Origin of the sequence: Kosakonia sp. S42, from assembly GCF_016624785.1 — a bacterium.
Lineage (GTDB): Bacteria > Pseudomonadota > Gammaproteobacteria > Enterobacterales > Enterobacteriaceae > Kosakonia > Kosakonia cowanii.
The window spans coordinates 113055-155221 of sequence record NZ_JACVTW010000010.1; the positions used below are offsets into that span (position 1 = coordinate 113055).

Annotated in this window: 44 protein-coding genes (1 of these 44 only partly in view); 16 read left to right on the top strand and 28 right to left on the bottom strand. The window is 53.3% G+C overall.

What is annotated here, in order from left to right; translation table 11 throughout:
- Positions 1-115, bottom strand: the start of a protein-coding gene (locus IAE50_RS13835; RefSeq protein WP_200580499.1) for an SDR family NAD(P)-dependent oxidoreductase. Its footprint begins 635 nt before the window's first position; 115 of the gene's 750 nt are visible here — the first part of the coding sequence; the start codon lies at positions 113-115; its stop codon lies off the left edge, out of view.
- A 97-nt stretch (positions 116-212) separates the two neighbouring features.
- On the opposite strand from IAE50_RS13835, the gene IAE50_RS13840 reads away from it, so the two are divergent.
- Positions 213-572: a helix-turn-helix domain-containing protein gene (locus IAE50_RS13840; protein ID WP_200133909.1), complete on the top strand. Its 360-nt coding sequence runs from the start codon at positions 213-215 to the stop codon at positions 570-572.
- Positions 573-718: 146 nt separating this feature from the next.
- On the opposite strand, the gene IAE50_RS13845 is transcribed toward IAE50_RS13840, so the two are convergent.
- A complete protein-coding gene (locus IAE50_RS13845; RefSeq protein ID WP_200580500.1) occupies positions 719-1789 on the bottom strand; it encodes a LacI family DNA-binding transcriptional regulator in 1071 nt (356 codons plus the stop codon).
- A 203-nt stretch (positions 1790-1992) separates the two neighbouring features.
- On the opposite strand from IAE50_RS13845, the gene IAE50_RS13850 reads away from it, so the two are divergent.
- Positions 1993-2238 carry a hypothetical protein gene (locus IAE50_RS13850; RefSeq protein WP_200580501.1) on the top strand — a complete coding sequence of 82 codons (246 nt, stop codon included), beginning with the start codon at positions 1993-1995 and terminating at the stop codon, positions 2236-2238.
- Positions 2235-3500, top strand: a complete 1266-nt coding sequence (locus IAE50_RS13855; RefSeq protein ID WP_200580502.1) for an MFS transporter — start codon at positions 2235-2237, stop codon at positions 3498-3500. The genes IAE50_RS13850 and IAE50_RS13855 overlap by 4 nt, the downstream gene beginning before the upstream one ends.
- 64 nt (positions 3501-3564) lie before the next feature.
- Here the strand turns inward: IAE50_RS13855 and IAE50_RS13860 are convergent, their stop codons facing one another.
- Both IAE50_RS13860 and IAE50_RS13865 read right to left on the bottom strand, forming a co-directional pair.
- Positions 3565-4788 (bottom strand): MFS transporter, encoded by a 1224-nt coding sequence (locus tag IAE50_RS13860; RefSeq protein WP_200580503.1) that lies wholly within the window; start codon positions 4786-4788, stop codon positions 3565-3567.
- A gap of 184 nt (positions 4789-4972) precedes the next feature.
- Complete coding sequence (locus IAE50_RS13865) at positions 4973-5875, bottom strand: LysR family transcriptional regulator (RefSeq protein WP_200580504.1); 903 nt, start codon at positions 5873-5875, stop codon at positions 4973-4975.
- Between the two features lie 124 nt (positions 5876-5999).
- Between IAE50_RS13865 and IAE50_RS13870 the strand changes: the two genes are divergently transcribed.
- Entirely contained in the window at positions 6000-7391 is a 1392-nt protein-coding gene (locus tag IAE50_RS13870; RefSeq protein ID WP_200580518.1) for an MFS transporter, read from the top strand.
- 282 nt (positions 7392-7673) lie between these two features.
- Here the strand turns inward: IAE50_RS13870 and IAE50_RS13875 are convergent, their stop codons facing one another.
- Positions 7674-8882, bottom strand: coding sequence for a sugar efflux transporter (locus IAE50_RS13875; protein WP_200580505.1), 1209 nt, complete (start codon positions 8880-8882; stop codon positions 7674-7676).
- A 214-nt stretch (positions 8883-9096) separates the two neighbouring features.
- Positions 9097-9483: a VOC family protein gene (locus IAE50_RS13880; RefSeq protein WP_200133935.1), complete on the bottom strand. Its 387-nt coding sequence runs from the start codon at positions 9481-9483 to the stop codon at positions 9097-9099.
- A gap of 345 nt (positions 9484-9828) precedes the next feature.
- Here IAE50_RS13880 and drpB point away from each other — a divergent pair, with 345 nt between their 5' ends.
- From drpB to IAE50_RS13905, 5 genes are all read left to right on the top strand, one after another.
- Positions 9829-10092 carry a cell division protein DrpB gene (gene drpB, locus IAE50_RS13885; RefSeq protein WP_200580506.1) on the top strand — a complete coding sequence of 88 codons (264 nt, stop codon included), beginning with the start codon at positions 9829-9831 and terminating at the stop codon, positions 10090-10092.
- 33 nt (positions 10093-10125) lie between these two features.
- Entirely contained in the window at positions 10126-10824 is a 699-nt protein-coding gene (locus IAE50_RS13890) for a phosphohydrolase (protein ID WP_200580507.1), read from the top strand.
- Between the two features lie 12 nt (positions 10825-10836).
- Positions 10837-11307 carry a very short patch repair endonuclease gene (locus IAE50_RS13895; RefSeq protein ID WP_200580508.1) on the top strand — a complete coding sequence of 157 codons (471 nt, stop codon included), beginning with the start codon at positions 10837-10839 and terminating at the stop codon, positions 11305-11307.
- A 330-nt stretch (positions 11308-11637) separates the two neighbouring features.
- Positions 11638-14973: a hypothetical protein gene (locus tag IAE50_RS13900; protein ID WP_200580509.1), complete on the top strand. Its 3336-nt coding sequence runs from the start codon at positions 11638-11640 to the stop codon at positions 14971-14973.
- Positions 14974-15045: 72 nt separating this feature from the next.
- The gene (locus IAE50_RS13905; RefSeq protein ID WP_200580510.1) at positions 15046-19494 is read left to right on the top strand and encodes a hypothetical protein; all 4449 of its coding nucleotides are present in this window, start codon (positions 15046-15048) and stop codon (positions 19492-19494) included.
- A gap of 101 nt (positions 19495-19595) precedes the next feature.
- Here the strand turns inward: IAE50_RS13905 and yedA are convergent, their stop codons facing one another.
- Positions 19596-20507: a drug/metabolite exporter YedA gene (gene yedA, locus IAE50_RS13910; protein WP_200133923.1), complete on the bottom strand. Its 912-nt coding sequence runs from the start codon at positions 20505-20507 to the stop codon at positions 19596-19598.
- 212 nt (positions 20508-20719) lie between these two features.
- Between yedA and IAE50_RS13915 the strand changes: the two genes are divergently transcribed.
- The 3 genes from IAE50_RS13915 to dgcQ all read left to right on the top strand — a co-directional run bounded on the left by IAE50_RS13915 (position 20720) and on the right by dgcQ (position 23681).
- Complete coding sequence (locus tag IAE50_RS13915; RefSeq protein WP_200133924.1) at positions 20720-21628, top strand: DUF808 domain-containing protein; 909 nt, start codon at positions 20720-20722, stop codon at positions 21626-21628.
- 73 nt (positions 21629-21701) lie between these two features.
- Positions 21702-21884, top strand: a complete 183-nt coding sequence (locus IAE50_RS13920; protein WP_042717206.1) for a YodC family protein — start codon at positions 21702-21704, stop codon at positions 21882-21884.
- Between the two features lie 87 nt (positions 21885-21971).
- Positions 21972-23681, top strand: a complete 1710-nt coding sequence (gene dgcQ, locus IAE50_RS13925) for a cellulose biosynthesis regulator diguanylate cyclase DgcQ (protein WP_200580511.1) — start codon at positions 21972-21974, stop codon at positions 23679-23681.
- Here dgcQ and IAE50_RS13930 read toward each other — a convergent pair.
- Entirely contained in the window at positions 23645-24475 is an 831-nt protein-coding gene (locus IAE50_RS13930) for a mannosyl-3-phosphoglycerate phosphatase-related protein (protein WP_200580512.1), read from the bottom strand. The genes dgcQ and IAE50_RS13930 overlap by 37 nt on opposite strands.
- A 205-nt stretch (positions 24476-24680) precedes the next feature.
- A complete protein-coding gene (gene yodD, locus IAE50_RS13935) occupies positions 24681-24911 on the bottom strand; it encodes a YodD family peroxide/acid resistance protein (protein WP_023479164.1) in 231 nt (76 codons plus the stop codon).
- Positions 24912-25038: 127 nt separating this feature from the next.
- On the opposite strand from yodD, the gene dsrB reads away from it, so the two are divergent.
- Positions 25039-25227: a protein DsrB gene (gene dsrB, locus IAE50_RS13940; RefSeq protein WP_042718106.1), complete on the top strand. Its 189-nt coding sequence runs from the start codon at positions 25039-25041 to the stop codon at positions 25225-25227.
- A 43-nt stretch (positions 25228-25270) separates the two neighbouring features.
- On the opposite strand, the gene rcsA is transcribed toward dsrB, so the two are convergent.
- The 14 genes from rcsA to fliF all read right to left on the bottom strand — a co-directional run bounded on the left by rcsA (position 25271) and on the right by fliF (position 36886).
- Positions 25271-25894 carry a transcriptional regulator RcsA gene (gene rcsA / locus IAE50_RS13945; protein WP_076770094.1) on the bottom strand — a complete coding sequence of 208 codons (624 nt, stop codon included), beginning with the start codon at positions 25892-25894 and terminating at the stop codon, positions 25271-25273.
- Between the two features lie 280 nt (positions 25895-26174).
- Entirely contained in the window at positions 26175-26963 is a 789-nt protein-coding gene (fliR, locus tag IAE50_RS13950) for a flagellar biosynthetic protein FliR (RefSeq protein ID WP_200580513.1), read from the bottom strand.
- 8 nt (positions 26964-26971) lie between these two features.
- Complete coding sequence (gene fliQ / locus IAE50_RS13955) at positions 26972-27241, bottom strand: flagellar biosynthesis protein FliQ (RefSeq protein ID WP_023479157.1); 270 nt, start codon at positions 27239-27241, stop codon at positions 26972-26974.
- A gap of 8 nt (positions 27242-27249) precedes the next feature.
- Positions 27250-27987 (bottom strand): flagellar type III secretion system pore protein FliP, encoded by a 738-nt coding sequence (gene fliP / locus IAE50_RS13960; RefSeq protein ID WP_023479117.1) that lies wholly within the window; start codon positions 27985-27987, stop codon positions 27250-27252.
- Entirely contained in the window at positions 27987-28361 is a 375-nt protein-coding gene (fliO, locus tag IAE50_RS13965) for a flagellar biosynthetic protein FliO (RefSeq protein WP_200580514.1), read from the bottom strand. The genes fliP and fliO overlap by 1 nt, the downstream gene beginning before the upstream one ends.
- Positions 28362-28368: 7 nt before the next feature.
- Positions 28369-28785: a flagellar motor switch protein FliN gene (fliN, locus tag IAE50_RS13970; RefSeq protein WP_023479148.1), complete on the bottom strand. Its 417-nt coding sequence runs from the start codon at positions 28783-28785 to the stop codon at positions 28369-28371.
- A complete protein-coding gene (fliM, locus tag IAE50_RS13975; protein ID WP_054803160.1) occupies positions 28782-29786 on the bottom strand; it encodes a flagellar motor switch protein FliM in 1005 nt (334 codons plus the stop codon). Before fliM ends, fliN begins: the two co-directional genes overlap by 4 nt.
- A 4-nt stretch (positions 29787-29790) precedes the next feature.
- The gene (fliL, locus tag IAE50_RS13980; protein ID WP_042712913.1) at positions 29791-30258 is read right to left on the bottom strand and encodes a flagellar basal body-associated protein FliL; all 468 of its coding nucleotides are present in this window, start codon (positions 30256-30258) and stop codon (positions 29791-29793) included.
- 101 nt (positions 30259-30359) lie between these two features.
- On the bottom strand, positions 30360-31640 hold the full coding sequence (gene fliK, locus IAE50_RS13985) for a flagellar hook length control protein FliK (protein WP_200580515.1): 1281 nt from the start codon (positions 31638-31640) through the stop codon (positions 30360-30362).
- On the bottom strand, positions 31637-32080 hold the full coding sequence (gene fliJ, locus IAE50_RS13990; RefSeq protein WP_042712910.1) for a flagellar export protein FliJ: 444 nt from the start codon (positions 32078-32080) through the stop codon (positions 31637-31639). The genes fliK and fliJ overlap by 4 nt, the downstream gene beginning before the upstream one ends.
- A 20-nt stretch (positions 32081-32100) precedes the next feature.
- Complete coding sequence (gene fliI, locus IAE50_RS13995) at positions 32101-33471, bottom strand: flagellar protein export ATPase FliI (RefSeq protein WP_042712908.1); 1371 nt, start codon at positions 33469-33471, stop codon at positions 32101-32103.
- Positions 33471-34193, bottom strand: coding sequence for a flagellar assembly protein FliH (gene fliH, locus IAE50_RS14000; RefSeq protein WP_200580516.1), 723 nt, complete (start codon positions 34191-34193; stop codon positions 33471-33473). Before fliH ends, fliI begins: the two co-directional genes overlap by 1 nt.
- Complete coding sequence (gene fliG / locus IAE50_RS14005; protein ID WP_023479131.1) at positions 34186-35184, bottom strand: flagellar motor switch protein FliG; 999 nt, start codon at positions 35182-35184, stop codon at positions 34186-34188. The genes fliH and fliG overlap by 8 nt, the downstream gene beginning before the upstream one ends.
- A complete protein-coding gene (gene fliF / locus IAE50_RS14010; protein WP_094420811.1) occupies positions 35174-36886 on the bottom strand; it encodes a flagellar basal-body MS-ring/collar protein FliF in 1713 nt (570 codons plus the stop codon). The genes fliG and fliF overlap by 11 nt, the downstream gene beginning before the upstream one ends.
- Positions 36887-37109: 223 nt before the next feature.
- Between fliF and fliE the strand changes: the two genes are divergently transcribed.
- Positions 37110-37424 carry a flagellar hook-basal body complex protein FliE gene (fliE, locus tag IAE50_RS14015; protein WP_094193003.1) on the top strand — a complete coding sequence of 105 codons (315 nt, stop codon included), beginning with the start codon at positions 37110-37112 and terminating at the stop codon, positions 37422-37424.
- A 91-nt stretch (positions 37425-37515) separates the two neighbouring features.
- On the opposite strand, the gene yedF is transcribed toward fliE, so the two are convergent.
- On the bottom strand, positions 37516-37746 hold the full coding sequence (gene yedF, locus IAE50_RS14020) for a sulfurtransferase-like selenium metabolism protein YedF (RefSeq protein ID WP_034812490.1): 231 nt from the start codon (positions 37744-37746) through the stop codon (positions 37516-37518).
- On the bottom strand, positions 37743-38954 hold the full coding sequence (yedE, locus tag IAE50_RS14025; protein WP_200133928.1) for a selenium metabolism membrane protein YedE/FdhT: 1212 nt from the start codon (positions 38952-38954) through the stop codon (positions 37743-37745). Before yedE ends, yedF begins: the two co-directional genes overlap by 4 nt.
- Before the next feature lie 205 nt (positions 38955-39159).
- Between yedE and yedD the strand changes: the two genes are divergently transcribed.
- A complete protein-coding gene (yedD, locus tag IAE50_RS14030; RefSeq protein ID WP_200133929.1) occupies positions 39160-39570 on the top strand; it encodes a lipoprotein YedD in 411 nt (136 codons plus the stop codon).
- A gap of 66 nt (positions 39571-39636) precedes the next feature.
- Here yedD and fliT read toward each other — a convergent pair whose 3' ends face one another.
- Genes fliT through fliD form a run of 3 tightly spaced genes read right to left on the bottom strand, consistent with a single transcriptional unit; the run spans position 39637 to position 41842 of the window.
- Entirely contained in the window at positions 39637-39996 is a 360-nt protein-coding gene (gene fliT, locus IAE50_RS14035) for a flagella biosynthesis regulatory protein FliT (protein ID WP_128482694.1), read from the bottom strand.
- The gene (gene fliS, locus IAE50_RS14040; RefSeq protein ID WP_200133930.1) at positions 39996-40406 is read right to left on the bottom strand and encodes a flagellar export chaperone FliS; all 411 of its coding nucleotides are present in this window, start codon (positions 40404-40406) and stop codon (positions 39996-39998) included. Before fliS ends, fliT begins: the two co-directional genes overlap by 1 nt.
- A 23-nt stretch (positions 40407-40429) precedes the next feature.
- Entirely contained in the window at positions 40430-41842 is a 1413-nt protein-coding gene (fliD, locus tag IAE50_RS14045) for a flagellar filament capping protein FliD (protein WP_200133931.1), read from the bottom strand.
- 30 nt (positions 41843-41872) lie between these two features.
- Here fliD and IAE50_RS14050 point away from each other — a divergent pair, with 30 nt between their 5' ends.
- Positions 41873-42100, top strand: a complete 228-nt coding sequence (locus IAE50_RS14050) for a hypothetical protein (RefSeq protein ID WP_128482697.1) — start codon at positions 41873-41875, stop codon at positions 42098-42100.
- The last annotated feature ends 67 nt before the right edge of the window (positions 42101-42167 follow it).

A 42167-nucleotide genomic window follows, 5' to 3' on the forward strand; every position in this document is an offset into this window, starting at 1 on the left:
GACGTCCTGCGATATAGACGCGTGCGCCTTCTGCGGCGAAGCGTATAGCGCTTGCAAGGCCGATCCCCGTGCTTCCACCTGTAATCAATGCTGTCTTGCCTGTGAGTCTGGACATAAGCGTCTCCTTAAGTGATTTGCCGACAGCTGCACTTTAGACGGGAAATTACTTTTGGTATAGTATGCACCTTTTGGTAAGTACCAGAGGAAACCCGATGACACCCTCATTTACATGTGGTCTGGACGCAGCGCTGGCTGTAATCGGCGGTAAGTGGAAGCCTTTGATCCTGTTCCATCTGGCGTATGACACCCGTCGCTATGGTGAGCTGAAACGCGCGGTTGCTGGCGTCAGTGACAAAATGCTTATTCAGCAGTTGAAGGAGTTGCAGGCCGACGGCGTGGTTCAGCGCATCGACTACCAGACTATTCCGCCCAAAGTCGAATACTCGCTTACCGAATTCGGCGTCAGCCTCGCCAATAGTCTCGCCCCACTGTGCGCATGGGGAAGTGCGCACATGAGCCAGATTGAGAAGATTGCGCTCGCCCGGCAGGGCGCGTTGACATCGACAGAGTGATAGCCGTTGTGGCAGGTGAAACCAGTCGTAGTGGTTTGCCTGTGCTCAAGGCCTTAAACGCTATTAAAAGCACTCATTGTCCGCTCTGTGCAGGAGCGGACATTGATTCATAAGATGGGGCGCTCCACGCACAGAATCTGTAGCTCTTACAGCTTTTTCACCAGTGTTTTTAATTGTGTAATGAGCTGCGCGTTGTCTTCCCCGGAGTGACCGGCTACAGGCCAGGTTGACTGACGAATAACCAGTCGTGTAGGCAGCAGCTCACGGATCCTGATTTGCGGGTCGGCCATGAATTGGATAAGCAACTCCACGGCCCGCTTACCGAGTTTGTTGAAATCCTGTGCCACGGTGGTCAGCGGCGGCTGGAAGTAAAGGCTATCTGCCGTATCGTCATAACCCGTGACGGAGACTGCCTGGCTCCCGCTGCGATTGAGCTGCGCCAGGGCGCTCAACACGCCGAGTGCCATCTGATCGTTCGCCACAACGATCGCACTTATCTTCGGGTACTGATGTAACAGTTTGAAAGCGTTGTGCCAGCCGCTGGCCGCACTCCAGTCGCCAAAAACCGTCACCGCATTACTTACCCCAAGTCGATGCAACGTCTCACGCCAACTGCTCAAGCGCATGCGTGCCGAAACCGAACTTTCAGGTCCGGCAAGCAGACCGAAATCCCGGTGCCCCAGTTCCCAGAGATGCCGGATGCAAGCGCTACAACCATCAAGATGGTCAAAGCGCACGCAGCAGACATCGGTCTCCGGCGAAATATCCAAAAACAGACAGCAAATATCCGGATTCTCACTCACCAGCTTTTCGGCAACACTGCCTTCCAGCGGCAGATTAATAATTGCACCACGGATATTCTGTGCGCGAAACTCATTTAGCCGTGCCTGAAGTGAGGCGTAATCCACGATCGCGGGCATCGCAATAGCGACCTCCAGCTCGCGTGCGCTGGCGTGACTTTTTATTGCCGCGGCGATTTGTGAGGGTGCATGCAGGGTCAACGACGCGGTAATCAAACCAATCGACGGCGCAGACTTTCCCGCCAACAATTGCGCCGAACGGTTCGGAACATAGAGCAACGCCTGCATCGCGCTGATCACCTTGTCGCGGGTGCGCTCAGACACAACCCCGGGTTTATTCAGTACACGCGAAACCGTCTGCTGCGACACTCCGGCCTTGCGAGCCACATCTTCTAACGTTGCCATACGGCGTTGCATAAGTCACTCCTTTACACATCCGTAACAATGTCGTCCGCTAACATTTTATGTCTTAAAGACGACAAAATAACATCATTTCCGTGATATTTCGTGATCGCGTATGAGTTTCACTTTCGCCAGTGTTGTGGCTTTAAACAAAATATCTGATAACTCACCCATCTTGTCTGGCGAACGACATTCTCATTTATCAGGCGAATATACCTATGCTTTATCACGATCCCCGGACGTCTCCGGGCCACCTGTTTTATGACGTGCTGGAGCGCGAGGAGTGGCAAAACCCGACAGGCTGCTACTCACTGGCGTTCAGCGTGGAGGAAAACTGGCGGGCTGGTGGCCAGGCGCAGATTATCTTCGATGGCGATAACTCTCTGGCCGGGGCGAAAGCGCGAAACCAACATAAAAGCGGCTTTAATAATGACGCGTATCACAGGATGGAATATAGACAATGAAACTCTCTGAACTCGCGCCAAGAGAACGGCATAACTTCATCTACTTTATGCTGTTCTTTTTCTTCTACTACTTCATTATGTCGGCCTACTTTCCCTTTTTCCCGGTCTGGCTGGCGGAAGTTAATCATTTAACCAAAACAGAAACGGGGATCGTTTTCTCCTCGATCTCGCTGTTCGCGATTATATTTCAGCCGGTATTTGGCCTGATATCGGACAAACTGGGGTTACGCAAACACCTGCTGTGGACCATTACGATCTTGCTGATCTTGTTTGCGCCGTTCTTTATTTTTGTGCTGTCGCCGTTATTGCAGTTGAATATTTTCGCCGGTGCGCTAGCGGGCGGTATTTATCTGGGGGTTGTCTTCTCCAGCGGTTCCGGGGCGGTAGAGGCCTATATTGAACGCGTCAGCCGTGCGAACCGTTTTGAATACGGAAAAGTGCGCGTTTCCGGCTGTATTGGCTGGGCACTGTGCGCGTCCATCACCGGTATTTTGTTTGGCATCGATCCCAATATCACCTTCTGGATTGCCTCAGGTTTTGCACTGGTGCTGGCAGTATTGCTGTGGATGTCACGTCCGGAAGGGAGCAATAGTGAGCTGGTCATCGACGCGCTGGGAGCCAACCGTCAGGCCTTCTCGATGCGTACCGCCGCGGAACTATTACGCATGCCACGCTTCTGGGGATTCATTGTTTATGTAGTTGGCGTCGCCAGCGTATATGACGTATTTGATCAACAGTTTGCCAACTTCTTTAAAGGCTTTTTCTCCAGTCCGCAGCGCGGAACAGAAGTATTCGGCTTCGTCACCACCGGAGGGGAATTACTTAACGCGTTGATTATGTTCTTTGCCCCTGCCATCGTGAACCGGATTGGCGCGAAAAACGCTCTGATCACTGCCGGCATTATTATGTCAGCGCGTATTCTGGGGTCTTCTTTTGCCTCTTCAGCTATCGAAGTGGTGATCTTAAAAATGCTGCATATGTTTGAACTCCCGTTCTTGCTGGTGGGCACCTTCAAATACATATCATCTGCCTTTAACCCGAAACTATCAGCAACGCTGTTCCTGATTGGTTTTAACTTATCGAAGCAGCTTTCAGGTGTTGTACTCTCCGTATGGGTCGGAAGGATGTATGACACCGTCGGCTTCCACCAGGCTTATCTCATTCTGGGCAGCATTACGCTGAGCTTTACCATCGCCTCCCTCTTTACCCTGAAAGGGAGTAAAACGCTGCTGCAGGCTACCGAATATAAAAGTGCAGCCTGATAATAAAAGCCCGCTCTACTAAGCGGGCTTTATCTTTATTTTCCATCCTGCGTATAGCCGCGTCTTATTTTTTTCTGCCCGCTCTGTTTAACCAGAGCAAGATTCCCACTCCTGCCAGACTAAACAGAGAAAGGCTGTAAAGCGCAGTAAATGAACCAAAGATCTGCGCTAACCCGCTGGCTATCCCGGTAGATATCGCGGCGGTCAGAACCTGGCCGCGCCATGCAATGGCACTGGCTTTGGCAACCTGATCTTCTGCGAAGTTTTTAAGCACTCCGAACGTTCCAAGAGCAAATACAATATTCGAGGCCATGTGTGCACCGAATATCAAAGCAAGCCCTGTGTAGGGAAAGCCGGCAGAGAGCGGTAATAAAAAGTAGCTTCCGATATATCCACCCAGGCATAACAGCAACAGCCTGTTATTAGCGGAATAGTGCGGTAATTTACCGACATCAAGCATTAGCGGGCCGCAAAGTTGCCCGAGGCTGCGCGCAAAAAGAAGCGGTAATGCAAGCCCAGCGGAATCTCCAGGCCTTATTTCCTGCGCAAGGGCAGGTAAAAGCGCCATTGCTGGAGAACCCACGGCTGCAAGAGCAGGTAATAGCATCACGCTTCTTTTTTGCAATGGGGATAAACATCGCCAGAATGGCCTGGGTGTGACATCGACAGATTTTTCAGATTGCAGTTTTCTTACCTGAATAACTGAGGCTGACATCAGAAGTAAGATCGTGGAAGCGACAAAACTTAGGGCATCAATAGCGAGGAGATGTAAAGGAGAGATCAGGTCGAATAATAAAACGCCCAATCCGGTACCGAGTAATACCTGTGAGGCAAAAATTATCGTTTCCATTGCTGTTGCTGCAGGTAATTCGTCATGGCGTAATCCGCGTTTAAACAACAGAGTCAGCGCCGGATAACTCATGCCGCTGAACAGCGATTCCGAACACTGAACCGCAAGCAAAGCCGGAACGTTATGATGCAGCAAGCCATACAACGGAAAAACGAGTGCAATCAGGCCGAGCAGCTCGGTAAAAATCAGGACCCGGAGGGGTGAAATTCTCTTACACAGAGTTTCGCCCCAGATACTCCCTAAAAAGCTCGGCAGCATTGACAGCATGTAAACGATGGTCAGAGTCGCGGGAGAGGCCTGCCAGTGTAAAAGTTGTCCAAAAACAATTACCTGAGTAAGCCCGTTGCCCAATGATGAAAGGATATAGGCAAAACCAAGGAAGCGTAGCCAATCGTGACTACGCAGTGCGCGAATCAGCGCAAACAGCAATGTATTCATCGGAAGATTCTCATCTTTAATAACAGAATTCCACAAAGCCACCAGGCAATGCGGAAAGTAAAAACTGTTAAAAGACAGAATCTCTACATCGGAAATTTACTCTCATGACACGGATGCAGCACTGTATCACATAAAAAGTAGGGGGCGCTTTTGAAACTACTTAGTTGATATGGGACGAAATACGTTAACGTTCCCGACACACCTCTAAAATTTTCTCCCGAAGCCAGCGGTGCCCGGGATCCTTTTCCATTCTTGGATGCCACATCTGCGACACCACAATGTTGCGGGTTTTGAATGGCAATTCAAAGAGATGTAAATTGTCTGTCATTCGTTGATTGCGCAAGTACAGCGCGGGAACCATGGCGATAAGGTCAGAGGCCAGGGCGACGGATAACGCGGTCGGAAAGCCTGGAACCACGCTCACCACTTTGCGCGTGACGCCTAACGCCGCCAGGGCATCATCGACAAAACCATGTAGCACCCCGTCGGGTGACGCCACCACATGTCCCCAGGCAATATAATCTTCAACGCTTATTTCCGGCCGTGACGCCAGCGGATGCTCCTTGCGCACCGCTCCAATAAACCGATCCTGAAAGAGTCTCTGCACCCGAATTTCTGGCCCCATATTGCCCTGGACACCAATCTCCAGGTCAACCAAACCCTCCCGAAGATAACGAGACGTTTTTTCAGGTTTCGGCGCAAAGCGTATGCAAATCCCCGGGGCCGCTTCGGCCACGGCGGCAATGAGCAGCGGGCCAAATGCCACCACAAAACCATCATTGGCCCTGATGGTGAACAGCCGTTCGAGGTTTTCCACCTTGAGCGTCCCGGATGAGGGCTGAAGTACCGCTCTCGCCTCATGGACCGCGCTTCTGGCACGATCCCGGGTTGCTTCAGCCCAGGGGGTGAGCACCATGTTACGTCCTGCTCGCACCAGAATGGGATCCCCCGTCACCTCACGTAGCCTGCTGAGCGTGCGGCTCATCGCTGAGGTGCTCAGGTTTAAGCGTCGAGCCGCCCTTGCAACGCTGGCTTCTGCCAGCAAAACGTCGAGCGCGACCAGCAAGTTAAAATCAGGATCGGACATAGTGGTTCCTGGTGAGAATTCAGATAGGGCGTCGAATGCAATTATAGAGTGCAAATGCTGCGTCTTCCGCCTCGACTTGTTGCTGATTATAGTTTTCGCATCCTTCCTTTCACAGGCATTAAAGATGACAACATTATTTGCAAATCAGCCGGGCGATGAAGGCCTGCCGGGACAAGAGCGTGCACGCGTGATGGCCGCCGTGATGACCACGACGTTGATGGGCGTGTTTGACGGCACAATGATTAATATCGCCCTGCCATCCATGGCAAAAGCGATGCAGGTACCGGCGAATGTCGCGGTCTGGTTCGCTAACGGCTACCTGCTCTCTGCCGCCATGACGTTGGCTATCTTCGCTGCGCTGGCAGTACGCGTCGGTTACCGCCCCGTGTTTCTTTCAGGCCTTACCGTTTTTACGCTCACTTCACTGGGTTGCGCGCTGGCCAGTACGCCGGAGATGCTCATCGGAATGCGCGTTATGCAGGGGATCGGCGGCGCAGCGACCCTGAGCATTGCCCCGGCGATATTGCGTTCTGTTTTCCCCGGGCGATTGCTTGGCCGCATTCTTGGGCTACATGCTCTGCTTATTGCTTCAAGCTCGGCCATAGCGCCTGTACTTGGCGGCACAGTGCTGGGCATACTGAACTGGAAATGGTTATTCGCCATAAACGTGCTCCCTGGCGCCGTTTCCCTGCTGCTGGTATTCAGGTCGCTGCCACCAAAACCGGCATCCGACAGAATGCCGTTCGATACGCCAGGCGCTGTGCTGTCCGCACTACTTTTAGGCTCAATGGTGATGGCGGCAAACAGCTTCTCCTCAGACCACCACATCAGCGTCGCGGCTATCAGCTGGAGTCTGCTCGCGATGCTCAGCGCCATCACATTTATCTGGCACATCCGCCGGGCAAAGCATCCTTTATTACCACCCGTAATGTTCAAAAATGGACGCTTTACCCTTGCGGCTTTAACTTCGCTGGCCTGTTTTGTGAGCCAGGGCATTACCTTTATTGCGCTGCCATTTCTGTTTCAGAGCGTATATGGCTACAGCCCCGTAATGTCGGCGTTGCTTTTTACGCCATGGCCGATCGGCATTGTGTTGATAGCGCCTCATGCAGGCCGTTGGGCCGACACATTTTCAGCGCCCCTGATTTCTACCGTTGGGTTAGCGCTTTTTGTGGTGGGGTTGATTTTGCTGGCCACGCTACCCGCCAGCCCTGCGGCATGGGATATCTGTTTACGTAGCCTGTGGTGCGGCATCGGATTTGGTTGTTTCCAGAGCCCTAACAACCGGGAGATGCTGTCTAACGTTTCCCGCGACTATGCCAGCTACGCATCAGGCGTATTGTCTATCGTCCGGACGTTCGGTCAATGTCTCGGCGCTGCTGTTATGGGGGTACTGCTGGCAATAAATGAACTACAGGCTGTCCATTATGCTCTGTGGATTGCTGTCGTCGCTTCTGCGGCATCATTGGTGTTGAGCGTGAGCCGGTTACGTAAAGCAGGCCTGGCGGCAGCCTGAAGTTGCGTGCTCATTCTGTCTTGTAGCCACGATTGCAAATGGCTGGCGCTCAGCTAAGGGATGGGACGCTAATTATATTGATGTAGCCATGCTGACCGTAAGCAGCCCGTATTAACGTCTTTTTCTTCTTGCAAAGAGATAGTGGGGAAGTAAGTTCTCGGAAAAGGGCATTAACCTGATTTTGGTCCGCTCCGTGCCAGGAGCGGACATTGAATTAATGAGAATAAAACCGGAGCAACAGCGCCGGTTAATCGTGCTTTGTACGCATATTTATGAGAACTGTCAGCCTATTAGTGAACTCTTTTTTGTAGAGAGATTTCTGTTTATACAAAGCATTAGCAAAGCGGCACAACACACTGATAAAAGTGGAACAAGCAGAGTCATTTTAAACCCTGCCAGTTGCGCCATCAGGCCGGCAATCCCATTGCCAGCCATCATGCCTGTGCGCATGGCATTGGAGTGAAATGCTGATGCGAAGCCGCTACGTTCTGGCAATGCGTCCTGAATAACAGAAATGCCCAGGCCGACAAAAATACCAAAGAATAATCCGTTAAAAAGTTGCAACACAATCAGTTCGGTCATGTTAGTGGCCAACTGAAGCAGGCTGTAATAGACGGCTGCAAAGAGAAATCCGACCATAATCAGTGGCTCTTTCCCTGTTTTCTCTGCCAGATGAGCAGCGGCAAGCATAACGGGAATTTCCATTATCGCGGTTGCGCCAAGCAGGAAGCCCGGAAACGAAGCGGGTAAATTAAGCTCGTGTACCAGGTACAGCGGCATAATGGTCAGGTACATGTTATTGGATAAATTTGCCAGCATCATTACTGCGCCGAGTGCCCAAATCATACCCGTGATAGGGGCTTTACTGGCTTGAGTTTTTTCTGCTCTGCCGGTATCGACACTGTTTTTATCCTTCGAAAGCAGCAACTGGCTGACAAGTAAGGTGATGGCCGCAAGCAGGGCTGAGGCCAGAAAATTAAAGGTGAAGCCAAATCGGTCGGCGAAGACAAATGCCAGAGCTGGCCCGGCAATCCACACAATTGACACGCCCGAACGCATTTGCGTATTGAGCCGCGTAGCGTTAAGCCCTGCCGTCAGTGAATGCTTTCGGATCATCGACAGGAGTAACGGAATAGACGCATTGCCTGGCCCCATCAATAAAATACCGATGACCAGAGCCTCGATGGGTTGACGACAGAAACTGAAGGCTAAACCCGCCAGAAAAAGCGACGTAACAGAAATCATGAAAAGTTGCCGGACTGGATGTCCCTTATCTGCAAGCGATCCCATCAACTGGCTAAAAAATAATCCTGAGAGGGCAAACCCCAGGCTGTAGAAAGTGATAAAAATCGGGCTGGCATGTAATCCGTTTATTAAAAAAAGACTCATGACAGGCAAAATGAAGGCATATGAAATGGCGGTCATTACGTTTATAAGGAACAGCCGCCCAGTAATTCCGGAAAAAAAAGCCATAAAGAACAACATCTCCATGTAGGTTAATCTTATTTTTTAACATGGAAATGTCTCAGGACAGCGCACTATTTCACTTCATATGAGATGTACTGGTGTTCGGGTCGTTAGAGCTTCGTCAGAAGGTCTTTGTCCCGCTTTTTAGATATTCTGGCGGACGATCCGCTTCTCGCTCAAAGCAGACCTTCAGTTCTGTTAAGTTGTCAGCTTTGTACCAGAAACCGACATTGATATTTCATTCAATGTACTGGCTAAAGCGTAAAAGATAACCATCGGGATCCTGCACGAGGAACTCTCTCTGGCAGGCGGACGTTTCTCCGGTACTGTAATGGTTATCATGGAGATCCCGATAAAGCGTTACGCCATGTGCATGCACCCGGGCGAGGATCTGTTCAATATCGTCCACTTCTATCTGAAAATTAATGCCTCGTCCAAATGGCCTGGTGAGTTCGCCCGTATTCCAGCCATCCGGATGATACTGCTCAAGCATCAGTTGTGCTTCACCAAGAGAGATATAAGCAAAATCAGGATCTTTGCGCTTGATCATGATGTTAAAGCCAAGCACGTCTGCATAGAAGTGCAGAGAGGCTGTAAAATCCGTTACAGTCAGTTCTGGAACCATTCGGTTCCAGAAGGGTTCATTCTTATCAGTCAACTTTCTTATCCTTTATTAACAGACCCAACATCCGGCAGACCTTCTGAATCCTGCGCGTGCATGCTTATTCTTTTTTCGGCTTTGCTAATACCATATATTCATAAGGGATTTTATAATCGTTCTGTTTATCAATAGGTTAATGGGTTATTAACACTGCAGGCGATGCCAGTTATTGCGCCGTTATGCCTTAAAAGTATCAATATTGTTGATATATCTTTAATTCATATTTTCTGACGATATGATGTCGGAGAACTCTGAATAGTGAGAACGTTTCTTATTAACAATCCCCGACCACAAAAGGAAAACGAGATTATGGAAGATTTCGCAGTTCGTAGCGCAGGTGGAAAGCTCGCGCTATGGGTCTTCTGGATTTTCTGCCTCTATTTTTGCTGGTCTCTGGCGAGCAATCTCTGGCTTGCCGGCCCGGCTGATATCGTCTCAGGCTTCGCCAGCGGCGCAGCGCGATCTGTTGAAAGCGGGTTAAACACGGTGTCTGGCATCGTTGCATTAAGTGCGGTAGGTGCGATACTGGGCGCCATTGCCTGGTATACACGTCCACGCGATATGCAAGCGTGACGTCAGGGCTCCACCGTTTTCACAGGATGATGCATGTCTCTCTTCGACTGGCAGCAGCGCTTTGACAGCTGGATGACGCAGCACTTTACCCACGCCGATGCCGCCCACGATCTCGCGCACTTTCTCCGGGTATGGCAAACGGCGCAAACCTTGATGGAAGGCGAACAGGCTGACGCGCTGGTGGTGCTCACCGCCTGCTACTTCCACGACATTGTCAGCTTTGCCAAAAATCATCCGCTGCGTCACACCTCGTCGCAGCGGGCGGCAGAAAAAGCCGCCGCGATCCTTACTACCGACTTTCCTGACTTTCCCGAAAGCGCCATTCCTGCGGTGCGCCACGCCATTGAGGCGCACAGCTTCAGCGCCGCCATTACGCCACAAACCCTTGAAGCTAAAATCGTGCAGGATGCCGACCGGCTGGAGTCCCTCGGCGCGATTGGCCTGGCTCGAGTTTTCGCCGTCTCCGGCAGCATGGGCGGCGCGCTGTTTGACGGCGACGATCCTTTTGCTGCCCGCCGCGAACTGGACGACAAGCGCTTTGCCCTCGATCACTTTCGCTGCAAGCTGCTTAAACTGCCTGCGACCATGCAGACCGCCAAAGGCCGCGCACTGGCCGAGCATAATGCCGATTTCCTGGTACACTTTATGGCAAAACTGAGCGCCGAACTGCGGGGCGATTTTCAGCGTCTTGATGACGAGGTGCTGCGCCGCTACAGCGCGCGCCCATCCTGAGGAGAGGGAACGATGGCAGATGTGCATGACAAAGCGACGCGCAGCAAGAATATGCGCGCCATCGCCACGCGCGATACTGCCATTGAGAAACGGCTGGCGGGTTGCCTGGAGGCGCTGGGGCTGGAGTTTCGCGTGCAGGACGCCGCTCTGCCCGGACGCCCCGATTTTATCGTTGATGCCTACCGCTGCGTTATCTTCACTCACGGCTGTTTCTGGCACCATCACAACTGCTATCTGTTTAAAGTTCCCGCCACGCGCACCGATTTCTGGTTAGAGAAGATTGGCAAAAACGTGGCGCGCGACGCCCGCGATTGCGCACTGCTGCTGGAGCAGGGCTGGCGGGTGTTGGTCGTCTGGGAGTGTGCGCTGCGCGGAAAACTGAAACTGAGCGACGACGCGCTCAGCGTTCGCCTGGAGGAGTGGATCTGCGAGGGGCAACAGACCGCACAGATCGATACTCAGGGAATTCATGGCGCCTTTTAATTTGCCATAGCGAAAATACCCTCTCTGGTAATTAGGATAAGTGAGCCCCTGATTCCTGATAAGGGAATTAAAATAACCTCTCTGTTTTCATTAATTCCTGCCGTAAAAAAGCAAAACTATTTTGTTGCTTATAAACATTGAAGCCATCGAGGCTTAATTATCGGATTGGATTAGATTCGTGTTTTGTTGTGTGGAGCGCACGCCATCTGACTCGCTTTTATTAAAACCAACACATGTTGTATTTACTGGTGATCAACAGGGTCTTTGTCGTCTGAATAAGACGATCCCCAATCGATTGAAAAAGATCACTCTTTTTATTGTGGAGGTTTTATGTCATCTCACGAGGTTTTATCTAAAACAGTTCATATTCTATTTACTGATGATGACAAGGCGTCTTTGGCGTCTGCAGCAGAAGAGAAACAACATGATGAGGCGTTATTCTGCGAAGAGATGATTGACGTTGCGATAGATATTCCGCCGCGAAGTCTCTCTGAAGTGAGCAGCGAATGCTTATCGCGGCAAACAGAAGAGGCGCAGCACCTGAAAGCGCGCCTTCTTGAGTCCCTGAGCCGCAAAATGCCGCACCTCATCGAAAACCGACATCAGGGATATAACAGGCATAAGCCTGATGCGGCCGACATCCGGCGGATACAGGAGAAGCTACGGGCCGTGCAGGGTACATCTGTGCCGGAGACGCTTCTCGCCCCCGCTCACCATTTTCTCGACACCCTGTTATCGCTGTCGCAAAGCGACGATCCCACCGCACATGAAACAGACCATTACGCCGTCGATTTGATGCACGCGATCTCCGATGCGCTGGATGCCATCACCGTCGCCGAAAAAGTCGAACATCTGGAGTGGGACGCGCAGGTTGCTGCAACGGCGGATGCGTATCGAGATAAATTGCTCGCTGCACTCCCACAGGAACTCACCCAGTCTCAGCAGGCTGAGGATTTACTTCTCTCCGCAAGCAATGCGTCATGTGTGGAGGATCAGCGATTCGTTCAACTGAAACAGTCGCTTATGGCTGAAACCCGGCTGACCCGTCAGCGTCTGGCAGAATGCCTGCAACAGCAGGCCGACGTTATACAGAGTAATGCCCGTGATGCGCGGCTATTTGCGATGAAGATGTTACTCAGGCAAGGGGATCGCGCTGCGCCGGGGAGTGCTGAGCAACTTGCAGACTGGATGCAGGAGTATCTGGTCTTCGCGTACCCCATGCCCGGGGCTGATGGTGTGCCGCAAGGCAATCCGCAGGTGAGGGAGCGCAAACCTGGGGAGGAGCCCGATGATGTCCGGCTGGTTCGTCATATTCTGCACACTGGTAACATGCTTGGAAGCCTTGCTGCGAGGCTGAAGCAGGTACAAGAGCGTGTCACGCCTGACGATAAGAAAAAAGCGGCGGATAAACTGTGGCATCGCGCTGGGTGCCGGGGCAGAAATCTCACCCAGCTTGCAAAGCAGGCCGGCTCCGGCCCACACAATATCCTTACCAGAGTGAGCGCAGGGGAAAAGCCAACCTACAGCGAAGCGCTCAACCGTGCGGTAAGAGACAGCGCGTTGCTTCTGCTTGATGCAATTCAACAGACAGAGCGGCGAATCAAACAGATCCCTGCCGCGGCAGGGAGAGTGGCAGACGCAGTTGAGCAGTATCTGCAAGTGACTGAATCTTGCTCGGGTGATGAGGCGTTGCCGGCGCTCAATCATCTGCTCACACAAGAGCTGGAGGCTGAGGCAACGCGCTGGCACTCTGTCGCACATCACGCGCAGCAGCAGCTGGAAGCGCTTATTGATCCTCTGGCTAAACGCACAGAAGAGGAGTGGGCAGACTTATTCCGCCGCGCTCAATTTGCAGCGCTTCGCGAGGCGGGCAGAGGAGAAGAGATCGAAAAACTCGATAAAATTCTCCGTCAAACCGCCGAAGGGTTAAGCCAGCTGGCGCTGCAAATGCAGAGCACAGTGGTTCGCCTCGCGAAACTTGGTCACAGCGGCAGGATGGAATTTAATCACCATATTGCGCAGTGGTTAGTGGCGTTAAAGCGGATGAAAGCCGGGGTCAAAAATAGTGTCGTTGAGATAACGGGCCGCGCGCTGGGCAGTTTCTCTCACCGTGGGATGTTGGTGCGCGGCATAAGCGATTGGGCGACAGCGTTACGTCAGGAGTACTTACGTGGCGTCCACCCGCAAAACAAAACCGAAGCAGCCATCTTTTTTGACCGAACGGTGCTGGAACTCATCAACGATAGCCGCAGCCACTTGGCGAAAAAATCCGATCCGCAGGCTGAAGGTCTCATAAGCAGGCTAAAGCTCGCGCTTCAGCTTGCAGCAGAAGATACCACGGTTTACCCGCCCACGGCGGAGGCGATCCTGGCCGGATCGCGAAGCCTGCCGGAGGATATCCGGCGCTGGGCTGAGAGAAAGGTAATCAGTAGCGCATTGTCAGCGGTACTGCGGGAAGGCTTTAGTCTGACAACCGCACCATTTTCTCTACCCGTGCGCGTCGTGCTAAGGGAAGGGCAAACAGAGGGGAAGAGTTCCCGTCGCGATTGCTTTATCAATAAAGCGTTACCGCCAATCGCGTTTCGTTTAACCATGTCACTGTCACCAACAGAAGAGCTGGGCGTCGCGTGCACGCCGCTCTATAAACAGCAAGGTGAGATCACAAAACAGATCCTTACGTTGCCGCAACCACTGGCCTGGACGGCAGGGTTTGTCGGAACGGGGGCAGGGGTTAATGCTGCGGTGAGGCGTTGTATTGAGCAGGCACTGGTGCGGGAAGTTGAGAAATTCATGGCCGAAGCAGCTCTACAAGGTGAGCTGACGGCACCCTTCGCAGAAGCAGATGAAAATTTACCGCCACGGCGGAAAAAACGCGCAGCCGGGTATCCTCAGGAACCCTCCGCGAAAGATTTTGATCTTGCGCCCGAACGGGAAACGGCACCTGATTTACAGCATGAGAGTGAAGTAAAAGAGGAGCCGGGTAATAAAGGTGCAACGGCTGCTTTATTATCTGATGTCAGGGGCTGGAGCGTACGGGGCGCTTATAATCTTGACCTCACTGGCTTACCCCGTGAAGGCGGTATTTACCAGCATGACGATGGGCATTTATATATTTATCTTGCCGGTCGCTTCTGGCCCTGCAAGAAATTGAGTGCCGATCTATACGGCGTGTTTGTTAGCGCGTGGGGTATGAAAAAAGTCGTTATAATCAGTGATGTTAATGGTCGCTGGGATTATGCAGATCAAACCGATGTGGAAAAGTTTAACGCCTTTATAGCTATCCAAAAAAACATTGCAGAATCTAACCTCGAATCTACCGCAAAAAAAAGGATTGATGAGTCTCTTGCTGCGGAGAACTTTATCTCCTGGGGCGATCTGATTCAACGGATAGTTAATATTATGAATAGGGAGTTTTATAATCTTTATTTGAACCCGGAGAATGAAAATCTTATCGGAATTATGATGCTCAGAAAAATGATTCTCGACACCCAGAGTGTGGCGGACGGGATCCTTAAAGGCAGAGCATATGAGAGCACGAATTTATCCTGGAATCAGCAACTGCTGTCTCACTATTGGGAAGCGTTTAATGTTGATATTACCGATGTCACTATATTAGCCACCGCGCACTATGCGCGCATCCTCGCCGATGACGCGCTGGCTAAATAAAGTAAGCTTGATGAAAAGTTCTTCGAGAAAGAGAAGAAACGCCTGGCGAAAATTAATACCAGCATCGCTGACTTGAAAAACAAAATATGGGAGGCAGAAGCTAATCCGCAAGAATATATTAGCGCCTCTCTTGCTACGGCTTTCTATGTAAGATATAGCAAAGATTTCACTACCGAGTTGAAGAAAAAGGAGGGTGAAAGGAGCGTTGTACAATCTATAGTGAACAGAATGCAGAAAAAAAGAGATGGCTACGGTGAGATTATTAAATCGTACAAGAAAAAATACCAGGGCTATGAAGAGGGAATGGCGCTTGGTGATAAAGCGTTTACCCAACGCCTTAGATTGCAGAATAATGAATCAGATATCATTACCGCCGCAAAAGAAGCCGTTGCCGAACTGGCGCTGAAGGAGGTTAAACTTCGGCAAAGCCTGCGCTTCGGTGATGGGGAGTGGGACAGCGAACAGATTGATACGCTTCGTATCGCCCGGGCAACGGTAAGAACAATACTGGTGCAACAACAAACGTATGTCGATCTGGTCGAAACTCTGGCAACGATAAATATTACAATACCCGCCGCCAGGGAGAGTTATGCTGATATTGTTTGGGCCAACAAAATGACTGAAGAGATCTACCCGACAATATTTGCTGATGAAGAAAATGCCGTAGCACGCGATCTTCTTCCCGCGATCCTGCACTGGATGCAGAGGAATAAAAAGAGTGTTTTGTATCTTAAAAATCTTCGTGCCCAGGAGATCATCGATAATTATGCAAAGCGACGTCACGAATTAAATCCATTAATGATTGAAAAGGATATTCCAGATGGGTATGCCTCATTATTCGAAATGTTGGGTAGAGAGTATTTTTCGAGCAAGTGGTATTACAACCAGCAATTTATTGAATACAAAAAAAAGTACAGCAGTTATGAAGCAAGCGAACGCGTTAGAGAGTTGCTGATTATTTCAGGTCTTTCCATTGAGGAAATTACCGCAACTGTCAAAAAAGCAATTCGACTTGATGTCAGGAAGAAAAATAACGTCAAAAATATCCATGCCGGAGAGCTTTTGTTTGTTCAGCTTGAAAACAATGATTGGGTCTTTTTCTCCCTTTTCCCAAATGCAACGTTTAGCCGACGCTTCACTGATGCGCAAATGCGAGGCAACCCGTGGCTGCAAACCATTGCCAATCTTGAAATAAAGAAAGTTCATAGTCACGGGCTGGAGAGTGTGTTTACCGAGGAGTTTTTTAAAAATCATTTTGGTCACGCAAATGAAAAAATTTATTGGGACAGCACACGACGTGCGGCGAAAGAAAAAGAGGAGCTAATTAATAAAATCCTTTATAACAAAGACGGTGATACGGAATATCCGAACCCCTTTGAGAACACTCACTTTGGCGGTACCGAGTACAATTTTTACAAACATGATGAAAAATCGAAGAGTAGTCTTGTCGCTATCCTGAACATCAGTATGAAAAATGCCCTCGATCGTTCAGCCAATAAACTTAAATCCGATCTTTATAAACCCTCTGCGTTGCATCGCATTGCGTCTCTTTTTATTCCATTCTATTCCGATATATACGGCTCGCTGACTGATGCAGAATATCGACCCGATGGTTATGCTCTTATGGCCGATATTTTTGCAGTGGTGTGCGTTGCGGCGCAGGCAGGTATGAAAATAGGCGCGCTGCTAAATAATGCGAAAGGGATCGCCACTATTGCACGAGAAGGGGTAACGAAAGGTTTAACCGGTAAGGGTTTATATAAGTTCATGATTCGCGAGATGGGGGAACAGGTCGTTATTAACGCCATTAAATTAGGGAAAATAAGTGCTAACGCCATGTTTGATTTAGTCGATGCATTAATGTTACGCGATCTCTCAACCTATATTATGTCTAAAGTTCGCGCTAATATGATCTTTCATAATATTATTCCCGGTAAAACTGGCGCTGAAGAGGTGGGGAAAGAGTTTATTCGTGTCGATGTTGCGTTGAAAGATATGCATAAGCAGACTTTGCGCGGCGGTGAGGTCTATGTAAGCATCGCTCCGAAAACCAGGCTGCGTGTTTATTATATAGAAACAGCAAAGGGGATCTCTGAAGTTCGTTGGAGCCCGACAACCAAAGCATGGCGTACGGTTGATCCCAAAGACCCCTCAAATCCCGGTCAGATTATGCACCCTGAAAAAAACAAATGGGTCGTTACCTCAGTCACGGAAGGTGGCGGTATTCAACCTGAGATGGGTATACAGAGGTTGCGTAATGATTTACCAGATAAAAAAATTTCCTTTGATACCCAGCATGCAAAAGAAACTGAAGGAGTGGATGCGCGGGCCTTACTTGAAGAGCTTTACAGGCGTGATTCGACCAGACTGGCGATGGCTAATCCTGCAGAGCGAAGCAAATATTTAATGGCGCCCGTTGCCAATTTCTTGAGCGATCATGGCTTCGAAAACATCCGCTATCGTGGTATGGCTGTTTTTGTAGATTCTGTGGATCAAATGCCCGCAAATCACTTTGTTGTTATCGGTACTAAAAATAATCGCGACTATGTTTTCGATCTCACGGCGGGAGCGTTCTCCAGAAAATATGATGAATTCAGTGGCCCTGTTATTCTTCCTGAAGAGTTGTGGGCGCAGAAATACGCAAATATTAACGGTGCCAGCCTGATTAAATATGCTGATTATAAATCCCGTGTAAAAGCGAATGAGATATTCGGTGCGTACAGCGAATATACTCATCATGGACCTGAAGCTATCATTCCTAATGCGAAAGTACTCAGGCGCCCTGAATGGTATTACCCCGATTCGGTAGCGGCAAATAACAGTGCTGAGGTAGTGAAAACTGCGGCGCTCTGGCCCGGTGCAGGAAATGAACTTATGTCATCGGTGCGCCGTAGCCAGAAGAGAACGGTCACCACTGACGATGCTGCGGATTACGCTGTGGATCTGCTCGAAAATAGTGAAATGCTGAATAAAGAAACGGCGAATTTACTCCGTCAAAGTTTGAAGAATATGAAAGAGGGGGGAATGGCGATCGCCGAAGTCACGGACCTGTTCAATACACCGCGGCAGATTACCTCTCAGTACGATCTCCTCTGTGTGGAAAAAGGGGAGATGCTGATTTTCTTCAGGACGAATACCGCTGCGCAGGCCTCACCGGCGCATTCGTTTCACGCTATGGTCAGCGTCGGTAACGGACGTTTTGCCGGCATAAATAACAGCACGCTTGATAATGTGCTCACCGACGATCCCCGCATACTGCTGGCTGAGCAGCTCGGTGACTTTACAGGGAGCCAGGTCAAACGTCATGCAGACGGTGAAAAAGTGCAGATCTTCGCGGCCAGGCCGACAGGGCTTCTCATCGCGGACAAACCGGCATTACGCGACATAGCCAGCACGATTCCTGCTGACACGGACAGCATTAACGGGTTAACCGATTTGCTGGCAGAATCCGGGAAATTGTCGCCCGAACAGGCTCAGGAATTAGCGCGAGCGCTTCAGCCGGTGGTTAACAACCCCGCGCCTGTTTATGGCCAAATTGGCGCCATTGAAGAGGTGCTGGCTTCACCCGTGAGTATCAGAACCGAGGCCGAGATGATGGCTGTGCCGGAGGGGCACCTTGTTACCTTTATGCGCATCGGTAAATCAAATAGCGGTCATGTGATGTACAGCCTCGGCGATGGTGAGTTTGTCATTATCAATCCTGCAAAGCTCGATGCTTCATTAGCCGATAAAAGTGCAATCATTCACGCCAGCGATATCCCTTCCGACGTGCTGCGCCATAACATGGTTTCTGGCGGTGAAATTGCCCTGAAAAAAATGCGCGTTTCGGCGCTACTGGGTCAGGGGAGCGCATTTTCTGTAGAAGGTGGCACGCTGTCCATTAAAGCGATGGGGGGGCCCGGTGCGGTTAATAGCATGGATGCGCAGGAGCTGGCGGATACTATCCGCGGGTTAGCAAGAAGCGACGATTTTGCCGTTGATTTATCCAGGATAAATGAAATCAAGTTTTATAGTCACTTTGGTGCCTTTGGTTCGCTACCGGTGGGTAAAGCGCTGGCCTGGCTCCTGAATAAAAAGGTCACGGCGTATCCGATATTTTATAGCCCTAAATTACAGGGCAAAGAGGCGTTACTGTCGGAGGCCAGAACATTTCTTCCCGAGGATTTATCTGCAGATGAACTCGCTTTACTGGCTAAACAGCAAACACATAGTCATGAATTTTGGCAACATACTCGCTCATTATTCGGTGATAAAGCCGCAACGGAAAGTGTGGAGATGAGCAATGAACTTAAAGATCTTTTACTTAAAGTGGCTGATTATATTCGCGGCAAGATATCAATAGATGACTTTTTGGAGGGTATGCCTCACTTTACCAATGGATTGATGATTTTAAAGGTTGGTCTGAACATTCTTTATAATCATGAAGAGACCGATTTTGACGGCTACGTTTCGCTAACTTGTGATGTATTAGGCGCAAGCCGGTTCGGCATAGAGTTGATGATCCATTTTTTTGAAAAGTAACCCGCTGGCGGGATGGCTAAATGGTCGTTGTGAGTGCAGGAAGTATTACTCTCTTTTACCAGGGTAATACTTCCTTTTTTATGGCGACGATGAGATGGGGATTACTTCTTCACTTCACAGCGTTTTACCACCGGGGGCGCAGGCAGAAGATATTTGCCGAGCGTGACCAGCACTACCGCAAAAATAATCACCCCCAGCGCCAGCCACTCAATTGAGGAGAGGTGCTCACCCGCAAAGGTCGTGCCGAGCAGCACCGCCACCACGGGGTTGACGTAGGCATAACTGGTGGCAACAGCGGGCGTGACGTTGCGGATCAGATACATGTAGGCATTGATGGCGATAATTGAGCCGAACAGCGCCAGGTAGCCGACGGCAAAGAAACCCTCAATGGGCGGCACGGCGGCCAGGCGCTCGCCGCTGAGCGCGGAGGCGGCGAGCAGTACGATCCCGGCGGCCAGCATCTCAATTGCGCCCGCCATCATGCCGACCGGCAGTTCAATACGTGAGCCGTAGACAGAGCCAAACGCCCAACTGAGTGAGCCAATCAAAATCAGCCCGGCTCCCCACGGATTACCGCTTAAGTTCCCGCCGCTGTTAAGCATTACGATGCCAACCAGGCCAATGGCGATGCCCAGCCACTCCAGCTTGCGTGTGGCAATACCAAAAAAGCGGCTAAAGCAGAGGGTAAAGAGCGGCACCGTCGCTACCACCACCGCCGCGATGCCGGACGGGACATTCTGGTGCTCAGCAACGGTAACAAAACCATTGCCGACCGCCAGCAGCAGTACGCCAATCAGCGCTGCGTTAAGCAGTGGGCGCAGCGGCGGCAGCTTGTGACCGGTCAGCAGCAGCACGACGGTTAACAGCGTGCCGGCGCAGAAAAAGCGCGTCCCGGCCAGCATAAACGGCGGCCAGCTCTCAACGCCGATGCGGATAACAAAATATGTGGAACCCCAGATAATGTAGAGCGCAAAAAGCGCGCCAATCAGCGGTAAAACCTGCCTGAAACGCATAACCCACCACGGGAAAGGATAAGAGGCTTATAGTTAACGATAAAAGTATTTCCATGGCGAGGGGTTAATCACACCTCTGGTGTTAAATATTTGTTGACATTATGTTCGCTCATTCACCAAGGTTATTTTCGCCTGCTATCTTTTACCGCATACTGTTACACGTTCAACACTCGCTGGGCGGTTTGCGCAGCTTAATTAAAAAGGAAGACATTTTGGCAGGAAGTAGTCTATTAACCCTTCTCGATGATATCGCCACGTTGCTGGACGACATTTCGGTAATGGGAAAACTGGCGGCGAAGAAGACCGCGGGCGTGCTGGGGGACGATCTCTCCCTTAACGCACAACAGGTTACCGGCGTGCGCGCCAATCGTGAGTTACCGGTTGTCTGGGGCGTGGCGCGCGGCTCACTGCTCAATAAAGTGATCCTGGTACCGCTGGCGCTGCTGATCAGCGCCTTTATACCGTGGGCTATCACGCCATTACTGATGCTGGGCGGAGCCTATTTATGTTTCGAAGGGGTAGAGAAAGTGCTGCATACCTTCGAAGCGAGAAAACATAAAGAGAGCCCGCAAGCGCGGCAAAAGCGGCTGGAAGCGCTGGCGGCGCAAAACCCGCAGCAGTTTGAAAAAGATAAAATCAAAGGTGCCGTGCGCACAGACTTTATCCTCTCGGCGGAAATCGTCGCCATCACGCTGGGGATTGTCGCGGATGCGCCGCTGCTCAACCAGGTGCTGATCCTCTCCGGGATTGCGCTTTTAGTCACCATCGGTGTTTATGGCCTGGTGGGGATTATCGTCAAGCTGGATGATATGGGCTACTGGCTGGTGGAGAAGAGGGGCATGCTGGCGCAGGGGCTGGGCAAAGGGCTGCTGTTTGTCGCGCCGTGGCTGATGAAGATCCTGTCGGTGGTGGGCACGCTGGCGATGTTCCTTGTCGGCGGCGGCATTGTGGTTCACGGTATTCCGGCGCTACACCATGCGATTGAGCACTTCGCCAGCACGCAAAATGCGCTGGTGCAGGCAGTGGTGCCGATGGCGGCAAATCTGGTTATCGGTTTTGCTATCGGCGCGGTGGTGATCGCGGTAGTCAACGGCATCAAGCGCCTGCGTGGCGCGAAATAAGCCGCTCCTATTACGCAAAACGTAAAAACTTCGTCTATGGTGAAAACGTTTCACTCTGATTCAGGAGGCAGGTATGGTCTTTGTGGTCAGTGATGAGGTTCAGGCTAAAAAGGGTGGTCCGCGCATGATTGTCACCGGTTACGCCAGCGGTATGGTGGAGTGTCGGTGGTATGACGGCTATGGGGTCAAACGGGAAGCCTTTCGTGAAGATGAGCTAATGCCCGGCGAAGGGCAGCGCATTCACGAAGAAGCATAACCAACCAAACGCCCGGCTCTGCTGGGCGTTTTTCTTGGCAACCGGCGCGCGACAAAAGCAGTTAACCAGACTTTTCAGGGAGCCTCTGTGCGCCACTCCACCTTTAATCATCTGCCCGGACAGGGTAACAACGCCGGACGCTATTTCGATCCCACCTGGGTGGTTAACCTCTGTTTTGTGATCGTGATGGTCTGCTCGACCGTGCTCACCTGGCGCGAAGTGCTGGTGCTGGAGAACGCCTATGCAACGAGCCAGCGTAGCGCGCTGGAGAATGTCAGCAATGCGCTGGATATGCAGATGCAGGTCGGCGTTGAACGGCTGCTCTTTTTCCGCCACACCATGGAGGCGGCGCTGCAAACGCCGCTCGATCTTAATGTCCTGCGAAAACGCCACGGGGAGTTTGACGGCAAACGCGCGTTGCCGCAGTGGCAGATCGGTCGCGATAACCAGCGCACGCTGCCGGTATATGGCGTGTCGGACTATTTCGTTGAACAAACGGCGCTGCTGACCCGCGACAACCCGAACCTGCACAATGAACTGACCGCAGCGATGGAGCTGGGCTACCTGTTTCGTCTCTCAACTCATGCGCAGATGCTACCGCGTCGCGCCTGGTATATCTCTCGCGCCGGATTTTTCATTACGACGGATACTCAGGCCAGCGAAGAGGCCATTGTGCCTACCTATTACCGTCTGCTGATGCGCCCATGGTTTACCGGCCAGCAGAGGCAGCAGAACCGCGGGCGCGGCGTACGCTGGTTCAGCGACCTGACGCCGGGCAGTGAGCATCATGGCGATGTCACGGCCAGCGTACCGCTCGATTATCAGGGCGACTGGCTGGGGGCGCTGGGAGTCAGTTTTTCCGTTGATGCCATTCACGCTCTGCTGATGCACGCCAGTCCCGGTGGCGAGAGTGATGAGAAGGGCGACTATCTGCTCTATGACAGCCACTTTAAGCTGCTCACTACCACCTCGCTCGACGACAACGTGAAGCCCGCCTTTAACCCTGAAGAGCGCGCGCGGCTCATTGCGGAGATGGCGAAAGATACCGTGGGCGGCCTGCGCCTCGGCGCACGCTACATCAGCTGGCAAAAAATGAAACATTTCGATGGCGTGCTGGTGCGTATCCACACTTTGCGCGAAGGGATCAGCGGCGATTTTGGCCGTATCAGCATTGCGATGGCGATTCTGTGGCTGCTGTTTATGACCATGCTGCTGGTGGCCTGGGGAGTGATCCGCCGGATGGTGAAGAATATGTACGCCATGCAGAATACGTTGCAGTGGCAGGCCTGGTACGATCCGTTAACAAGGCTCTGTAATCGCGGCGTGCTGTTTGAGCGGGCAAAAATTCTCTCACAACAGGCGCGCACGCAACAGCAGCCCTTCGCGGTGATCCAGCTCGATCTCGATCACTTCAAAGAGGTTAATGACCGTTTTGGTCACCAGGCCGGGGATTTGGTGCTGTCGCATACCGCCGGGTTAATCAGCAGTAGCCTTGATGAGCAGCAGGTTGCCGGGCGCGTGGGCGGCGAGGAGTTCTGTATCCTTCTGCCGGGCTGCACGCTGGCTGAGGCCGCCGCGACAGGCGAGCGTATTCGCCAGCGTATCGCCAGCAAAGAGATCCTCATCCATAAGCATACGACCATTCGCATTAGCGCATCGCTGGGGGTTAGCGATGCGCTGGAAGAGGGGAACTACGATTTTGAACACCTGCAATCCGTTGCCGACCGGCGTCTCTACCGGGCGAAGCATCAGGGGCGTAATCAGGTTTGCGCCGACGATGAGAGGCCGAACAGCTGATTAAGCCCTTCGCGCCAGCCCGCTGCGCCCTCAAGCTCGGTGTGGTAGACCCGCTCAGGGGTATCGCGGCGCACTGTCACACCTTCACGATTCAGCCCACGGACGACGATTGCGTAATCGACGCTGTCCAGCAGCGGCGCATCGTTCGGGCCATCACCCAGCCCGACGGTGGTAAAGCTTTTCCCGGTGTAGTGATGATATTGCCGTGTCAGCCAGTTCACCGCCTGATCTTTACCGCCGCGCTCATCCAGCACGTGCCAGAAACGCGCCCCCTGCACGAAACGCAGACCGAGCTGCAATAACGCATCGTCAAACGCCGCCATTTCGGTATCGCTGTCGCGCCAGATGAGCGTTTCAGAAGCTTCCTGTAACTTTGCCAGCGCGGCTTGCGCAGGCGGTAGGCCTGTTACTTCCGCCAGTACGCTCTCATCGAGATCGGAAAAGGAGGTAAATTTCCACCCGTGCGTATTACGCAACTCATTCAGCACGCGGGCAATCTCTTCATGGGGGGCGCCGCTCATCAGACGCGGGTAGTGCTCATCGTCGTGCCAGGAGTCATCAAGCTGAACTACCGCCCCGTTTTCCGCAATAAACGGCAAACCTTCGAGGCTCAATATCTTTTGCAGGGCAGCCATCTCGGCGGCGGTTTTACTGCTGCATAAAATGACTGGAATACCCTGCTCACGCAGACGGCTCAGCCAGCCGGCAGCGGCCTGCCATTCACCGGTATGGCTATCCATCAGGGTGCCATCCACGTCGGTAAAAATCAGTAACGGATCGTCCAGGCTCGGCATTGTTGGCTCCTTGAAATCAATAGGGCACTGCATAGATTAATGGTGAGGGCTCCGGGGCTAAATGCCTGTTTTATCGATATATCTTGTCAGGGCAAATATTAGCCGATAGAGTGGGCTCTACATCAGATTCCCCTGATGTGCGAATTTTGTAAGTGCTTCTTGCGTAAGCAAGTTTCCCCGGTCGTTAACCGGCCGGGGTATTTCTTTAGCGGTTCGCTTCCGTAATGCTGAAATCATGCACATCCAGCTCAAAGGCCTCCGCCAGCTCCCGCCACGTATGATACTCACGCCCGTCGACGCTGACGCGCTGCCCCTCATCGTCGTCAATGCGCCGGACTTCGCTTTCGCTGATCTCATTAATGGCCGCCAGCAGTGCATCGATATCTACCTGCACGTCACGCTTGGCCGTCTCGTCGTACTCTCTCACCGTTTTCATGCTATCACCTCATGGTTGCGTGCTGAGCTTAAGTATAGACGCCAGAAAAAAGGTCACGCTTATGGCACGGGCTGCCAGCCTGCGCGTTTTGATCTACACTGGCGTAAATGTGACTGGGGGAGTGATTATGAAGGTTAACGATCGGGTTACGGTCAAAACGGACGGAGGTCCACGCCGTCCGGGTGTTGTGCTGGCTGTTGAAGCATTCAATGAGGGTACGATGTACCTGGTTGCTCTTGAAGATTACCCGCTCGGTATCTGGTTCTTTAATGAAAAAGATCACCCGGATGGGGTTTTCGTCGAGCTGGCTGAATAATTTATCGCCCTCCATTGCGGAGGGTAGATATAAGAATTGTGTCTTACCGCATATTCACAAATATACCGTTAGTAACATTATCTGTTAGCCGCACTACATGATAGATAACTTGTTTATTGTGAGTTTTAATCTTCCTTTTAATATTTCCTTTATGTGACGATACCGTTTTAGCTTTAATATTCATCTGATCGGATATTTGAATAGTATCTTGTCCTGACATCCACATTTTTAACATGCTGGATTCTGTCCGACTCAATGAAAGTGTTGGCAGATTGATAGTACCGATACTTTTTTTCTCTTTGCTCAAATAATCGCCCAAAATATTGTCCAGAGACTCAGGTTTTATCGATTTTGAGCTAATTAACAAGTTCTTACGGACTAACAGGTACTCATCAAAATGGATATTGGCGATGGCCATAAACACGATAAACAGTGTACGGGGATGCTGATTAATGACCTGCTTTATATGCTGACTGCTGCTTGGATCATGGATAAAGCAGTCTTCATTAATAAACACCACGGAAGGTTGAAATGTGGCGCAAGCTAATTCGAGTTCATCAACAGATTGCACGTCGTTGATATCTCGTTTTTTTACTCCCCGGCTTGTCAGATACCCTGTTAATCCCAACCGGGTATAACTGCATAAATCCATAATAATCGTTGACATGGCATACCCTCACTCAATGCGTAACGATAATTCACCACCCGCCAGAAGCTTCAGAAGCCATACAGGAATATATTACTGAAGTGCATGGGAAGACCTCAGGCGAATCCACTATCCCGTAAAGTTACGTATAATTTGCCAGGAATCATCTTAAAGTAAAGTAAATGTTGCGTTCTGTGAGAATGCTAAAAACAAATAAGCCGCGCCAGGGTTATCCTGGTGACTGTTTTTAAAATTTCACTTTAGGATTATCCTCAGGATGACACTGCAAAGCGGAGGGGTACTATCTCTGCGGCAGTTCGCTGACGATATCTGCCAGCAGATCGAAGATCTCACTGAAGAGACGTTCGCAGAAGGGCGCGATCAGCGGCATCATTGCCGAGATGAGCAGAATACCGACGCTCAATGTGACAGGGAAACCGATAACAAATACCGACAGCTGCGGTGCCATACGGTTCAGCAAACCAAGGGAGAGGTTGATGGTCAGTAACAGGGTAATAATCGGCAGCGCCAGCATTAAGCCATTGATAAAAATCATCCCCGCCGCGCGCGTCAGCGCCAGATACGCATTACTGTTGACCGGGTTACCGCCGATCGGCAGAGTGTGAAAAGTGTCGACCAGCATCGAAATTAGCCACAGATGGCCGTTAAACGTCATAAACAGCAGCAGCGCCAGCATATCGAGAATGCGCGCCAGCACCGGCATGTTTAAGTGGCTGGTCGGGTCGACAAAGGTGGCGAACGACAACCCCATCTGCAGGCCAATCAGCTCACCGGCGAGACGAATCGTGGCAAAGGCGAACTGCATGGTGAAGCCGAGCGCAATGCCGATCAGAATCTGTTGCATCCCCACCCACAGCGCCGCAGGCGAGAAGATACCGATATCAGGCGTATCGGGCAGCGTCGGGGCGATAACGATGGTAATGACAATTCCCAGACCGACTTTAATGCGGCGGGGGATGCGCGATTCGCTCAGGATCGGCGCGGTCATGATCAGCGCCATCACGCGCAGCAGCGGCCAGAAGTACATACTGATCCAGTGCAGCCACTGGTCGCTGGTGACGTTCAACATAGGCCGGATTACCCGATGATGTAAGGAATGTTGTTGAACAGGGTACGCATGTAATCAAGCAGCAGATTCAGCATCCACGGCCCGGCTACTACGATGGTGACAAACACGGCAATGATCTTCGGAATAAACGACAGGGTCATTTCGTTGATCTGCGTCGCCGCCTGCAAAATGCTGATCACCAGACCGGTAATCAGGGCAATCAGCAGCAGCGGAGAGGCGAGGGCAAGGGCGACTTTCATCGCCTCGGTGCCCATCATCATGACCGATTCGGGTGTCATTGCCGCTCCTAACTGTAAAAGCTTTGCGCCAGCGAACCGACCAGCAACTGCCAGCCATCCACCAGTACAAACAGCATTAATTTAAACGGCAGCGCAATGGTCGCGGGCGGCACCATCATCATCCCCAGCGCCATCAGCACGCTTGCGATCACCAGGTCGATAATCAAAAACGGAATAAAGATGGTAAAGCCAATCTGGAATGCGGTCTTCAGCTCGCTGGTGACGTACGCCGGCAGCAGAATACGCATTGGCACCGCTTCCGGGCCTTCGATCGGCGCGCTGTTAGCGAGACGGGCGAAGAGCGCCAGGTCAGCCTGACGGGTCTGGCGCAGCATAAACTCGCGCAGCGGTTGTGCGCCACGCTCCAGCGCGACATCCACGGAGATTTTGTTCTCGCTGAATGGCTGATAGGCGTCGGCGTAAATCTTATCGATCACCGGCGACATAATAAAAAAGGTCAGAAACAGCGCCAGCCCGAGCAGCACCTGGTTCGGCGGCGCGGAGGGCGTGCCGAGGGCGTTACGCAGCAGGCCAAACACGATGATGATGCGGGTAAAACTGGTCATCATCAGCAGAATGGCGGGCAGGAAGGTGAGCGAGGTGATAAACACCAGCGTCTGCACCGGCAGCGACCAGGATTGACCGCCACCCGCCATCGGCTGGCTGATAAGGCCCGGCAACTGGGCAAATGCGGCAGGCGCCGCCAGCCACAACCCGGCGGCGGCGATAGATAACAAACGGCGCATCACGATCTCCCGGAACGCTTAAGCAGATTCTTCATCACGGCCTGAAAATCGACGTTTTTCTCGTTCACAGCGTCACTGTCGACGGGGGCGGGAGGAAGTTTGTGCAACAAATTGATGTGGGTGGGCGTTACGCCCAGAACCAGACGTGCATCTTCAACATCGACGATCACCACGCGCTCACGCGTGCCGACCGCGGCGCTGGCGGTGACTTTTAATCCCCGGCTGCTGGCGGTCTTGCCGCCAAAGCCGAAGCGTTTGGCCAGCCACGCCACGAGTAAAATCACGGCGATGATGCCAAACAGTGCGCCACTCACCTGAATAAGTGGCGAACCGTAAACGGCGGACGGTTGCGAAACCGTGGCCTGTGTCTTCATACGTGCCTCAGCGGCTCAAACGACGCATACGCTCGGACGGGGTGATGATATCGGTAATGCGCACGCCATATTTATCGGCGACCACCACCACTTCACCCTGTGCAATCAAATAACCGTTGATCAGGATATCCAGCGGCTCGCCCGCCAGACCGTCAAGGGCAACCACCGAACCCTGCGTCAGGCGCAGCAGCTCTTTGATGGTCATCCGGGTACGGCCCAGTTCGACGGTCAGCTTCACCGGGATATCCATAATCAGATCGATATCCTGCAGATTGCCGCCCACTTCGCCACCGCCCAGCTGCTGGAACACGGCATCGGCCGCGCTCTTGGTTGCCGGCGGGTTCTTTTGTTCGTTCAACGCGTCAGCCCACAGATCGTCCAGTGCTCCGTTGTTGTCATCGGACGGATTGTTCATATCACTCATTTGGGCTGTTCCTCATTCAGCGAATTCAAAATCGGGTTTATCAAGTGCTCTACACGTAACGCATATTGTCCGTTGACCGTGCCGTACTGGCTGGTAAGCACCGGTACGCCGTCCACATGAGCGATAATGCGATCGGGTTTATCAATCGGCAGCACATCGCCGGGTTTGAGCTTAAGTATCTGCGACAGGCGCAGGGGAATGTCGGCGAAATTGGCAATCAAATTCAGCTCAGAGTGCTGAACCTGGCGCACCAGGTTGTCACGCCAGTTCTGGTCCTCATTACGTGAGTTCTCCAGCGGCGGGTTCACCAGTGTTTCGCGCAGCGGTTCAATCATGCTGAACGGCAGACAGATATTAAACTCACCTGTCAGGTTACCGATCTCAACATGGAACGGCGTATTCACAACGATATCGTTGGGCGACGTGGTGATGTTGGTAAACTTCACCTGCATCTCAGAACGTACATACTCGACATCCAGCGGGTGAATCGCTTTCCACGCGTCGCTGTAGCCTTCAAGCGCCAGCTTCAGCATGCGGTTGATGACGCGCTGTTCGGTGTGCGTAAATTCGCGGCCTTCTACCTTAGTCGGAAAACGCCCGTCGCCACCAAACAAGTTATCCACTGCGATAAACACCAGGCTCGGCGAGAAAACAAACAGGCCGGTACCGCGCAGGGGTTTTAAGTGGATCAAGTTAAGGTTAGTCGGTACGGGTAAGTTACGCGCAAACTCATGATAGGGCTGAATGCGGATCGCGCCGACGGTGATGTCCGGGCTACGACGCAGCAGGTTGAACAACCCCATACGGAACTGGCGCGCGAAACGTTCGTTGATGATCTCCAGCGCCTGCAGACGTTCACGAACGACGCGGCGCTGGGTATTGGGGTCATAGGGGCGAATATCGCTATCGCCCGTTTTACCCGGTTTCGGATCATCGCTGTTATCGCTGTCGCCGTTGAGTAGCGCATCGATTTCTGCCTGAGAAAGAATACTATCGCCCATGTCTTTACCGCAAAATGAAAGCTGTATAAAGAACGTCAGTGACTTCCTGCTTAGGTTGTCCTGGCACTAGTGGCGTTGCGATTGTCTCTTTAATCGCGTTAGCAAGGTTCTGCTTGCCTTCGTTGGTCGCAAGTTGTGCGGCATCCTGACGTGAGAAGAGCATCAGCAGGCGGCTACGTACTTCCGGCAGATATTCGCTCAGTCGTGCACGCGTGGCGTCATCTTTCAGACGCAGCGTAATGCCGACGTAAAGCACGCGATCCGCATCGCCCAGGTTCACCGTAAAGGTGTCGAGTGCGAAAAAGACCGGTGCCGGCGGCGGTGGCGCTTCTACCTTGGCATCAGCCGCAGGTTTTTGCTGCATACGCCAGTAACTATAGCCAGCCGCGGCGCATGCCGCGAGTGTGATTAAAACCAGCAGCGGGATCCAGATAGAGCGCTTGCGTTTTTTTGTGATAGCGGAGTCAGTCATCTGATACGGGCTTCCTGTTAACAGCTTATGCGATGATTATCCCGTGTCCTGCTCCGGTCAAAGGGTGGAAAAGACGGGGATAATCATGCTACCTCTGCCGTTTAGGCGAAGATATCGACTGCGCCAGTGCCGCGAGCGGCGGATTGCAGGCTGGCCGGCGCAACGATGGCTTCATCTTCTTCGCCGCCAAACGTGCCATTATTGCCGGTACGCGAAGGCTGCTGTTGCTGCTGAGAGGCCTGCTGTTGCTGGCCTGCGAAGCTTTCGCTGCTGATATAGCTCTGGCCAAGCTGGATGCCGTTCTCCGCAAGAGAGGTGCGCAGCATCGGCAGCGCCGCTTCCAGTGCCTGACGCACATGGCTGTGGGCGGATACCATCTGCAGCTGCGCCTGGTTATCTTCAAGCTTAATTGAGATTTGCACCTGGCCCAGATCTTCCGGATGCAGATGCAGCTCGGCACTTTGCTGGCCCTGGCGGGTAAAGAGCGTCACGTGCTGGCTAATATTCTGCTGCCACTCGTGGCTGCCCAGCGGGGCGCTGATAACCGACGCGGCCACCGGGGCACTGGCCTGCGCGCCGCTGACGGCGCTCGACACCGGTGCCATGCTGGCGGTGGTGTTGGTGGTTTGCAACGCAGCCGTTTCATGCTCGCGTTTAACGGTAAAGGTTGAGGCGATCGGCGCATTTTGCTGGCCATCGTCTGCCGCTTTAAACGGTACGCCGTTCGCTGCGGTATCAGCTTTCCCATTGCCGCGCGGCTGATCGCTATCCACGGCGTCGTTCAACGTGCGGCCTGCAAGCGCGGTTTTCGCACTTGCGCCAGCACCAATGGCGGCGGTCATTGCCGTCGGTTTTGCCTCTGAACTGAGCTGCGCGGCTTGTTGATGCGGCAGCATCGCCATCAGGGCGCTCAGCCCGGCTAAATCTTCATTCGGGGTGTCGCTGTCGGCTTTAACATCGCTGGCTTTCGCCGTTTTGCTTAACGCGGCGAGGAGATCGGTTTTCGCCGCAGGCGACAGGCCGGAGAAGAGTTTCGCAATCTCTTCATCGCTCTGGGCGCTGGCAACGATATCCGCTTTTGCATCCTGGCGTGCCAGCAGATCCGCCAGCTTCTGCGCCGGGGTTTGCGCGCGTGCGTCACCGCCAGCCGCCGCGACAGCAGCACCGTTGATTGAACCTTTTGCCAGCTTGCCGCTCAGGGCAGCCGCCTGCAGATCGGCAAGCGTCACCGGGGCATCGCTACCCGGGCGTTGCACGCCGGAGAGCGCGCCGGTCAGCAGACCGAGAAAATCTTGTGCGCCATCAGCGCCTGCTTTACCCGCTGATGCGCCGGTTGCGACATCATCGGTTTGAGTAACTACCAGTTTTGGCAGAGTGATCATTCTGTTTTCCTCGATGACGCTCGTTGTGCAAACTCATCCATTTTTTTCTGATCAAGACGGTTTTCCGCCAGCAACGCTGCGGCGCTCTGACGATCCTGCAGGGTTTGCCAGGCTTGTAAACGCTGTTTCTTCTCGCGCCAGCAGCCGAGCGCGAAATCGACTTTCTCGTTCCAGTGCTTCAGCTGCAGACGATGTTGTTCAATGGCTTTCTCCAGCGTCTGAATAAACTGCTGGTAGTTCTGCCAGCGCTGGTTATCGATCCCCTGGCTCATGGTGTTGTTCAGGCTGTTGCGGTATTCATGCTGATAATCGATCAACATTTTTAACTGCTCTTCAGCCTGCTGGCAGGCGCGTCGCATCTCACCCAGTTTCAGTGCGGCGTCGTCGACCTCTTTTTCCGCCAGATCCTTTAGCGTCGTTAATGCGCTGTTTTGCGTCATAAAGTCAGCTCTCCACTACCTCAGACACCCGGGAAGATAAGCTCTAAAGCCTGCATTGAATCTTCCCACCCGGCACGTTCGAAAATGCCCTGTTGCAGAAACGCTTCCAGCTGTGGCCAGAGCGTTATGGCCTTATCCAGCATCGGATCGCTGCCGCGCGCGTAGGCGCCGACGCTCACCAAATCGCGGTTACGCTGGAAGCTCGACAGCAACTGTTTAAAGTTGCGCACGCGCGCGTAATGTTGCTCAGAGATCAAAGCGGTCATCGCACGGCTGATGGACGCTTCGATATCAATCGCCGGATAGTGTCCGGCTTCCGCCAGTCGGCGGGATAAAACAATGTGACCATCGAGGATGGCGCGCGCCGAGTCGGCGATCGGATCCTGCTGGTCATCCCCTTCGGTAAGCACGGTATAAAACGCGGTGATAGAACCGCCGCCGTGAATACCGTTACCCGCGCGCTCTACCAGCGCGGGCAGTTTGGCAAAGACTGAAGGCGGGTAGCCTTTGGTCGCCGGTGGCTCACCAATTGCCAGCGCGATCTCACGCTGCGCCATCGCATAACGGGTCAGGGAGTCCATGATCAGCAACACATGCTGGCCGCGGTCGCGGAAGTCTTCCGCAATACGCGTGGCGTAAGCCGCGCCCTGCATACGTAATAAAGGAGAGACATCCGCAGGTGCGGCGATCACCACGGAACGCGCACGGCCTTCAGCGCCGAGGATGTTCTCGATAAAGTCTTTTACTTCGCGGCCACGTTCACCAATAAGGCCGACGACAATCACGTCTGCCTGGGTGTAACGGGCCATCATGCCTAACAGCACGCTCTTACCGACGCCGGAACCGGCGAACAGCCCCATACGCTGGCCGCGCCCGACCGTTAACAGCGCATTGATGGCGCGCACGCCGGTATCAAGCACATGTTCAATCGGCGTACGTTGCAGGGGGTTAAAAGGTTGCGTGATCAGGGCACCGGTTTCACCGGTATCAGGTGCGGGCAGGCTGTCGAGAGGTTTTCCAGCCCCGTCGAGTACGCGGCCGAGCAGGGCAGGGCCGAGCGGCAGCTGTTTGCTGCTTTGTAAACCATCGCCTAATGCGCTGCGGGCATAGACGCGCGCGCCGGGCAGAATGCCTTCCACTTCTTCTAACGGCATCAGAAACAGGCGCTGACCGTTAAAGCCGACCACTTCGCTCTCGACTTCACGGGTTTCCAGACCATCCTGACGTTCAATAATGCACGTCGCGCCGAGCGGCAGCTGTAACCCGGTTGCTTCCAGCACCAGACCGGTGGCACGGGTCAGCCGACCGTAACGACGCACCGACGGGAGCTGCGTCATTTTGTGTTCGAAATTATCCAGCGTGGTCAGCCAGCGGGTTAAACGTGCGGTCATTACACGACTCCGGGTGCCGCCAGACGGCACAGTTCCTGCCAGCGTGTGGCGACGCTGGCATCTAAATCGCCCTCATCGGCGGAGACTTTGCAGCCGCCCTGATGCAGGGTCGGGTCGCCGCGCAGACGCCAGCCGTGCAGGCTGAGCGTTGCGCCAAGCATCTCTTCAACGCGCTGCAGATCGTCCGGGTGGACGCGCAGCTGCGGTTTGCCGCTAAACAGCGGCTCTTGTTGTAAGAGTAGTTGGATCTGTTTGATCAGCGCGCTGTTGTCCACCACCGGCGCATGGCCAAGCACCTGGCGCGCCGCTTCCAGCGCCATCTGCATCAGGCGGGAGGCGATTACGCTATCGAGGGCATCCAGCGTGTACTGGAATTCACTCACCAGCTGCTGCATGCGGGCGTGGATCGGGGCCTGTTGCTGGCGAGCCTGGTTCAGACCCTGCTCCATACCCTGGGCAAGGCCTTCCTGAAACGCGGCGTCATAACCCGCTTTGCGTCCTTCGGCGAGACCGGCGTTGTAGCCGCTTTCGTGCGCCTGCATCTGGATCTGCGCCAGCTGCTGCTGTTGCAGCTGCTCGGCGCTCAGTTCGTCCTGCTCTGTCTCTTCGCTCTCATAGGGCGAGGCGGCTTTTTCCTGCTTCAGCAGGGGGGCGAATTCGGCTGCCTGCGGGAACGCCAGATCATCTGGCGTCCAGCGTTTCCACGGCAATTCATTAGACATAGGTATCCTCGCCGCTGCCAATTACCATCTCGCCGGTTTCCGCCAGACGGCGAACGATGAGCAGGATAGCTTTCTGTTCGTTTTCCACCTGCGAGAGGCGAACCGGACCGCGGTTGGCCAGGTCGTCGCGCAGGATATCTGCCGCACGCTGCGACATGTTGCGCAGGAACTTCTCGCGCAACGGCGGCTCGGCGCCTTTGAGGGCGATAAGCAGCGATTCGGAATCCACTTCCTGCAGCAGGCGCTGGATAGAGCGGTCGTCGACATCCACCAGGTTTTCGAACAGGAACATCTCGTCGATGATCTTCTGTGCCAGCTCGCCGTCGAATTCGCGTACTGCGGTAATAACCGCTTCTTCCTGCTGCGTCTTCATCAGGTTGATGATTTCCGCTGCGGTTCTCACGCCGCCCATTTTGCTGCGCTTGAGGTTCTGGCCGTCGAGCAGGTTGTTCAGCACTTCGGTCAGCTCCGCCAGCGCGGCAGGCTGTACGCCGCCGAAGGTGGCGATACGCAACATCACATCGTGACGCATACGCTCATCAAACAGGGCAAGAATATCTGCCGCCTGCGACCGTTTGAGGTGCACAAGGATGGTAGCGATAATCTGCGGGTGCTCGTCGCGGATAAGGTCGGCGGCGCTCTGCGGCTCCATAAAGTTGAGCGTTTCGATGCCGCTGGTGGTATCGCGCGTTTCGAGAATATCTTCCAGCAGGCTGGAGGCGCGCTCTTCGCCGAGCGCTTTTACCAGGACGGAGCGCAGGTAGTCGTTGGCGTTGACGTTCAGCGCCGCGAACTGTTCCGCTTCGTTCTCAAACTCCTGCAGTACGTCCATCAGCTGTTTGTTAGAGATCTGACGCACGCTGGCCATTGCGGTACTTAAGTGCTGGACTTCGCGGGCGGAGAGGTGCTTAAACACCTCAGCCGCGCGATCTTCACCAATGGTCATCAGCAGAATGACGCTCTTGTCAGTTCCGGTAAGATTATTGCTCATGTTCATTACTCATCCACTGGCGAATGACCAGCGCCACGACGCGCGGATCGTTATCTGACATTTCGCGAATACGCTGGCTCATGACCTCGGCGCTCAGACGCTGATTACTGCGGCGCTGCTGCTGTTGCTCATCTTTGCTGAGGCGTACTTCCACGGACTCTTCAATTTCATTACGCGCTTGTGCTGCTTCCTGCACCGCTTTCGCTTCTTCCTGGCGGCGAACCAGCTGCGGACGGACCGCTTTACGCCACAGGATGAAGGCGACAATCAGTACCAGTAACCAGCGACCTGCGGTCATCAGCTGGTCGATAAACGACTGCTGTTGCCAGAACGGAAGCTCACCACCGACATCATCGGTCATGTTGAACGGCGAGTTCACGACGTTCAGCGTGTCACCGCGTTTCTCGGTGTAACCCATCGCTTCGCGGGTTAAATCTTCAATCTGTTTCAGCTGATCGGCGGTCAGCGCGGCAGTTTTGCCATCAGCCAGCGTGCGGTAGTTCACCACCACGGCGACGGAGAGGCGCTGCACATCGCCAACATTCATCTTGGTGTGACGAATGGTGCGATCGACTTCGTAGTTGTTCGTTTCATTATGCGTAGTGTTACGCGGGCCGCTTGATGCGGTATTGGTCGAGGTCGTCTGCTGACCCTGCTGCTGGCCCTGCGCATTCTGCTGGCCGTTCTGACCGTTCTGACCATTCTGCGGCGTAGTAATCGGCGCAGAGTTAGCCGGAGCCGGCTGGTTGGAGAGTGCGCCAGGTACGCCGCCCGGATACTGCCCACCAATCTGCTCGCTGCTGTTAACCTGGCGTGAACGCAGCACTGCTTGTGCCGGGTCACCGCCGTTCGGCGCGTACTGCTCTTCAGTCTGCTCTTTGCTGGCGAAATCCAGCTGGGCAGTCACCTGAGCGTGAACATTACCGTTACCGACGATAGGGCCGAGGATCGCTTCGATACGACGCTGCACACGGCTTTCGACATCGGCGGTGTATTTCAGCTGCGCGTCATTCAGATCGCGACCGGCAACGCCAGACTGCGTCAGCAGGCGACCGCTCTGATCGACAACGGTCACGTTGCCCGGCGGCAGGCCAGCAACGGCGCTGGAGACCAGGTGAACGATAGCGCTGATCTGACCATCATCCAGCGCACGACCCGGTTGTAAATTGACGGTGACCGACGCGGACGGGGATTTCTGCTCACGCACGAACAGCGACGGTTTTGGCATCGCCAGGTGAATACGGGCGCCTTTTACCGGACCGAGGGTTTCGATAGTGCGGGCCAGTTCGCCTTCCAGCGCGCGCTGGTAGTTAACCTGCTCGCTGAACTGGCTGATACCAAACTTCTCTTGATCCAGCAGTTCAAAACCCGCCGCGCCGCCTTTCGGCAGCCCTTGCTGGGCGAGACGCAGGCGCAGCTCGTGCACCTTGTCAGCGGGCACTTCAATCGCGCCGCTGCCGTCAGCAAAGCGGTAGGGGATATTCATCTGCGTTAACTGGGTAACGATGGCACCGCCGTCCTGATCGGACAGGTTGCTATAAAGGGTGCGGTAATCCGGCGATTTCGCCCACAGCACCATAGCGACAATGATGGCGCAGGCTGCTGCCGCGGCCACCATCAACGGAATTTTTGGGTTCGCGCGTAAGCGGTTGATCCACTCAAGAGATTTATTCTGCGGTGCAGTTGTTGCAGTCGCACTCATTGTGCACCTCGTGACTCTGGGTGGATGTTGTTATGTGAGTTGAGAAACAAATCGGACTCCCGGGTCGGCAAACTCGACAAATGACCATTAAGATGGCGATGTCATTATTTGATGAAATGGATTTTTCTATGCCTCAAATAACCTGGTTTTTTGACGCTATTTACCGCCATCATCTCATTGACAAACTGTTAGCCTTGTCAGGTATCAATCCATCCGGGGAATAATAATGGCTATACAGGGCATTGAGAGCGTTGTCAGTCAGCTGCAGGCAACTGCAGGTGTTGCGCGTGCTCAGAGCGTGGAGAGCGAACCGTCTATCAGCTTCGCCGGGCAACTGCACGCGGCGCTGGATCGCATCAGCGACACGCAGAACGCCGCACGTGTACAGGCGGAGAAATTTACGCTTGGCGAGCCGGGCGTGGCGCTGAATGACGTGATGACCGATTTGCAGAAATCATCGATCTCGCTGCAGATGGGCATCCAGGTGCGTAACAAACTGGTTTCTGCTTACCAGGACATTATGAATATGCAGCTGTAGTTCACAGACGCAGAGATAAAAAAAACCAGGCCGGAACACTCCCGCCTGGTTTTTTTATACCTTGCGCCGCCTGCTGCGGCGCAAAAGTGGGCTACTTCTGAATCAGATAGCGGATGGTTGGCCCATCCTGCTGGATATCGAGCACCGTGTAGCCGTGGTTGCGCGCATCGAGCGGAATGTTATTAATCGACTGCGGGCAGTCGCTGACCACTTCAAGAATTTCCCCTTTTTTCAACTGCGGCATCGCTTCAAGGGTGGCGACCGCCGGGTAGGGGCAGGGTTCGCCGCTCATATCGAGACGGTAATCAGGCACAATGCTCATGCAGGCTCCTTAGCAGGGTTGGCGGCAGGTTTCTGGCGGCGGAAGAACTGTTTCTCCCAGCCGACCACAAAGAGAAACGCGACCAGTAACAGAAGATAGGTGACCAGCAGACCGCCGAGCGGCCCGAAGGTGTTAAGCAGGTTGATTTTGTCCCAGCTGGTGGCAAGCGTCGGCGCGAGATCGTCCCAGAAATACGCCAGGATGGTTGAGCCAATCACGTTACCCAGCCCGACCCACCAGTAGTGCACCTGGCCTTCGACGGCGCGGTACATCCAGCCCGTTTCACACCCGCCCGCCAGCACAATACCAAAACCGAACAGCAGACCGCCGAGCACCGCATTGGGGCCGGCCCACATGATTTTCGCTTCCAGCCCCAGCTGCACATAGCTGAAAATACCGATGGCGCTCGCCGCCATGCCAAAGATGATCGCCTTCGCCATCATCGTGCGCCCGGTGATCCACATATCGCGGAACGCCGAGGTAAAGCAGATTTGCGCCCGCTCAATCAGCAGACCAAAGCCCACGCCGAACAGCATTGCCAGCCCCAGCTTCGGCTGGTTCATCGCCGTTAACAGCGCCCAGCCGAGCATGCCAATAAACACCAACATACCAAGACGAAAACGGCGCTTCGCCTGATCGGGCTTCTGGGTGAGCGGCGAAGCGGCAGTGACCTTCTGCATCTTCACCGGGATGCGGAACAGCGGCAGCAGGGTAAAGCGCGCGCCGAACCAGGAGCCGATCGCTGTGGCGATGGCAAAAAACCAGGCGTGGAGAGAGAACTGTGGGATCCCGGTAAAGAAGGCGGCAAGGTTACAGCCCATCGCCAGGCGCGCGCCAAACCCGGCAATGATGCCGCCGACAATCGCCTGCGCGATACGGATGCGGTTCTGCGGCATACGCAGTTTCACATTATTAGCCCACAGCGCAGCGGCAAAACAGCCGCCGAACATGCCGATAATCATCATGCCGTCGATGCGCGTCAGCGGCGTGCCCTCGAGGTGGATAATTTTGAAGTAGCCCCACTCTTCGGTGTGCACTCCGGCCAGTTGCAGTAACTGACCGCCCCAGCGGGTAAACTCGCCGGTCACCGCCCAGAAGGTGCCGGTAATGCCGAAATAGTAGGTAGAGAGAATACCGGCCGCGATCACCGCCGGAACAGGAGACCAGAACTTAATAAGGAAGCGGTCTTTGAAGTGTTGCCATGACATAGTAAAAAGCCTCTGAACTCAGAAGGTATGGGGACGTACAGAAAAGTCGTACAAAAGAAGCGGGATGATACACGTCTTCACGCCTGAACCGCTGCACAATAGGGCAAAAACCTGGCGTAGATCAAAGTTGTTCTCGCGCGGTGAAAGGGTGGCGAGGCGCGGCCTTTAATGCCACAATCGCTTTTTTTCACGAGCAGGATGAAGAATGAAAAAGCGTATGATTCTCGGCGCGATGCTGCTGCTGAGCGGCTGCGTGCAGGTGGATAACTATCAGGCGGTGGTGAAACACCCGGCGCCCGCAGGATTAGCGGGTTACTGGCAATCAACGGGGCCGCAGAGCAGCCTGGTCAGCCCGGAGGCGATCGCCAGCCTGATTGTGACGCCGCAGGGCGATACTCTTGATTGCCGCCAGTGGCAGCGCGTAATTGCGGTTCCTGGCAAACTGATGCTGGATGGCGATAAATTTTATAACGTCACGCAGAAGCTGGATGTCTATCGCTTAAGTCAGGAAGGCAATACGCTGGAGTTTGATGGGCTAACGCTGTCGCGCACCGATAAACCGACCGTGGAGTGTCAGCAGGCGCTGGAGAAAGCGGGTCTGGATATTAACCGCTAGGTCGTGCGAAAAGAGGAAAACGTGGCGGGTGAGGGGGGAAACCGCAGCACCCGCCGCTAATGAGATTTACATCTCATTGGGGAAGAGAATATTTCCGGAAAGACGTCCATATGTCGAATTCAGGTTATGTTGTCGGGAGGTTTGACCAACCAATGTCCTCAGCTCGTCCATTCGCTGGTTTAACAATGTCTTCAATAACACTTCATTATCCAGGATTTGCTTGAGCATCGGGCGAATTTGCGCCTGCACATGAGGCGCTGCTTCGCTCGAGTCCTGGAACTGTGTCAACTTCTCAACCGAGGTAACGTACCCCAGTTCGTAGTTGATAAGTTCGTCCCAATGCCCTTCCTTAGCAAGGTTGAGCATGGTACGGCTGGTGGCCAACAGTTGCTGATAGTGGTGGACCAACCCGAGATTTGCTTCCATTAGTAAGTGTCCCGCGCGTTTTGATGAGTGGGGCCAATCTCTTTCCAGGCATCAGCAATATTGCTCAGCAACAGGGTGACTTCATCAATAGCGGCGAGGTCATTATGGAGATTTGCCTGTAAAAGACGTCGTGTCATGTAGTCATAAAGACTGTCCAGGTTTGCCGTAAGCTCGCCACCGACTTCATGGTCGAGTCCCGCACGCAATCCGTTGTTAATGATATTAATTGCCTTTGTAAGCGCCTGTCCTTTACCGGGGATATCTCCCTGCTCAATCAGGATCGCGGCTTTTTTCATGGCGCTTAACGCGCCATCAAAAAGCAATACCACGAGTTGATGCGGGCTCGCGCTCAGCACGGCGCTTTCGACGCCGACCTGAGCATAAGCCTGAATTCCCGATTTCGTATACATGTCCAACCTCAACTAATGGTTTATTAACTCATTGCATTAAACTGTTGGGTCAGATAGTTCCCTGTCGATGTCATGGAGGAGACTAACTGGCTCAAACTGGTGAACTGCGTTTTGTAGCGCGCCATGGTGGCCGTAATCTGGTCACTCACCGCTTTATATTGCGTATCCAGGCGCTTCAGGGTTTTGTTAATGCCGTCGGTCGCGTTCTGGATGCTACCTTTACTGCCGAGAATATCTTTCAGCAGGTTACTCGCCTGAGTCGCAAAGCCCGTGGTTTTGCCATCGCCGGAGAGGAACGTCACCACATCGGCGGATTTTTCATTCAATGCTTTTTCAAGCTTGGTGCTATCAACGGTCAGTTTACCGCTTACATCCTGGGTGATTCCCAGCTGCGACAATACGGAAAAACTGTCATTACCTGACTGTGATGCAGAGAGCTGCGAGCGCAGACGCGTCTGAATGTTACGCAGCGTACCGTCACCCAGCAGATCGCCGTTAGAGGTGTTCTGAGCGCTACTTCCCTGATCCACCGCCGTATATTTTGTCTGGTTAGCAATGGTGGTCTGCAGTGAGTTATAGGCATCGACATAAGCCTGCACCGCTGCTGTCATCGGCGCGTTATCTTTGGTCACTGTCAGCGTTTCCGGCGTACCGGTAGTCAGCTTGTTCAGCGTCAGCGTTACGCCTTCCGGCGCGTCGGTGATCTTGTTGCTGCTACGGGTGATATCGATGCCGTTGATTTTGACTTTCGCATCGCTCGCCGCCACCTGCTGTGTCATCACATTGCTGGCACTGCCGGTATTCGTTGAATCGTAGCTAACGTACTTCGCCAGTTCCGCATCATTAGTGGTGATGGTCATCTGGTTGGTGGTGCCACTGTCGCGCGAGGTCAGCGACAGGTAGTAACTGTTGTCGTCCGCTTTGATGATACTGGCGGTGACGCTGCCCTGTTTGGCGTTAATCGCATCGCGCATATCCGCAAGGCTGGTCTTATCTTTATCCAGCGTCACGGTCATCGGGGTTTTCTGACCCGGCTGCGTGATGGTAATCGTACGCGAGTCCAGGCTTTGGTCGCCTAAATCGGTATCTTTGTTGGCGACTTTCGGGCTCAGCAGCGACTGTGACGCCGCCAGCGCGGATACTTCAATAGAGTACGTACCCGCCGACGCGCTATTAGCGAGTGTGGCAGTAAACGCGGTGTTGGTGCTCGACACTTTCGTCCCTGCGATTGCCGAGGTGTTTTTCAGCGCATCCGCCGCCGTCTGCAGCTTATTAAGGGAGGTTTGCACCACGCCCCAGGCCGTCAGCTTTGCCTTATAAGAGGACTGCTGAGTCGTAATCGGCGTTAGCTTAGTCTGTTCAGCTGTCTGCAAATTGTCATACAACGTATTGAGATCCAGGCTGGTGCCTGCGCCAAGTGAACTTACAGTTGCCATTTCTTCATCCTTCAGTTTTGGACAATCACTGTGGAGAGTATCGGCAGCGATGGTGAAAAGATTAGAAGCTTTTTTTTAAAGCAATGGCTAAATAAAGAGGGTGAATCAGGGGCAGTTTATCGCTTTAAAAAAAATGATCTTTTTTCTAAAGGTTGTTCGGAGGCTGTCGATAATCAGGTTAACGGCGAGAAAGCCGTAGGCAGATGCCTGAATCTGATAACTATTTTTATGAAGGAATTACATCATGGCTGTTATTAATACTAACACCCTGTCGCTGATGACTCAGAACAACCTGACTAAATCTCAGTCTTCTCTGGGCACCTCT

Excerpts from the sequence above, each read along its gene's own strand:
- IAE50_RS13855 (WP_200580502.1), top strand. The coding sequence starts at position 2,235 with ATGAAACTCTCTGAACTCGCGCCAAGAGAACGGCATAACTTCATCTAC.
- drpB (WP_200580506.1), top strand. The coding sequence starts at position 9,829 with ATGGAAGATTTCGCAGTTCGTAGCGCAGGTGGAAAGCTCGCGCTATGG.
- fliF (WP_094420811.1), bottom strand. The coding sequence starts at position 36,886 with ATGAGTGCGACTGCAACAACTGCACCGCAGAATAAATCTCTTGAGTGG.
- fliJ (WP_042712910.1), bottom strand. The coding sequence starts at position 32,080 with ATGACGCAAAACAGCGCATTAACGACGCTAAAGGATCTGGCGGAAAAA.
- fliO (WP_200580514.1), bottom strand. The coding sequence starts at position 28,361 with ATGAAGACACAGGCCACGGTTTCGCAACCGTCCGCCGTTTACGGTTCG.
- yodD (WP_023479164.1), bottom strand. The coding sequence starts at position 24,911 with ATGAAAACGGTGAGAGAGTACGACGAGACGGCCAAGCGTGACGTGCAG.
- fliT (WP_128482694.1), bottom strand. The coding sequence starts at position 39,996 with ATGGAAGCAAATCTCGGGTTGGTCCACCACTATCAGCAACTGTTGGCC.
- IAE50_RS13865 (WP_200580504.1), bottom strand. The coding sequence starts at position 5,875 with ATGTCCGATCCTGATTTTAACTTGCTGGTCGCGCTCGACGTTTTGCTG.
- fliK (WP_200580515.1), bottom strand. The coding sequence starts at position 31,640 with ATGATCACTCTGCCAAAACTGGTAGTTACTCAAACCGATGATGTCGCA.
- dsrB (WP_042718106.1), top strand. The coding sequence starts at position 25,039 with ATGAAGGTTAACGATCGGGTTACGGTCAAAACGGACGGAGGTCCACGC.
- IAE50_RS13875 (WP_200580505.1), bottom strand. The coding sequence starts at position 8,882 with ATGGAGATGTTGTTCTTTATGGCTTTTTTTTCCGGAATTACTGGGCGG.
- fliD (WP_200133931.1), bottom strand. The coding sequence starts at position 41,842 with ATGGCAACTGTAAGTTCACTTGGCGCAGGCACCAGCCTGGATCTCAAT.
- yedD (WP_200133929.1), top strand. The coding sequence starts at position 39,160 with ATGAAAAAGCGTATGATTCTCGGCGCGATGCTGCTGCTGAGCGGCTGC.
- yedF (WP_034812490.1), bottom strand. The coding sequence starts at position 37,746 with ATGAGCATTGTGCCTGATTACCGTCTCGATATGAGCGGCGAACCCTGC.
- IAE50_RS13870 (WP_200580518.1), top strand. The coding sequence starts at position 6,000 with ATGACAACATTATTTGCAAATCAGCCGGGCGATGAAGGCCTGCCGGGA.
- fliI (WP_042712908.1), bottom strand. The coding sequence starts at position 33,471 with ATGACCGCACGTTTAACCCGCTGGCTGACCACGCTGGATAATTTCGAA.
- fliQ (WP_023479157.1), bottom strand. The coding sequence starts at position 27,241 with ATGACACCCGAATCGGTCATGATGATGGGCACCGAGGCGATGAAAGTC.
- IAE50_RS13895 (WP_200580508.1), top strand. The coding sequence starts at position 10,837 with ATGGCAGATGTGCATGACAAAGCGACGCGCAGCAAGAATATGCGCGCC.
- fliL (WP_042712913.1), bottom strand. The coding sequence starts at position 30,258 with ATGACTGACTCCGCTATCACAAAAAAACGCAAGCGCTCTATCTGGATC.
- IAE50_RS13845 (WP_200580500.1), bottom strand. The coding sequence starts at position 1,789 with ATGCAACGCCGTATGGCAACGTTAGAAGATGTGGCTCGCAAGGCCGGA.
- IAE50_RS13860 (WP_200580503.1), bottom strand. The coding sequence starts at position 4,788 with ATGAATACATTGCTGTTTGCGCTGATTCGCGCACTGCGTAGTCACGAT.
- IAE50_RS13920 (WP_042717206.1), top strand. The coding sequence starts at position 21,702 with ATGGTCTTTGTGGTCAGTGATGAGGTTCAGGCTAAAAAGGGTGGTCCG.
- fliP (WP_023479117.1), bottom strand. The coding sequence starts at position 27,987 with ATGCGCCGTTTGTTATCTATCGCCGCCGCCGGGTTGTGGCTGGCGGCG.
- IAE50_RS13840 (WP_200133909.1), top strand. The coding sequence starts at position 213 with ATGACACCCTCATTTACATGTGGTCTGGACGCAGCGCTGGCTGTAATC.
- IAE50_RS13890 (WP_200580507.1), top strand. The coding sequence starts at position 10,126 with ATGTCTCTCTTCGACTGGCAGCAGCGCTTTGACAGCTGGATGACGCAG.
- fliN (WP_023479148.1), bottom strand. The coding sequence starts at position 28,785 with ATGAGTGATATGAACAATCCGTCCGATGACAACAACGGAGCACTGGAC.
- fliM (WP_054803160.1), bottom strand. The coding sequence starts at position 29,786 with ATGGGCGATAGTATTCTTTCTCAGGCAGAAATCGATGCGCTACTCAAC.
- fliS (WP_200133930.1), bottom strand. The coding sequence starts at position 40,406 with ATGTATACGAAATCGGGAATTCAGGCTTATGCTCAGGTCGGCGTCGAA.
- yedA (WP_200133923.1), bottom strand. The coding sequence starts at position 20,507 with ATGCGTTTCAGGCAGGTTTTACCGCTGATTGGCGCGCTTTTTGCGCTC.
- fliH (WP_200580516.1), bottom strand. The coding sequence starts at position 34,193 with ATGTCTAATGAATTGCCGTGGAAACGCTGGACGCCAGATGATCTGGCG.
- IAE50_RS13900 (WP_200580509.1), top strand. The coding sequence starts at position 11,638 with ATGTCATCTCACGAGGTTTTATCTAAAACAGTTCATATTCTATTTACT.
- IAE50_RS13880 (WP_200133935.1), bottom strand. The coding sequence starts at position 9,483 with ATGGTTCCAGAACTGACTGTAACGGATTTTACAGCCTCTCTGCACTTC.
- rcsA (WP_076770094.1), bottom strand. The coding sequence starts at position 25,894 with ATGTCAACGATTATTATGGATTTATGCAGTTATACCCGGTTGGGATTA.
- fliR (WP_200580513.1), bottom strand. The coding sequence starts at position 26,963 with ATGTTGAACGTCACCAGCGACCAGTGGCTGCACTGGATCAGTATGTAC.
- IAE50_RS13930 (WP_200580512.1), bottom strand. The coding sequence starts at position 24,475 with ATGCCGAGCCTGGACGATCCGTTACTGATTTTTACCGACGTGGATGGC.
- fliG (WP_023479131.1), bottom strand. The coding sequence starts at position 35,184 with ATGAGCAATAATCTTACCGGAACTGACAAGAGCGTCATTCTGCTGATG.
- yedE (WP_200133928.1), bottom strand. The coding sequence starts at position 38,954 with ATGTCATGGCAACACTTCAAAGACCGCTTCCTTATTAAGTTCTGGTCT.
- IAE50_RS13850 (WP_200580501.1), top strand. The coding sequence starts at position 1,993 with ATGCTTTATCACGATCCCCGGACGTCTCCGGGCCACCTGTTTTATGAC.